This window comes from Dactylosporangium sucinum (assembly GCF_014647515.1).
Lineage (GTDB): Bacteria > Actinomycetota > Actinomycetes > Mycobacteriales > Micromonosporaceae > Dactylosporangium > Dactylosporangium sucinum.
Window position 1 is genome coordinate 18,331 of the sequence record NZ_BMPI01000052.1, and the last position, 57,671, is coordinate 76,001.

The following is a 57,671-nucleotide window of genomic DNA, read 5'->3' on the forward strand; positions in this document are numbered from 1 at the left end:
CCTGTGTGCCGGTGTACCGGGCCGGCGCCACGCCGTTGCAGTTGAGCTGCGCGTAGGAGGCGAGTGCGGCGTTGGTGTGCCCGGGCATGTCGATCTCGGGAATGATCGTGATGTAGCGCTCGGCCGCGTAGTTCACGATCGCGGTGTAGTCCGCCTGGGTGTAGTAGCCGCCCGGCCCGCCGCCGACCTGCGTGCCACCGCCGTACACCGCGAGGTTCGGCCAGGAATTGACGGCGATCCGCCAGCCCTGGTCGTCGGACAGGTGCAGGTGCAGCACGTTGATCTTGTACAGGGCGATCTGGTCGAGGTACCGCTGGACCTGGGCCACGGTGAAGAAGTGCCGCGCGACGTCGAGCATCGCGCCACGGTGCGCGAACCGCGGATAGTCGACGATCTGCCCACCCGGCACCGGCCAGGGTCCGGGCTGGAGCGTCGCCGCGTCGGCGGCCACCGGCAGCAGTTGCCGCAGCGTCTGCACGCCGTGGAACAGCCCGGCGGGCTGGCTCGCCCGCACGGTGATCGCGCTCGCGGTGACGTCGAGTTGGTAGCCTTCGGCGCCGACGCCCGGCGCCGCGCCGGTGAGCAGCAGCGCGATCCCGTCGGTCGGGTTGGCGACGGTGGTGACGACCGGCAGCGGCAGCCCGGTGGAGACACGCAGCCGGGCCGCGAGCTGGTTGGCGATGGCCGCCGCCGGTGCGGAACCGGGCGCGGCGTAGATGGTGGTGGACGCGGTGATGCTGTAGCTGACCCCGGGCGTGGCGGTAGCCGTGACCGGGACCGGGACGACCGAGCTGAACGCGACCGCGGTCGCGGCGGCGGCGGGAGCGGTGGTGGCGGACAGCAGGGCGGCGACAACGCCGAGGCCGGTGAGGGCCCCGCCGAGTCGTCGCGGCAGGGAGGGGGTGGCCATGACGGTCCTCTCGCAGAACGCACCAGCCTGCCGACGGGTTCGCACCCGCCATCAGGCATTTGCATTTGACGATCCCCAGTTCAGCCAGGATGGCATGGGCCCGAGCAAAAGGCAAGGAGCTTTACAAATGGCGGTCCGGGGTCATGCCCGCAGGCTCTTGACCCACCGGACGGCGCGGCGGAGGCGGGCGCGCGACCCCCTGGATCTCTCCAGCGCCGATGGACCGGCGTCCCCGCACACACTGGGGGATGCGCGGGGCGACGCCGGGGGCCGGCACGGCCGCTGGGCCCAGCAAGCCGGCCGTCACGACCCATATACTGAGCGTCGCCGACGCCCGCGGCGTTACACCCTCGCCGGCCACCACTCGGTCACCCGTCGCGGCGCGCTGACCGCCCCGCCGTCCCGCCTCCGCGGCGCGGCCACGCTGGTGGCGTCGCCCCGCCGCGATCGGCGCCCCGGTGCTGGTGACGGCAAGATCAGGCCGAGCATGACAGCCTCCCCATGATCGATGGAGAGTTCTGGTCGCCATGACAGCCAGAAGTTGCCATCGATCATGGAATCGGCCGGCGGCGACGCGCCGCGATCCGACCGGCGCTGACGGAGGGGGCCCTGCTCAGACCGTGATCACCGTCTTGCCGGGCAACGTGCCGGCGTCGCTGCGAGCGTGGACCTCCGGCAGTTCCGCGAGCGGTACCCGGTCCGCCACGTGGAGGTGGAGCTTGCCCGCGTTGACCCGATCCACCAGGCCGGCGAGCTGGCCCGCGTCCGCGCGGACGTACATGTTGCTCGCCCGCACCCCGCGCGCCTCGTCGGCCACCGGTGAGGCGGTGGTGCTGATCAGCACGCCGCCGTCGGTGACCAGCGCGGTCAGGGCCGGCATGGCCTCCGGCGGCACCGGGGCGAAGTTCAGCACGACGTCGAACGGGCCGCTCGCCTCGTCGGCGGTCCGCCCGGCGACCGCGGCGCCGTAGCCCCGCACCCGGTCGGCGTTGCGCTCGCCCGCCGCGGCGACCACGGTGGCGCCGGCCTCGGCCGCCAGCTGCACCGCATAGCCGCCGACCGAGCCGCCCGCGCCCGTGACGAGCACGCGCTGGCCGGGCTTGACGCCGGCGTGCTCGTGCACCGCCTGCCAGGCCGTGAGGCCGGTGGCCGGCAGCGCCGCGGCGTCGGCGAGCGGCACCGCCGTGGGTGCGGCGGCGAGGGAGTCGGCCGGGGCCAGGACGTACTCGGCCGCGGCGCCCGGCTGCGTCATCGGCAGCAGCCCGACGACCCGGTCGCCGGCCTCGAACCCGGTGACGCCCTCGCCCAGCTCCGCCACGATGCCGGCGACGTCGATCCCCGGCGTGTACGGCAGGTCCACGGGGAACACCTGACGCAGGTACCCGGCGCGGATGGTCGCGTCGACCGGGTTGAACGACGTGCCGGCCACGCGCACGAGGACCTGCTCCGCGCCGGGGACGGGCCGCTCGACGTCGTCGAGCTGGAGCGTCTCGGCGTCGCCGTGCCGGTGGTACCGAATGGCTTTCATCGCGCTCTCCTTCGCTCCGAAGATGCTTCGAATTCGAAGCACGCGACGACTATAGCTTGCTTCGAATTCGAAGCAAGTAAACTTCGGGTGTGAGCCCCGAGACAGCGCCGCTGGATGCCGAGCAGCTGGCCGCGTACTTCGCGCTGATGGAGGTCAGCACCCTGCTCCAGCACGCCGTCGACGAGCACCTGCGCGCGGACGGCGACCTGAGCAACGTCCAGTTCCAGATCCTCATGCGCCTGAGCGGCGCCCCCGAGGGCCGGCTACGGATGACCGACCTGGCCGACGGCGTCGTGTACAGCCGCAGCGGCCTCACCTACCAGGCCGGCCTGCTGGAGCAGCGCGGCCTGATCACCCGCTCCCCGGCCCCGGACGACGAGCGCAGCGTGATCGTGGCCGTCACCGGCGCGGGCCGCGACCTCATCGCCCGGGTCCTCCCCGGCCACATCCGGGTCGTCCGCCGGCTGCTGTTCGACTCGCTCCAGGCCACGGACGTCGAGGTCCTCGGCGCCGTGCTGGGCCGCGTCCGCGACCACATGCGCGCCGCCCCGCCCCGCTCCGCGAGGCCCCGCACCCGCCGCGCCAAGCCCTGAGGACAGCCCGGCATCCGGATGCGCGGCGGACCGCACCGCACCGGCCGACTGGCCGAAAAGGCGCTGGAGGTGCGAGCCCGTCCCGTGGTTGCATGATCCTCATGGTGTCTGCCGACCGCCTGCTCGCCTTCGCAGCCATGTCGTTCCTGCTGATCCTGATACCTGGACCCAGCGTGCTGTTCGTGATCGGACGGGCGCTGGCGCACGGGCGCCGCGCCGCGCTGACCACGGTGGTGGGGAACACGCTCGGCGCATGCATGCTCGTGGCGGCCGTGGCCCTGGGGATCGGGTCCGTCGTGGAGCGCTCGGTCGTCGTCTTCACGGCACTCAAGTTGGCGGGAGCCGCCTACCTGGTGTACCTCGGCGTCAAGGCGTGGCGGGAGCGTGACGCGATGCATGCCTCCTTCGCCGACGCCGAGCCGGCGCACAGTGGCCTGCGCACCTTCTGGGAGGGGTTCACGGTCGGTGTATCGAACCCGAAGACCATCGTGTTCTTCGCGGCCGTGCTTCCGCAGTTCGTCGACCGCGCTCAGGGGCATGTCGCGGTGCAGCTGCTGGTGCTCGGCCTGATCTTCAACGCCATCGCCGTCGTCTCCGACAGCGTGTGGGGGCTGGTCGCGGCCACCGCACGGGACTGGTTCGCCAGCTCACCGCGACGGCTTTCCCTGGTCGGCGGGGTCGGTGGGCTCACCCTGATCGGGCTCGGCGTCACTGTGGCCGTCACCGGACGCAAGGACTGAACCCGCCCAGCCGCGCAGGCGCTGCCCCTGACGGGGACAGCGCCTGGTCGAGCACCTCGGAGCCGGTCAGGCGCCGGCCGGCTCGGCGGAGTGCTTCGGGCGGAGCAGCCAGGCGGCGGTGCCGTACATCGCCAGGCCCAGGGCGATGAACGCGGCCGCGACCGGGTAGCGCAGGCCGGCCGGCACATACGTCGCGAGGAACCAGGAGTGGCGCAGCATGCCGTTGCTCACGAACACCGCGGCGACGACGCCCTGCGGGATCAGCGGGATCGCGCCGAAGCTGCAGCACCAGATCACGAGCTGCCGCTTCGGGCGGCTCAGCTCGGCGAGCCGGGCGCTCACCGCCGGCTGGCCCGACCGGCTCTCCGGCTTGCGGCCGGTGCGCATGGTGTCGAGCAGCTCCGGGCCGTGCGAGCGCAGCCGCCGGTCGGCGAGCCGACCGAATCCCCAGTAGTAGAGCGCACCGCTCACCACGCCGACGAGGACGCCGGGCCAGCCGAGCCAGAGCACCGCCAGCACCGCCGGAGCCCCGGCAGCGACGACCAGCGCGAGCATCAGGTAGGCGAGGCCGGTGAGGCCGCCGTCGTCCTCGCTGGTGCGCAGCGGGTTGCCGGCCCGGCGGTGCGGGTCGGTGCCGGGCACCAGTGCGGTCACCGAGATGAGCGGCACCAGGCCGGCCGCGCCGCCCAGCACCGCCGGGAGCAGCGCGAGGACCAGCGGCCAGGGACCGCCCGCGATCGCGGTGAGCCCGACGGTCAGCACGACCGCGATCGGGCCCTGCGTCGAGAGCCAGGCCAGCTGCCGGCCGCGGACGTCGGTCGCCCCCGGCGTCATCAGCGTCAGCCAGAGCGCGGTGCCGTCGATGCCGTAGAGGTTGGCGGCCATGGCGGCGGCCATCGCGACGAAGATCGGCCCCGCGTACGGCAGCATCCCGTCCCAGCCGATAAGCAGCGGGCTGGCCGCGAAGCAGACGCCGTAGGCCAGCGCGAACGCGAGCTGGTGGTTGCGCACCAGGTCGCGGGCCCAGGTGCGCAGCTCCTTGGCGACGACGGCGCCCTCGGCCGTGCCGGCCGTGATCGGCCGGCGGCCGCGGCCCGACACCCGGGTGCTGCCGGCCCGCCGGCTGAGCAGCGCCGCCCACGCGCCGAGCAGCGCCAGCACCAGCGCCACGAGCGCGCCCAGGGCCCACCACCGGCCGCGGACGGCGAGCAGGCCCCAGCCCGACGGGAGATACCACACCGCGTCGGGCGTGCCGGTCGTGCCGAACACCGCCATGAACACCCAGATCTGCCCGAGCGCGGCGAGGATCGCGCCGTTGACCAGCCCGGAGCCGATGGCGCCGAGCCGCGAGCGCAGCGTGAGGCCGACGAGCGCCACCGACACCTTGGACAGCAGCACGAACACGGCCAGCTGCAGGGCCATCGCCGGCAGGGCGACCAGGGCGTTGACGACGCCGATCCGCGCACCGGCGACGAGCAGCCCGAGCGAGGCGACCAGGCTGACGAACGGCGCGACGCCCACGAACGCGCCGGCCAGCAGGCCGACCGCGAGGCGCCGGGCGGGCAGTCCGAGCATCCCGAAATACTCCGGGCGAAGCGTCTCGTCGCCGCCGCCCATGAACACCGGCCCGAGCATCCAGCCAAGCAGCCAGACCGCGTAGCCGGCGGCGAGCAGCTCGGGGCTCGCGAAGGCCAGGTAGACCGTGCCGGCCGCGAGCAGGAGCCCCAGCACCGCCCCGGTGCCGGCCGCCTGCCCCCGCTGCCCCCGGTAGGCGTGCCGCAGGACGGCGATCTTCATCTGCGCCATGGTCAACGCGACAGCCACGACAGCTCCTTGACTCCGGTCCGCTCGCCGCCGACGAGCCCGACGAACGTGTCTTCGAGGGATTGCGCGCCGCGCACGTCGTCCAGCGGCCCGGCCGCGACGACCCGCCCGGCGTCGACCACGGCGACGTGGTCGCAGAGCTGCTCGACGAGCGCCATCACGTGGCTGGACAGCACGATCGAGCCGCCGCCGGCGACGAACCCGCGCAGGATGGTCTTGATGGTGGCGGCCGAGACCGGGTCGACGGCCTCGAACGGCTCGTCGAGCACCAGCAGCCGCGGCGCATGCAGCAGTGCGGTGGCGAGCCCGATCTTCTTCCGCATGCCGGTCGAGTATTCGATGATGAGCGTCCGCTCGGCGGTGTCGAGCTCCAGCACGTCGAGCAACTCGTCCGCGCGCCGGGCGACGACGTCCTTCGGCAGCCCGCGCAGCAGGCCGAGGTAGGTGAGCGCCTCGCGCCCGGTCAGCCGCTCCGGCATGGCCAGCCCGTCGGGCAGCACGCCGACGAGGGCCTTGGCCTGCGTGGGCGCCGCCCAGACGTCGGCGCCGAAGATCCGCGCGCCGCCCCCGTCGGGCCGGAGCAGGCCGACGGCCATCGACAGGGTGGTGGTCTTGCCGGCCCCGTTCTGCCCGACCAGGCCGAAGAAGGAGCCGGGCGGGACGTCGAGGTCGACGGCGTCGACGGCGACCTTGTCGCCGAATCGCTTGGTGAGCGCCCGGATCTCCAGCGCTGGTGTCTGCTGTGGCATGCCTTCGAAGGTATGGATTCCCGCCCGCCGACACAGTAGAGGTGGGTACCGACTTCGGGGTGGAGAAAACTACACCCCACCCGATCGATGTCCGTACATCGGCGATGGACGCTCTCCGCGGCGGTATTCGTGCCAATCGTGTTATCGCTAACATGTGCCATTAACAACGCGTTATGGCGATCTCGTGTGACCGCTAGCATCGATTCCGATCAGTTCACCGCACCGCCAACCGGAGGACTCGATGGGAATGAGAAGACGGGCCGCGACACTGGCCGCCGCGGCCACGCTCGTCGCCGGCATCGCGATCGCGCCGACGACGGCCCAGGCCGCGACGTCGCAGCCGTGCGACATCTACGCCGCGGGCGGGACGCCGTGCGTCGCCGCGCACAGCACGACCCGGGCGCTCTACGGCACGTACAACGGAGCGCTGTACCAGGTGCGCCGCGCCTCGGACAACACCACGCGCGACATCGGCCTGCTCAGCGCCGGCGGCTACGTGGACGCGGCCGCGCAGGACTCGTTCTGCAGCGGTACCTCATGCGTCATCACGATCATCTATGACCAGTCCGGCCGGAACAACCGGCTCACCCAGGCGCCGCCCGGCGGGTTCAACGGGCCGGCGGCGGGCGGATACGACAACCTCGCCAACGCGACCGCGGCACCGATCACGGTCGGCGGCCACAAGGCCTACGGCGTCTTCGTCGCGCCCGGCACCGGCTACCGCAACAACAACACGAACGGCGTCGCGACCGGCGACCAGCCCGAGGGCATGTACGCCATCTTCGACGGCACCCATTACAACGCCGGTTGCTGCTTCGACTACGGCAACGCCGAGCGCAACAGCCGCGACAACGGCAACGGGACGATGGAGGCCATCTACTTCGGCAACATCAAGGCGTGGGGATACGGCACGGGCAACGGCCCGTGGGTCATGGCCGACCTCGAGAACGGCCTGTTCTCGGGCGTGAATCCCGGCTACAACGCCAATGACCCGACGGTCAACCACCGGTTCCTGACCGCCATCGTGAAGGGCGAGCCGAACCACTGGTCGATCCGCGCCGGCAACGCGCAGTCGGGCGGCCTTTCCACGTACTACAACGGCGCCCGCCCGAACGCCGCCGGCTACAACCCGATGAAGAAGGAAGGCGCCATCATCCTCGGCATCGGCGGCGACAACAGCAACAGTTCGGCCGGCACCTTCTACGAGGGCGTGATGACGTCCGGCTATCCGTCGGACGCCACCGAGAACTCGGTGCAGGCCAACATCACGGCGGCCGGATACGCGCCCGGGTCGAGCAGCAACGGCCTGCTGACCCCGGGGACGAACATCTCGCTGCGCGCCACGACGGCGTGCTGCACCACGCGGTACATCACCCATTCCGGCGCCACCGTGAGCACCGCCGTCGTCACCTCGTCCAGCTCCTCGACGGACAAGTCCAACGCGTCGTGGACGGTCCGCGCGGGCCTGGCCGACAGCGCCTGCGTCTCGTTCGAGTCCCGCAACACCGCGGGCAGTTTCCTGCGGCACCAGAATTACCAGTTGTACCTCCACGCGAACGACAACAGCGCCCTGTTCAAGTCGGACGCGACCTTCTGCCCGCAGTCCGGCATGAACGGCCAGGGCAACTCCTTCGCGTCCCAGAACTTCTCGACGCGCTACATCCGCCACTACAACAACAACGTGTACATCGCCAGCAACGGCGGATCGAACGCCTTCGACGCCACTTCGCTGTGGGCGGACGACGTGAGCTGGGTCGTGACGGGCGCCTGGACCCCGTAGCCGCGCCGCCGGCCCGCTCCGTGATCGAGGGAAGGACCTGGTTGCCCGAGCAGCCGGGTCCTTCCCTCGATCATGGAGAAGCGCCGATGCCCGGACGCCGCTCGACAATGCAACAGAACGGCCGGCTCGCGGCGTGGTCCCAGGTGGGAAGGAGGCGGCGTGATCAGCTTCGACGACTACGTGCGCCTGCGCGGCGAACGGCTCGTGCGACTGGCCCGGGTGCTGGTGCGCGACCGGTACCTTGCCGAGGACCTCGTTCAGGAGGTCCTCGGCAAGGCGTACGCGCGCTGGGACCGCATCTCGCGCGTGGACGACCTGGACATGTACCTGCGCCGCATGCTGGTCAACGGGCACATCTCCTGGCGCCGCAAGCGCTCCTCGTCGGAGGTCGCCACCGACATCCCGACCTTCTACCCCGACCGCAGCGACGGGGCGGACATCGGCACCGAGACCGCCGAGCGCGACGCGGCCTGGCGGCTGATCGCCGACCTTCCGCCGAAGCAGCGGGCCACCCTCGTGCTGCGGTACTACGAGGACCTCGACGACGCGACCATCGCCGGCATCCTGCGGTGCTCTCCGGTGACCGTCCGCACGCAGGCCATGCGGGCCCTGGCCACGCTCCGCGCGCGGCTCGGCGCCACGCCGGCCCTGAACAGGAAGGGGGACACGCTGCGATGAACGACATCGATCCGATCTTCGTGTCCGCGCTCCGGGAGCGGGCCGAGGGTGCCGTCCACGTCGAGCAACTGCTCGCCGCCTCCCGCCGCCGCGGGGTGCGCCGGGTGCGCACGCGCCGGGCCCTCCTCACCGCCGGCGCCGCCACCGCCGTGCTGGCCGTCGCGCTGACCGCCACGCTGGTCCCGCGGCCGCACACGAGCCCGCCGCCGAGCACGACCACGTCGTCGGCCCAGCCGCCGTCCCCCAGCCCCAGCGCCAGCGCCCCGCCGCTGCACCGCCCGGCGGTGAACACGAGCCTGGCGCCGCTCAAGGGCGCCGGCAAGCTCGGCGAGGGCCTGCAGATCCACCTCGACACGGTGGACCCGGCGGCGACCCAGCTGTTCTGGACGTCGAGCGAGGAACTGGAGGCCATGCAGGTCTTCCGCGGTGGCGAGTCGTCGGCCGCGCCGTACAACGCCTACCAGGTGGAGATCCGCCGCGGCGACGCCGGCTTCCACGACAGCGTGCCGGACAACGCGAAGACCGAAGACCTCACGGTCGACGGTCGACCGGCGACGCTTGATTACACCCAGAACATGGCGAGGCTGCGCTGGATTCTGTACGCGTCCACGGACGCGCAGGTGCGCATCCAGTTCCGCGACGCACCCGTCACCGTCGAGACCGTCCGCGCGTCGGTCCTCGAGGTTGCCTCCTGGCTCCGCATCGACCACGTCCTGACCTGCGCGGTGCCGTTCCGCCTCACCTGGGCGCCGCAGGGGGCCCGCACCGACGGCTGCGGCACGTCGACCGGCACCGGCCCGCTGCCGGACTCCGCCGAGCAGACGGCATGGATCGCGCTCCCGGTCGGCGACTCGATCGGGATCACGGCCTTCCCGCGCGGCGCCACCAATGCGGTCGAGCCGAACGCGACGTACGCCGGCCACCCGATCGAGAAGGGCCCGGACGTCTGGAAGATCGAGATCGCCGGCCGCACCTACGGCCTGCTACCAGCCACGTCCAGACTGACCGACGAGCAGCTGTCGCGCATCCTCACCAGCATCGAACCCGCCGGCCCCACCATCGACCCCCTGGCCCGCTGACCGCTGCGTCAGGGGTCGCGGCGGGCGAGGTCGACGCGGATCCGGCCGCCGGTGCAGTCCGCCACGACGGCGGCGAAGGTCGACCACTCGGGGCGGCTGAGGTGGTTCGCGTCGGCCACGTACCGGCGCGGGCCGTCGTCCACCAGCGCGAACAGCGACACGACTGGGTCGAGGCCCTGCGTGTCGAAGAGCAGTTCGCGCACGTGGGCCCACTCGACGGCGAGGTGCTCGGTCCAGCCGTCGGCGGGCCGCACCGACCGCCGATGGGCGACGAGCCGCTCGCGGTCGACGGTGAGCCGCACGTGCCGGGTCGTGATCACGCGGGGCCCGGCCGGCCGCGCTTCGGACGCGCGGAACGTCGAGCGCTCCTCCGGGGAGGTCCGCTGCCGCGGCACTTCGGCGCCCGTCGATGACGGCCGAGCCGGCACCATCAACGCGAGATCGACCAACGTATGCACCAGCCGTAGCACCTCGCGCGGCTCGATCACCCGCCCCGGCTCGCCCGCGTACACCAACTCCCCGTCGTCGACCTGAAACCCCCGCAGCCCGGCCGCCGCGGCGGCAGCCAGCACGGCCGGCGTCAGATACCGCGAAGCCAGATCGCCGTCGGCACTCACCACCCGCAGCCCGCCGCCCGGAGCACCACCCACCGGCTCCCACGGCCGCACCTCGTCGAGCACGATCGGCGTCCCCACCGGCCCGGCCACCGCCCGCGGCACCGGCGGAGCCGCGTTCAACGCGACCCGCACCACGGTCCGCCGCGTCTGCAGGTGCCGCCTCGGCGAGAAGCCCCTCGATGCCATGACATCGAGCACCACGAACGCCCGCCCGCGCCACTCCCCCGTCACGACACCGTCCGTCGTCAGCGTGACGATCCCCTTGTACCGCCGGCTCCAGCCTCGAACCGACTCGCCCGACCCACCGCGGTACCGCCACCCATTGGCGCGGGCGAGTGTCTTGCGGGTCTCGACCGTCCCGCCCGCCGCCCGCGACCGCGGCAGGGCGGCGTGCGACGCCCACGAGCCCACGAACACGGCGACGGCGATCCCGGCCGCGAACAGCAGCCAGCCGACGACCGGCGTGGTGAGCTGCCCGGCACGGATCGCGACAATCGTCAATCCCAGGAACACATGGATGCCGGTGCAGTCCTGCATCGGCCGCCCCGCGGTCGTGTGCGAGTCGTGCCACGTGCGCCCGTGCGGCGTGGGCCTGCTGTTGACGGCCCGCCCGACGAGGTACTGCAGCAACGCACCGACGACGGCCCACCCGATCCCGGCCCACAGGATGGTGTCACCGGGCAGCCGCAGCGCGTCGACGATCACCCCGCCGATCGCGATCGACGCGACCGCGATCACGTACGTGAGCCAGCCCCACCCCGCGAAGACAATCATCGACGTCAGCGTACGCGCCGGGGGCCGCTGACACGCACCGTCAAGCCGACCGCCGCCACCTCCTCGGCGCCCCGCACCCGGGCTCGGCCGCAGATCAGCGCTCGCCGGCGCGGAGGACCTCGCTCATCCGCTGGCGGCGGCGCAGCGCCGACTCGACCGGTACCACCACCGCGAGCGCCACCGGCAGCGCCGCCGCCACCGCGGCCAGCGACCACCACGGCAGGACCAGCGCCGGCGCCGTGTCCTGCGCGGTGAGCAGCCGGAGGTCGAGCGGGCCGGCCACCAGCCAGGCCAGCAGGGCACCGAGCAGCGGCCCGCCCACGGCCGCCAGCAGCACCGGCGGCAACAGCTCGCCCACCGCCACCCAGCGGGCGTCGCGCGGGCGCAGGCCGAGCGTGCGCAGGCGGGTCAGCGTCTGCCAGCGGTCCGGGGCGCCGGCCGCCGCACCCAGGGCCAGCGCCAGCAGGGCGAGGAGCAGGAGGACCACCGCGGCGGTCCAGGACAGGCGGAGCAGGCCGGCGGTCAGCGGCGCGGACCGGCGCTCACGCAGGACGTCCTCGCGCAGGACCAGGTCCGCGCCGTCCGGAGGCGCCACGCGGGAGGTCAGCCAGACCGTGTTCGGGATGGTCGGCAGGCCGGCGGCGGCCAGCGCGGCGGTGTCCACGATGACGACGTCGGTGGAGGCGTCGCCGACCGGTGGCGCCGCGCCGACCGCGACCAGCTCGACGGCCGGGGTGTCGTCGGTGGCGGGCAGCTGGAGGTGCATGCCCGGGCGCAGGGAGCCGCGGACAAGCGCCGGCACGGGCGACCCGGGGGACTTCAGCTGCGACAGGGCCGCGGCGTCCGGGAGCGGGGTCGTGGCGAGCAACCGCTGGTACGCGACCGCGTCCACGACCACCAGCCGGACGTCCACCGCGGTCGCGTCGGCCGTGAGGCGGACCTGGGAGATCTGCGCGTACACACCGGGGAGGCCCGGCGGCGGCTCCGCGGTCAGGTCGAGGCGGGCGTCGGCACCGACCGTGCGCCAAGCGCCGTCGGAGAGGCCCTGTGCGGCGGTGGCCGCGACTGTGAGCGCGAACGCCGCCAGCGTCGCGGCCGTCACCAGCGCCAGGGTCGGCAGCGCGCGCGTGGCGGTCTCGGCCGCGCGGGCGGCGCCGAACACGGCGAGCGGGCGGCGGGAGCGCAGGGCCCGGCGCAGCGCCAGGCCGGTGCCGGCGGGCAGGACCCGCAGGAGGATCAGCGCGCCCGCGAACGCGCCCAGGGCCGAACCGCCGCTCGGCAGGCCGTCCGTGGTCAGCCCGCGCTGACGGAGGGCGACGAGCGCGGCGACCGCGCCCAGGACCGCCGCGCCCTCCAGGGCGAAGCGCCGCAGCGCGGCCGTGCGGCTGGCCCAGCGGCGGGCGCTGCGGTTGGCGGGGACGCGCCGGTCGTTGGTGGCGCGGGCCGCCGCGAGCGTGCCGAGCAACGGCGCCGCGAGGGCCGCCGTCAGCACCACCGGGAGCGCCCACAGGAGCCCCGCGCCGCCGGTCAGCAGCAGCGCGACGACCAGGCCCACCGCGCCAGCGAGCGCGGCCAGCGCGACGGACTCGAGCAGCAGCTCCAGGAACAGCGTCGGCAGGGAGGCGCCGCGCAGGCGGGCGGCGGTCAGCGCCGGCACCCGGCGGCGCACCAGGAGGTCGGCCGCGAGCAGCAGGGACAGTGCCGTCGCCGCGAGCACCGCCGTCAGGAGCACCGACGCCTGCGCGGACGCGGCGTTGACCCGCTGCTCGGCGTCGCGGAGGACCCCGTCCAGGTGCGACTCCCACCGCAGCGAGTCGTCGAAGACGCCCGAGGAGCTCGACGTGGCCTTCAGCGCGACGATCGCCTCGGCCACCGCGCCGGTCTGTCCCCAGGTGAGCGCGGACGGACGCGGGGCGAACTCGACGGCCCGCACCAGCTTGTCCTGGTCGAAGGCGAGGCGGGCGTCCGGCAGGGAGTCGCGGGACAGCAGGCCGGCGAACCGGGTGGTGCCGATGCCGTCCGCGCCGGCCACCGGGCCCAGCAGCGCCGGGACGAGCCGCCAGGCCGGGTCGGCCGGGTCGACCGGCCGGTAGATGCCGCTGACCCGGACGTCCTTGACGGTCTTCTGCTCGTCCTTGAGCTGGATGCGGTCGCCGGGGCGCAGGCCGAGCGCGGCGGCGTCCGGCTCGGACAGCCCGACCTGGACGGTCCACGGCGGCGCACTGTACGGCACCTCGTAGTTGTCGTCGACGGTTCCCGCCGGTGGTGCACCGGCGATCCAGGTGACGTCGGGTCCGTCGTCCGCGGCGAGATAGGTGAGCTGGAACTTCCGCAGCACGCTGCCGTCGGTCACGTTGAGGACCGGGCTGGTGACGACCGCGATCGGCGGCTGGAGGATCGAACGCAGCTCGGGCCCGAGCTGGGATGCGGCCCGGGTGCGCAGGTCGTCGACGTCGTCGGCGAGCCTCGGCATGCGCACCCGTCCGCGGGTCGGGCCGTCGTCACGTTCCCAGAGGGCGTGGACGGTGAGGCCGGCTCCGGCGGTGGCAACCGCGTCGCGGACGGCGTCGTCGGCGGTGTCGCGCAGCAGCGGCGGCACGGCCCCCGCCAGCAGCGTGATGGCGGCAACGACCGCGGCGACGAGGAGCAGCGGCCCCGCGTCGGCCCGCGCCCGCCCCCGAATGCTCGGCCAGTGCAGCGCGCTCATGACGCCACCCGCAGGTGTGCCGCGTCCGCGCGCCGGACCTGGACGCTCACCACCACGGCCACCGCGAGCGCCGCGAAGACCAGCAGCGCAGCCAGGAGAACGCCCTCAGCCGCCCACGGCCATTCCGGTCGCGCGCCCGGAGTGGGCGCGGCGCCCGTGTCGGAGCGCACGAGCAGCGGCGCGACGATCCGGGTCGCCAGCGCACCGACGGCGGCTCCGGCCGCGAGCAGCGGCAGCAGTACACCGGCATGCTGACCCAGCAGCACCGCCCGGATCTGCCGGCGGGACATGCCCAGGCCCCGCAGCCGGGCCAACTCCAGCGCGCGGATCTGCAGGTCGCAGGTCACGTGCAGGACCACGCCGGCGAGCAGGAGCAGCGCGGCGGCCGGCACGAGCAGGCGCAGCGCCGCCGGCAGCCCGGCCCGCAGCGGCCCCTGGGTGAGCCGGGCCGTCTCGCCGTCGCGGGTGGTGACGGTGCCGAGGCGCAGCGCCGCGAGCCGGTCGGCGGCGCCGGGCGCCGGGCCGCCGACCCACCAGGCGTCGACCGGAAACGCCAGGTCACCGGCGACGGCCAGGGCGCGGGACAGCCGGTCGAGGTCGGCCAGGACGGCGGCGGCGCCGGGCGCGGAGGGCACGGCCGGGACGATGTCCGCGACGGTGATCGCGACCGGCGTGGTGCCGATGGTGATGCTGAGCTTGTCCCCCACGTGCGCGCCGATCTCGTCGGCGAACCGCGCGGAGACGGCGACCGGCACCGGACCCGGCTCCTCGAACGCGGTCGCGACCAGCGTCCGCGCGGCGTCCGGCGGCCCGCCGAACCGCACCGACGCGCTCATCGTGAGCTCGGCGGCGGTGACGCTGACGGTCTGCCCGCTGATCTGCGTGGGCACCGGCGGCGCGGACGTGATCGTCCACTGCCGGCCACCGGCGCTCCCGTCGGACGGCAGCCGCAGCGAGACCGTGATCTTGCTGAGCCCGTCATCGAAGTAGTCGAACGTCGGAGCATCGACCTTCAACGACACCGCCACGAGCTTGAGCCCGCCACACGACGGCAGCTCATGCGGGCGGCCATCGAGCGGGATCGGCGTCCCCACGCATGGCGCACGCAGACCGGTGTCGTCTTCTACCAGCAGCCGCGGCGTCACGACGAGCGGCCTGTCACCGGTGGCGGTCCCGGTGATCGAGCGCGGCACGCCGACCCCGTTGACCGCGGCGGACGGGGCCAGGGTCGCCCCGACGTCCGCCCAGGTCCGGGACCCGTCCAGCCGCCCGCGCAGCAGCGCGTCGGCCCGCCGGGTGTCGACGGCGACCAGTCGCGGCGGATCCCCGCCGCTGCCGAGCCACTGCCCGACGGCGATACCGCGATCGACGGCCGGGCTCACCGTCCCGCCCGTGGCCTCGCTGACCGCGGCACCCTGACCGACGCCCGGCGGCGTGCTGAGCGTGAGCGCCAGGTCGGTGCCGACGCTCAGGTCGGCCTGGTCGTGTTGCGAGCGCTGCCAGGTGGCGTCGAAGGCGATCCCGAACGTGCCCGCGGCACAGGCCAGCCCGACGAGCAGCCCGGCCGCGACCGCCTGCGGCCGGCGGGCCGCCTCGGTCGCCGCGAGCGGCAGCACCAGCCCCCGGGCCCGGCTCGCCAGCCGATCGGCCCCGCGCAACGCCGGCACCACGACCCGCAGCGCGAGTGCGGCGCCCGCCGCGAGCAGCAGCGCCGGAGCGAGCACGCGGACGACGTCGGCGCGGGCGCTGGAGCCGGTCGGCTGCGCATACAGCTGCCACCACCCGACGGCCGCGAACGCCACCAGCACGAGATCGGCCCCGGACCGGACGAACAGCTGCGCCCTGGGCGCGCGCCGCACGATGAGGACGACGGCCAGCGAGACCGCACCGCCGAGCACCGCGACGAGCTGGACGAGCGTGACGGTCGGGCCGGCGGCGAGCCCGGCACCGTCCAGCGGCGGCAGCCGGGTCAGCCCGGCGTGCAGCGCCGAGGACGCGGGCACCGCCAGCGCCGCGGCCAGCAGCGCCAGCGCACCGGCCTCGACGGCCGCCAGGGCCGCGAACTGCCCCGGGCTGATGCCGAGCGCCGACAGCAGCGCGGTCTCGCCCTCGCGGACGCCCGCGGTGAGCCGGCCGGCGAGCGCGAGGGCGGTGGCGGTCAGCACGGCGCCGAGCAGGGCGACGGCGAGCACGACGGCGGTGGTGACCCGCTGCTGCTCGTCGGCCGCGGACAGGGTCACCGGCAGGTCCGAGGCGACCCGGCTGATCCGCACCCGGTCGCCGAGCGTGCCGGTGAGGCGGCGGTCGGCGCCGCGCACGGTCGCGTTGACGGTGTCGAGGTCGCGCCGGTTGGGGTGGGACAGGTCGGGGTGGGCGGTGATCTCCAGGCGGTCGAGGGTGGCGCCGCTGTCGAGCAGGTCGGGCAGGGTGACGATGAACGGCCCGTAGGCGTTGACCGGCTGGCTGTAGTTCCCGTCGAGGAAGCCGAGCGCGGAGCCGGCACCGGCGAGCGGGTCGCGGTCCCATCCGGCGCCGGGCAGCGGCCGCACGATGCCGACGACGGTCAGCTCGATGTCCGCCGTCCTGGGCCGGGCGAGCTCGGTGCCCAGGCGGACCCGCGCGTCGACGCTCAACCCGAGCAGCTGAGCCGTGGATTCGAGCAGGACGGCGTCGCCCGCGGCGGCCGGCCAGCGCCCCGCGACCAGCTCGGCCTTGTCCTCCAGCGACGACATGCCGGAGAGATACGACTGCGCGGGCACCGTCGTGCCGGCCGGCCCGGGCAGCGCGCGCAGCACCGACGACGCGCGCGTCTGGGTCGTGGTGTCGAACGGCCGCAGCGCGCCGGTCACCACGGACTCGGTGTCGGCGGCGACCGACCGGGCGTCCTTGCCCGCGACCGTCACCGTATACGCCGTGACGTCGACCGCCTCGCTCGGCGCCCGCGCCGCGGCCACCTCGAGCGCCCGCTCCCCGGTGCGCGTGACGAGCAGCGCGCAGGTGCCCAGCAGCGTGGCACCGATCGCGACGACGCCGAGGAGCGCGACCAGCAGCGGCCACTGCGCGCGGGTGCGGCGCCTCAGCAGCCTCAGCATCAGTCCAGCTGCCCGTCGTGAATGTTAATCACGCGGTCGGCCAGGGCCATCATCACCGGGTCGTGCGTGGAGACGAGCGCGGTGACGCCCTCCGACTCGACGACACCGCGGATGAGCGCCATGACCGACAGCCCGGTCTCGGCGTCGAGCTGCCCGGTCGGCTCGTCGGCGATGAGCAGCCGGGGCGAGGCGGCGAGCGCCCGGGCGATCGCGACGCGCTGCTGCTGCCCGCCGGAGAGTTCGCCGGGCCGCTGCTTGGCGTGCCCGTCGAGCCCGACGAGCTGGAGCAGCAGGTCGACCCGCTGCTCGCGCTCCTTGGCCGGCATGCGGGCCAGCCGCAGCGGTGCGCCGACGTTCTCCGCGGCCGACAGCACGGGGATCAGGCCGAACGTCTGGAAGACGTATGACACCTTCTCCCGGCGCAGCCGCGACAGCCCGTCCTCGTCGAGCCCGGTGACCTCGGTGCCGTCGAGGTGCACGCTGCCCTCGTCGGGCCGGTCGAGCCCGCCGACGATGTTCAGCAGGGTTGTCTTCCCGGACCCGGACCGCCCGACGAGCGCGACCATCGTGCCGGCCGCGACGTCGAACGACACGCCCTTGAGCGCATGCACAGACCCAAAAGCCTTGCGCACGTTCCTTACCGTCAGCAGGCTCATGCGTCGGGCCGGATCGTCACGTGGTCGGGCTCCAGCGCGAGCCGGACCCGCCTGGTCAGGTTGAGCGCCTCGCGGAAGTCGCGCGGCACCTGGACCCGGCCGGCCCGGTCCATCACCGCGTATTCCTCGGCGATCACGTGCGTGTCGCCGTCCTCGTTGGTCGCCGTGCGGCGCAGCACCTCGCTCGACGTGCGCCCGTCGCGGATGGCGACGGTCCGCTCGACCTGCCCGCTGACCGCGGCGTCGTGCGTGACCACGACGACGGTCACGCCAAACTGCTGGTTCACGTCCCGCAGCGCCCCGAACACCTCGGCGGACGTCGCGGTGTCGAGCTCCCCGGTCGGCTCGTCGGCGAACAGCACCTTCGGCCGGTTGGCGAGCGCGACGGCGATGGCGACGCGCATCTGCTGCCCGCCGGAGAGCTGCCCCGGCTTGCGGTCCGCACAGTCCCCGACCCCGAGCGCGTCGAGCAGCTCACCGGGACGATCGCGCCGCAGTTTTGGCTTTGCTCCGGCCGCCGTCATCGGCAGGTCGACCATCTCGCGGGCCGTCAGGTAAGGCACCAGGTTGCTGGCGGTCTGCTGGCGGACGAACCCGACGGTGTGCCGCCGATAGTGGACCCGGTCCTTGCGGGACATGTCGAGCAGGTTCCAGGTGTCGACCCGGGCCCGCCCGGCGGTCGGCGCGTCGATCCCGGCCAGGATGGACAGCAGCGTCGACTTGCCCGACCCGGACGCGCCGACGACGGCGATCATCTCGCCGGCGTCGACGGTCAGGTCGAGCCCCTGCAGGGCCTGCACCTCAACGGATCCGGTCTGGTAGATGCGGACCAGGCTCTCGCAGACGATGAGCGCATCCCGGCCGAACTCGGGGGGCTTGGCGGCCGCCTCCGGCAACGTCAGCATCGGGCTCCTCCGTCCGCCGTTCCGCTGTGCCCCCGGACGATAGCCGATCAGGCGTACCACTCGGGGTCGCGACCGAGGTACCGCAGCAGTTCGTCGACCTCGTCGTCACTATCCGCACCCGACACGACCGCCGCGTACGCGCCCCACTGCCGCAGCGGCTCGACCAGCTCGCGGGCGACGACCAGCAGGTCCCGTGCCAGCTCCGGCGTGAGCGGCGACGGCTGCCCGGTCGCGACGGCGATGTCCCAGGCGTGCACGGCCGCGTCGAGGGCGCAGGCGCCCGCGCCGAGCCAGCCGGCCATGCGCCCCTGCGGCAGCGGCGTGGGCGCGTCGGTCGCGTCCTGCGGGATCGTGGCCCAGGCCGCCGCGGCGGCGCGCATGGCGCTCCCGGCGAAGTCGGCCGGGTCGGCGCCGTTCAGGTGCCCGTCCGGGGCGAACGGGTCGTACGCCGGCCAGCCGCTGCCGGTGATCGTCGCGGCGAAGCCGAGCTGGTCGCCGGCGGCGTGCTGCAGGACCTGCGTGACGTTCCACTGCGTGCAGGGCGTGGGCCGCTCCCAGCCGCCGTCGCGGACGCCGGCGACGACGGTCCGCAGCGCGCGGTGCGCCTCGTCGAGGATCGGCCAGGTGCTGGCCGGCTGCTCGTTCATGACTGCTCCCCCAAGTACTCGCTCGTCCCTTGCTCCTCCACTGTAACAGAACGGAACGTTCCATTCCAATAGTTAGGCCGGCTCGGACCGGATCATGCGGATCAGCGCCCGCATGCCCGTCAGGAGCTCCTGGTGGTCGCTGATCCCGTCGATCGTGGTCTCGATGCGGCGGGCGAGCTGCTCGTTGGCGCGGCGCTGCTCGCGCTGCCCGTCCTCCAGCCGGGCCGCGTGCTCCTGCACGTCGCCGAGCTCCTGCTTGAGCGCATCCACGGCGGTCGTCAGCTCGCGCACGGTCGCCTGCAGGGACACGACGTCGTCGCGCGGGTGGGTGCTCTCGCGGCGCAGCGAGGTGACCCGCTCGCGGAGGTGGCCGAAGTACGCCCCGGCCGGCCGCAGCGCGGTCGACAACAGGTAGAAGCCGGCGAGGTAGTACCCGACCAGCTCCCCCGACACGACGGCGAACAGCGCGGTGCCCGCGGCCGTGACCAGGTGCCCGCCGATCGCGAAGCGCAGCATCCAGCGAGCGATCCGCCCCGCCTCGACGTCCTGGGCGGCGGGCACCTCGATGCCACGCGCCCGCGAGATCGCGTTCTCGGCGATGATCCGGCGGGCATCGAAGTACAGGTTCCACGGCAGCGTGACGAGCACGACCATCCACATGAGCGCCGCGAGCGCCGCCCCGACCGACACGAGCGTCGACACCGAGACGCCCGCGAGCTTCCCGAGCCACGCCAAGAGCAGGGTGGCGGCGCCACCCAGCACGACAACTCCCCACCATCGAGCCATGCTGATTACTGTGCCGCCCGGCGCGCCGCGGGACATGCGCGCGCGTACTCACCCGCGATAGGTACCGCTACCTATTCCCGGCCCCGGTCGAGCAGCACCCGCCGACCGCACCGAAGTTCGCCGGAACATCCGAGGTCGTCCGGGAATCTCATCACTACGGTGGACGACACCCGGCGAAAGGGACGGTGTCATGGGTGACGCGACGGCGCTGGTGGTGGACTTCGGCACCTCGGCGTCCTCGGCGGCGCTGGTCGCCGGCGGGCAGGTGCGGCTGCTGAAGGAGCCGTCGAGCGGCCTCTACTCGTGGCCGTCGGCGGTGTCCCTGGAGGGCGACCGGCTGCTCGTGGGCACCGCCGCCGAGCGGCGCAAGCGAGCCGAGCCGGGCGCATACCGGGGCGAGTTCAAGCGCGATCTCGGCCAGGCCCTGCCGGTGCCGCTCGGCGAGCGGACGTACGCGCCGGAGGAGCTCGTCGCGGCGGTGCTCAACGTGTTCCGCGACCGCGCCGCCGAGCTGCACGGCGAGCCGGTGCACCGGTTGCTGCTCACCGTTCCGGCCTCCTACGGCGAGGGCGACCCGAGGCGGGCGCTCATGGTCGCCGCCGGCGAGGCGGCCGGGTTCCCGGAGGTCCAGCTGGTCGCCGAGCCGGTCGCGGCGGCGTTCGCCCCGGTCGCCGGCGCCGGTTTCGCCGCCGGCCAGGTCGTCCTGGTGTACGACTTCGGCGGTGGCACCTTCGACGCGGCGGTGGTCCGCTGCGGCGACGACGGCGTCCACGAGATCATCGGACACGCCGCCCTCGACGACTGCGGCGGCCGAGACATCGACGCGCTGCTGGCGAGCCACGTCCGCGCGTCCGGCGGCCCCGCGCTCGCGGAGACCCTGACGGCGGACGGCCTGGGCGGGCTGCGGATGCGGCTGCAGCTGGCCGACTTCGTCCGCGGCGTGAAGCACCAGCTCACCGACGCCCAGACGGTGGAGGACTTCGTCACGCCGCTCGCCCCGCCGTACCGCCTGGACCGCCCGCAGCTCGACACCCTCGTCGCGCCCCTGCTGGAGCGGACCGTGGACTGCTGCCGCGAGCTGCTGCGCGAGTGCCGCGTCGACCCGCGGGGCCTCACGGCGGTCCTGCTCGTCGGCGGTACCTCCCGGATGCCCGCGGTCCGCGAGGCGGTCGCCGAGGCGCTCCGCGTGCCGGCCCGCTGGGCGGAGGACCCGGAGCTCGCGGTCGTGCAGGGGGCGGCGGCGCTGGCCGGCCGAGCCGGCGCCCGCCGCCTCGCGCCGTCCCCGCCGGTGCCGGACCTGGTGCCGCTGCGGTGGGATCTGCCGGGAGAGATGGCCACGGTACTGCGGTGGCTGGCCGAGCCCGGCACCGAGTACGAGCCCGGCGCCGACCTGGCAGTGGTCCGCACCCGCGACGGCATGCTGTGGACGCTGACCGCCCCGGACGAGCCGGGCACCCTGGCCGCGATCCACGCCCCGGCCGGCACGAGCGCCGTCGCCGGCGACTGGCTGGCCACCGTGGCCCCGACCCGGGAGCCGGCACCGGTCGCACCGGACCTGCCCGAGTTGATCGAAGAGCCTCGACGGGCGCTGTCCATCGAGGTGCGGTTCGGCGACCACGCGGCCTTCAGCAGCGACGGACGGTGGTTCGCCGTCGAGGACGTCTATGACGGTTGCGTCTGGGACGCCACCTCCGGCACGCTGCGGACGCGGGTGAAACCCAAGGGCGGCATCGACGCCCTCGCGTTCAGCCCGGACGGCGAACGCCTCGTGACCGCCGGCAACGACGACGGCCGGATCATCATCTGGGAGCTCGCCGCCGGCGAGCGGCTCCTCCGGTTCGACACGGGCACCCGGGTGAAGGACCTCGCGCTGAGCCCCGACGGCCGGTGGATCGTGACGGCCTGCGACCCCGTCCACACCGGACTGTGGCCCAGCCCCGGGCCGGACCGCCACGGAAAGCTGACGATCTGGGACGCCGGCACCGGCGCCCGGCACCGCGACCTGCCGCTCGACGGCGTGGTCAAGTGCCTCGCGATCAGCCCCGACGGCACGAGGTTGGCGACCGGCGGCGACCGCTTCGGCACGCTCTGGGATCTGGACACCGGCAAGCGGCTGTTCGGGGTGCAGCACAAGAGTCAGCTCACCGCGGTCGCGTTCAGCAGCGACGGCACCCGGCTGGCGACGGCATCGTGGGACAGCACGGCGGCGCTGTGGGACACCGCGACCGGGCAGCGCCTGGTCCAGGTCCGCCACGGCAAGGGAGTCAGCTCGATGGCGCTGAGCCCCAGCGGCCGCTGGCTCGCGACGGCGAACGACAAACAGGTGCGGCTCTGGGATGCGCTGACGGGCGCGCTGCTGCGCACGATCGAGGCGGCGAACCCCAGGTCGATCGCGTTCCACCCCGACGGGCTCCGGCTGGCGATCGCCGGCAGCAAGACGCGGATCTGGCAGATCGCCTCAGAGCCCGGGGATCCTCCGGAGCACCCGGCCTAGCTTCGCGTAGTTGACCTTGATCCCCTCGTTGAGGTCGATGGCGATCCCCTCGGCGGCGCGCAGCTCGTTGGCGTACTCGACCTGATCGTGCAGGTGTCTGCGCACGCTGCCGGGGGTGCCGGAGTCGTAGCGGTGGGCGTGGACGAGGGCGTTGAAGGCGCTCTTCGGGCTGGAGAACATCCAGTAGATCGGCCGTTTCCTGTACCGCTGGACGTGGTCCTTGTAGAAGTCGGTGACGAAGTACCGCCGGATGTCCTTGCCGAGGCGGTGCTCGACGAAGCGCAGGTCCGTCTCGTCGTTGTGGAACGACAGCTGCAGGAACGCGCGGAACCGGTCGGCGAAGTCGGGCTCCGCGATGACGTCGACCGGCTCGAACCCCGGCAGCCGGAAGCGGCCGAACATGCAGCCCACCGCGAAGGAGACGAGGTCGCGGACCGCATCGTGCTTCGGCCGGGCATCGGTCGAGGACACGTCGACCTCGCCGGTCAGGCCCAGGCTCGCCGCGGCGATCTCGTTGATCTCCCGCTGGAGGCGGCCGATCTCGGCCCAGCGCCGGTCCACGTCCGCCTCCAGCCCGGCCACCGCCGCGGCCAGCGACCGCGCGTCGTAGCCGAGCAGCGGCGAGCCGGCGAAGTCCCGGCTGGTCTCGGCGGCGTCCCAGTCGGCCCTGTACAGCTCGACCGAGCCGCGCCCCAGCTCGGCCAGCCGCTGCTCGGCGCCGGCGGGCACCGACGGCAGGGCGAGGACGTCCACGACCTCGGTGTTGACCGTCGGGTTCAGGGCCTGCAGGAGGTACTCGTGGGCCGAGGAGTTGAGCAGCGCCAGGGTCGCGTGGAGCAGGTCCTCGTCGTCGGTGAACAGGGTCGGGGAGCCGGAGCTGTTGCGGGCGGTCGCCGGCTTCAGCCGGAACCCGGTGCCGCCGACCATCGACCAGGTGACGCCGGGGCGGCCCGCGTAGGCCGGGTTCGGCAGGCCGCCGTGCCGCGCGTAGTGGGCACGCGCCTCCGGCGACCAGTCGACGACCTGCGAGATGAGGCCGTAGAACTTCCGGGAGCCGCCGCCGTTGGAGTACGGTGCCCAGCGGTCCGAGTCCGGCGGGACCTCCCACGCGTAGCGCACGAACCGCTCATTGCCGTGCGTCTTGGTCCGGCCGCCCGAGCGGAACCGCTGGCCGATGCGCTCGCCGGCGAACACGTCGCGACGCCGCAGCCAGTAGGCGATCGGCGCCTGCGGGATGGTCCGCAGCGCACGCCCGGACACCTCGAACCGGCCTCCGCCGCCGCGGAAGGCGGCCGCCTTCGATGCCTCCGAGTTGCCCCCGACCAGCCGGACATAGACGCCTGCGCGCTCCTCGTCCGGCTGGTTCAGCACCACGAACGCCGTGGTGGACACGACCTCGCCGTCGATGGCGTCGAAGGCCCGCGCGCCGAGATGGGCCATGGTCACGATCCGGCACTCGTCGAGCAGGTGGGCCCGGAACGCCTTGTACGACGACAGGAACATCCAGCTCTGCATGGTGACGAGCGCCGCGTACCCGTTCTCGACGGCGAGTTCGAGCGCCCGCTCGATGAACGCGACGTCGAGCGTCGCCTTGGCGTTCGGATAGTGCTTCCGCAGCCAGGCGGTGAGGGTCGGCCCCATGCTGCTCGCGTACAGGTAGGGCGGGTTGGCGACGACGACGTGATACCGCCGGTCCAGGGATTCACGGCTCAGCGACCCGAAGGTGTCCGCGTCGAGGACCCGGATGTTGGCCTCGACGTCCTGCCGAGCCTTCATGCTCAGCGCGAACCCGGCGAGCTCGGCGGCCCGCGGATCGATCTCCACGCCGTGCAGGTTCTTCGCGAGCACCAGCCCCGGAATCGACGCCGGCTCGTATCCCTCTTCCTCGTAGATCGCGTGGAGCAGGTCGAAGGCGTAGGTGAGCATGTGCCCGGCCCCGCAGGCCGGGTCCAGGATTCGCAGCTCCTCGGGGCTGTCCAGCTTGACGAAGTCGGTCTCCGGTTGCACCGGGGGGATGTAGTACCGCATCCGCTCGGCGAGCCGGGAGTCCGGCCGATTCAGCAGCCAGAGCCGACCGAGCGAGTTCTCCACGAGGTACCGGACGATCCACTGTGGAGTGAACAGCTGGGTGGCCGCCGGGATCTCCGCCGCCCCGGCCTTGCGTCCCCGGCCGATCCCGGCGAAGACCTCGTCCTTGCGTTCGGCGCCGTAGAACTGGTGCAGCCATCCAACGACCTCGACGTCCCGGCACACCTCGGGCGTGAGCACCTGCTCGGCGTCTTCGACGACGGCCCACACGGCGGGCGTGCCGTCATCGATCGCGGCGCCGGTGAAGCCGTTGACCTCCATGAATCGCCGCGCGACGATCCGGCTGAACCAGCGGTACGCCTCCTGCTCGCCGAACTCCGCGGTGAGCCGCACGCGCGCCCTGTCCGCGAAGCCCCTCAGCTGGTTGATGCCCACCCGTTTCGTCCCCGCCGTCGCCGCGGCCGACCGGCCGACGCCCCCGCCGAGACGCGACGACCAGCGTAACGCCGCGGCGGCCCGTTGAGCGCCGCCCTGGTTGTTTCCGGGGCGGCGCTGCCGGGGTCAGAAGACCTTGCGGGCGGGGCCGAGGCGGAGGAACACCGTCTCGCCCGTGGCGTCCTGGACGCCGTCGTTGTCGGTGATGGCGTACACCTGGCCATCCCCGCCGATGGTGAGGCCCTCGAGCTTCTCCTGGGTCCAGCCGTTGTCCGCGCGCAGGGCCGGGAGGACGTCGATGGCCAGGTGCTTCTTCAGCACGGGGAGGGTGCCGGCCGCCGGGTCCTTCGACGGTACCGTCACCGTGTACACGCGCTTGATCTTCGCGTTGGGGCCGTTGAGCTTGTCGCGCTCGATCACCGCGAGGGTGTTGGCGTCGACGGCAACGATCTCGGACAGGCCGATCCAGTCGCCCGGCGTGGTCGTGGACTCCAGCTGGTAGCCGAACCAGGTCCAGGCCTTGGTCGCCACGTCGTAGCGGCCGATGCGGACGATGCCCTTCGGGTCGGTGCTGAGCTCGCGCTGCAGCGCCACCCACACGTGCTCGCCGTTGCGGTCGTTGGTGGCGGACACGCCCTCGATGCCCTGCTTGGCGAGGCCGGCGCTGATCTCGGCCGGCAGGTTCACCGTCTCGACCGTGCGCCCTGAGGCGTCGAGGCGCACCAGCTTGTTGCCGGCGCCGGTGACGCCCTCGACGCCGAGCCAGAAGCCGCCCTGCGGGCGGGCGGAGATGCCCTCGGCGTCGTAGCCGACCGGGGCGCCGGCCGCGTCCGTCACCGTCAGCTCGGCGGTGATCTCGACCGGGGCCTTGCCGGCGTCGAGCGTGAGGATGCGGGTGGGCGTGTACGCCGCGTCGGTCACGGAGTACAGCTTCGACCGCTTGCCGGGCACCGCCGACAGCGCGCCGAGCGCGCCCCAGCCGATGCCGTTCGGGCTGATCACGCTCGGGAAGCCGGGCTTGTCCTTGCCCAGCTCGTAGAGGGTGACGCTGGAGCGGACGTTGACCGAGGCGTCGTCCTCCTCGCTGGAGATCGCGAGCAGGTCGCGGCCCGGGATGGGCAGCAGGCCCTCGGGCCCGTTCGTCGTCGGCAGGATCTGCTTGAACACCGGCTTCGCCGGGTTGCTCAGCTCGTACACGGCGACGAAGTTGCTGCGCTCCGAGCCGACGAAGGCGTACCGCGTGCCGTGGAAGGTGGCGATGGCGAGGCCCTCGGGCTCGGTACCCTTCTTGCCGGCGCGGTCCTCGTTGTGCAGGCCGTAGGTGACGGCGAGCTTCTCGAAGGAGTTGCCGGCGTCCCAGACGACCCGGCCGGTGTAGGTGTCGAACACCGTCCAGCCGCGCGTGCCGCCCTTCCAGTCGCCCTCGTTGGCGGTCGCGACGTACCGGTCGTCGACCCACGCGATGGAGTCGGGCTCCCGCGGCACATCGGTGATCTGCCCGGTGAGGTCGATCTTGCCGTCGTTCTTGGTGTCGATGCCCGTGACGGTGGCGGTACCGGCGCTGAACGCCTTCTCGATGCGCCCGGTGCGCAGGTCGATGACGACGATGCCGTTGTTCTCCTGCAGGGTCACGACGAGCTTGTCGCGATCATTGATGGCGACGTACTCCGGCTCCGGGTCCTCCGGCGCCGTGATGCCCTTGAGCTCGCTCGCGGGGAGCGCGACCTTGCGCACGGACCACTTGCCCGGGTTGTCCGACGGCATGTCGACGATCTGGACGAACCCGCCCGGCGCCTGCGGAAGGTCGCCGTCGTTGACGTCTTCGTCGCGCTCGTTCTCGATGGCGATGGCGGCGTACCGCTTGTCCTTGCCCTTGCTCAGCGCGACAGAGTCGGGCTGCCCGCCGAGGTCGAGCGTCCGCACGGACTTCCGGTCCTTGATGCGCACCACGTGCAGCACGCCGGACGGGTTGGTGAAGCTCTCGCTGGTGTCGACGACGACGAGCGCGTAGTCGCCGCGGACGGTGACGGAGGTAGGCTCGCCGTCGACGCCGAGCGTGCCGAGGCCCTTGGGCTTGCCCGCCTTGGAGATGTCGAGGAACCCGATACGCTTGGCGAGCGCGTCGGTGTAGATGAGCGTCCGGCCGTCGTCGGTGACGGCAGAGATCTCGGCCGCGGTGGCGGAGGCGGGGTCCTCGCCGGCGGGCCGGTTCTCGTAGACGGGGTAGGTGGCCTGCCGGTCCCAGTAGGTGGATCGCTGGCTGTGCGCGCCAGCGGCGCTGCCGGGAATGAGCCCGGCCGAGGTCATCGCCAGTGCCGTGAGCACGACGAGAAACTTACGATGGGACATGCGGAATGACGCTGTCACGCCGCAACGACGATATCCGGTCGCCCCGATGAACGTGGGGTAAGTCGATCATGAACCCGCCTGGCCCACCCACGTGACGCACGGGGTGGGCCAGCGCTGGCTTCGATCTGGCTACTTCCCGCCGCCAGCGCGGAATGCCACCCAGGCATCACTCATCCGGTCCGCCTGTCCGGCGGTGAACATGTTCATGCAGGAGTCCTGCGAGTAGTCCATGAAGTTGTGGATCGGGTCCAGCCCGGGAGCGGTGCACGTGTCCGCGCCGACCGGGCAGTTGAACTGCGGGATGGCCTCCCGCGGGGTGTCCTCGACGAAGTCGCCGGACGCGGCGCACCCGTGCGCGAAGGTGTGCTCGAGCATCAGCCAGTGCCCGACCTCGTGGGTCAGGGTGTCGCCCTCGGCGTACTTGCCGGCCGTCCCGCCGGGCATCGACTCGTCGAGCATGACCACGCCGTCGATGTAGTCGCGGCCGTTGTTGTAGCCCTTCGGGAAGTATGCCCAGCCGAGCAGCCCGCCGCCGATGTTGCCCGCGTACACGTTGAGGGTGCGGGCGTCGCCGGTGTACAGCGCCCGCTTCATGTCCCGCTCGTTCTTGCCCGGCACGACGGTGTACCAGTCGCTGTTCACCGTCCAGGTCGTGCTGGTGAGCGAGAACCGGAACGGCGTGTCGGACGCGTCCGGAGCCGTACGACCCGCGTACGAATCGTTGAGCACCGCGATCTGCGCCGCGATCAGCGTGTTCCACCGGTCCTTCTCGGCCGCGCTGAACGGGTGGTCGGAGATCATGTGAAAGACCGTGGGCACGGTGACGCTGCCGTTGGGCAGCCGCGGCGAATCCTTGATCACGCCGTAGGCGTTCGCTTCGTTCTTCGAGTACAGCTCCGGCTCCTGGGCGGTGGCGCCCTGCCTCATCCGCGCCGCGCTGGTCCCGCCGGCACCCGGGTCACACGCCGCGGCGCCGGCGGAGGCCTGCGCGGCACCCGCCGTGCCGGCCACGCTGGAGCCTCCACCCCCGGCCACGAAAGCCGCCACGGCAGCGGTCATGACCGCCATCCGTAGCGTTGATTTCTTGCGCATCGTTCACCTTCCACAGATCGATGTACCGGGGCGGGATCGACCATCGACTGGGGTGTCATGGATCACCGCCTTCCGGCATGAGAACACGCTGCAGTGGTGACGAGAAGGCTTGAGTGCGCCCGCCAGGGGTGGTTATAGGGTCAGCCGTCGACTGCCCGGGAGGGGTGTAACGCAGCGACCGACGTGGACGCTCCTTCTGATGGCAAATCATGTCCGAACAAGGTGGGAGTCTGTGGTAGTGAGGGGGCCGCGCAGCTCGTCTTCGCCCAGCATCAGCCGGTGGTGGACCCGAATGCGAGCGGTGGGCCGGGTGCGCGCGGTGGGCCGTCGCGACAACCCACCAGGGCGGCATCGGCGCCCCGCCGACGGGGTGAGCGGCATCATCGACCGCTTGACCGGCCGCTCCAGCCGCGGTGACGCCGGCCCCGGTCCCAGCTTCGGCGACGCGGCGGTCGACAGCGGCGAGATCGGGTCGGAGCAATCGACCGGGGTGCAGGCGAGCGGGCGACCGAAGCGGTGGCGCCGGCGCAACGTCATCATCGCCTCCACCGCCGCCGTGTTGATGCTGATGGGCATCGGACTGGTGGCCGGCACCTACTACTTCGACTCGGTCGACCTGCCGCCGGACCTCCAGATGTACGAGTCGACGACGATCTTCTACGCCGACCGCCAGACCCCGATGGCGAGGATCGGCGAGGAGAACCGGACCGTGGTCACCCTCGACAAGGTTCCCAAACACGTGCAGCAGGCGGTCGTGGCCACCGAGGACATGACCTTCTACACCAATGACGGCGTCGACTACACCAGCATCGCCCGTGCCGCGTGGAACAACTTCACCGGCGGTGAGCGGCAGGGCGCCTCGACGATCAGCCAGCAGTACGCCCGCAAACTTGCCGATCTCAAGGGCATCTCGTATGCGCGGAAGGTGCGCGAGGCGGTGATCGCGACCAAACTGAACGAGAAATACGACAAGGACAAGATCCTTGAGCTGTACCTGAACGCGGTCTATTTCGGCCGGCATGCATACGGTATCGAGGCGGCTGCGCAGGCGTACTTCGGCAAGCCGGTCAACAGCCTGACGGTCGCCGAGGGAATGGTGCTCGCCGGCCTGATCAAGGATCCGGAAGGCTCCGACCCGAAGAAGGGCAGCCCGTACGACCCGACGCGGAACCCCGACTCGGCCAAGGAGCGGTTCCACAACTACATCAAGCCCAACATGGTCCAACTCGGCTACCTGACCCAGCAGGCGGCCGACGAACTCAAGTACCCGGACAACGTGATCAAGGTCGACCCGGTGGTGGACTCTCGGCTGCGTGCCCAGTGGGGCCTGGACAAGCCCGAGGGGCTGATCGTCCACCACGTGATGGACGAGCTTTCCAAGATCAACGGGCCGGACGGGCGGCCCAGGTTCTCGACCGACGAGATCCGCAACGGTGGCCTGCAGATCTACACCACGGTGGCCAAGCCGATGCAGGACGCCGCGCTGAAGTACGCCAGCGGTGCCACGGCCGACTCACCGCTGTTCGGCCAGCCGCCGAATCTTCAGGGCGCGTTGGTGGCCGTCGAGCCGGGCACCGGCCGGGTCCGTGCCTACTACGGCGGATCGCAGGGCGATGGGAGCGACTACGCCGGCTGGTACGCCGACCCGGTGCTGTCGGACGGCAAGCCGGTCGAGTTCGGCGCGCACCCGCCCGCGTCCTCGTTCAAGGTCTACACGCTCGCCGCGGGACTCATCAACGGGTACTCCATCGATTCCCACTGGGACAGCACGAGCCCGAAGGACTTCCCGCGCAGCCACCGGATCACCGGCCAGAAGCCGGGCCCGGTGAAGAACAACGACGGCGGCTCGGCCGATTGCGAGACGTGGTGCACGCTGGTGGAGGCGACCGAGAAGTCGCTCAATACGCCGTACTTCGCGTTGGCGGAGGAGGTCGGCTGGCCCAAGGTGCTCGAGGTGGCCCGCGCGGCGGGGATTCGCTCCATGTGGCATCCGGAAAAGGGCCGGCTGGACCTGGCCACCAAGAACCCGTCGGAGTTCGGGTTCAGCACCGAACTCGGCATCGGGCAGTTCCCGGTGACCGTGCTCGACCACGCCAACGGCATGGCGACGTTCGCCGCTCGGGGCAAGGCGGCATCGGTCCACTTCGTGCAGGAGGTACACAAGAAGGGCCAACGCGTCTACGGGGAGACCATCAACCCCAAGCAGATCCCAGGGTTCACCGACGCGATGGCCGACAACGTCACGTACGCATTGAGCAAGGTCGCCGCGGCGACCGCCTCCGACATGAACGGCCGACCGGCGGCCGGCAAGACCGGCACCTGGCAGTTGCGTGACACCTCCGACAATGCGCACACCTGGATGGTCGGCTTCACACCACCCGGCCGGGACAAGACCAAGACACCCGGACTGGCCGCTGCCGTATGGATCGGCAACAAGAACGATGAACAGAAGCTGGTCAACAACAACGGCCAACGCCTCTTCGGCGCGACCATGGCGGCGCCGGTCTGGCGCAAGTTCATGAACGCGGCCCTGAACAAGACGGAAAAGGTCCAGCTGCCGTCCCAGCCGAGACCGGGCGGAGACCTCGAAGGCAACGGCATCCCGCCGGCGAGACCGGGCAAGGACCACGGCAAGGACGGCGATCAGGGCAACACCAAGCCGTGCAAGCGGCCCGGACCGCGCTGCCAGTCACCTGCGCCGGGCACCCGGTAACCACGGTGGGTGGCATTGCCGTGCGGGGTTATCGACGCAGCCGCAGCACGTTCATCTGGGTCAGTTGGGCGTCGGCGAAGGCGTCCACGAGCGGCAACTGGTAGGTGGCGACGGTCTGCATGCGAGCGCGGGGCAGATGCTCCCGGCCGGGGTCGCCGACAAGCACCTGGGCGCCGCGCGCCGCAACGCGTTCCAGGAAGGCCAGAACGCGCGGAGCCATGGTCCCGGTGTAGAAGATGTCACCAGCCAGGACCGTTTCGGCGTCACCGCCGTCCCCGTCGAGCAGGTCCGCGAGACATTCGGCGACGCGCACACCGTTGGCTTCCGCATTGAGGGTGATCGCGGCGACCGCGTACGGGTCCACGTCATTCGCGGTCACCGCGGCCGCGCCGGCCTTTCCTGCCGCGATGGCGATCAACCCCGAACCGGCGGCCAGATCCAGGACCCGCCGGCCGGCCACTGTCGCCGGATGGTCCAGGACATATCGGGCGATCGCCTTGCCTCCGGCCCACGCGGAGGACCAGAACGGAGGCGGTAGCTTCGCGCCGGCCCGCGCTTCCATCCTGGCCCACCACACGATGGCGTCCTCGGCCAGATACAGCTGGACTTCGGGCACAAGGGGCACCTCGACAAGGCGGAGCCGGTCCAGGCCGACGCCCGGCGTCGTCACCTCATGGCGTAGCTCGGCCAACGCCTGCCCGACCCGACTCATCATTGATCAAGCATGACGGATGAGCGGGCCGGATCCCGGTCATCTGCCCATTGTTGACCGGCCATGTCACCCGGTGGCCGCCCTCCGGGTTTCTGTCGTCGCCGATTGGGTACGCCCACCGGCACCAACGTTGGGTTCGGTGTTCAGGAGGAACGCGTGGCAAGCGGTACCGTGAAATGGTTCAACTCGGAAAAGGGCTTCGGCTTCATCGAGCAGGACAACGGAGGACCCGACGTCTTCGTGCACTACTCGGCCATCGCGAGCAGTGGCTACCGTGAGCTCAACGAGGGTCAGAAGGTCGAGTTCGACGTGACGCAGGGCCAGAAGGGCCCCCAAGCGGAGAACGTTCGAGCCGTTTGACCACTCGGCAAGCGCCAGGCAGCAGGCCGGAGGACACCAGGCGTTCGGCTGTCGTGACGTACCGTGACGTTCCCGCGAGTCGACTTGGGCGGTTGTGTCATCGTTGAGCACGATGGTAGGGCGTGTGTTGAACGGCCGGTACGAGCTGCGATCGGTCATCGGCCGGGGCGGCATGGCCGAGGTGTGGCTGGCCGTCGACGGGCGGCTGGGCCGACGCGTGGCCGTGAAGATGCTGCACGACGACGGCGGCGCCGATCCGTCACTGCCGGAACGGTTCGAACGCGAGGCGCACACCGCTGCGCAGCTGTCGCACCCGAGCATCGTGGCCGTGTACGACGTGGGGGTCGATGACCGTACGCCGTACCTCGTCATGGAACTGGTCGAGGGGCACAGCCTCGCCGACGAGCTGGCCGCGGGGCCGCTCGATCCGCGGCGTGCGGTGCGCATCGCCGAGCAGGTGTGTGACGCCCTCGCGGCCGCGCACGACGCCGGGGTCGTACACCGGGACGTGAAGCCGGCCAACATCCTCATCAACGGCGAGGGCCGGGTGAAGGTCTGCGACTTCGGCATCGCCCGCATCACCGATCGGGCGCAGACCGCGCTGACCGCCCCCGCCACCGTCATCGGCACCAGCTCGTACATGGCGCCGGAACAGGTCCGCGGCGAGCCCGTCGACGCCCGGACCGACCTGTACGCGCTGGGCTGCGTGCTGTACGCGATGCTCACCGGCCGCCCGCCGTTCACCGCCGACTCGCCGGTGCAGGTCGCCTGGCAGCAGGTCCACCAGGCACCGGTACCGGTGGCGGTCCGGCGGCCCGGCCTGCCGCCGCATCTCGGCGGGCTGGTCGGCGCGCTGCTGGCCAAGCGCGCGGCGGACCGGCCGGCGAGCGCGGTGCAGGTCCGCGCGGCTCTGGCCGGCGGGGCCGCGGCTGTGTCCGCACACCCCGCCGGAACGGCCGCATTCCCGCGTGGTGTCGGACCGGCCACGCTCGGGGGCAAGGCGCCGATCCGCGGCCGCGCCGCGGTGCGGCCGGCAACGCGGGTCCTGCCCGTGCCCGGCGAGCCGCCCGCGCCGGCCGCCCGGCGACGGGGCCGCTCGGCCGGGATCGCGTTGGCGGCGCTCGGCACGACCGCCGTCGCCGTCGTGTTTGCGCTCGGGGCCCTCCCGGGCCGGTCCGACCACCCAGCCGCGGCGCCCACCCCCTCGGACACCACCCGGTCCCTGCCGTCCGAGGACATCGCGAGCGCGGCACCGAGCGACACACCGACCGACCCGGCGAGCCCGGCGCCGACCGAGGTGCCGAGCGAGCCGACGAGCGAGCCGACAAGCGACCCGACGAGCGACCCGGCGATCGACCCGACCGAGGCGGCACTGGCCGCGGCTCGCGCCGCCGTGCAGGAGCAGGCCGGGGCCGGCAGCCTGGGCAACGGTGCCGCGCGCGAGCTGAACCGCCGGCTCGACGACATCGCCCGCGACCTCGATCGCGGCGACGACGCCGGCGCCGCATCCGGACTGGCGAGCCTGCTCGACCGGCTCGACCAGCTGTACCAGGACGGCACACTCACCGGCACCGGGTACATGGCGGTGCTCACCCAGGTCGACAAGCTCGGGCAGAGCCTGCCGACCCCGGCGGCCACAGCGGGCGGGACTGACCCGACTCCCCAGACATGAGGCGTACGGCGGGCCGCCGGGCGGCGGGCCCGGCGGCCCTGTCGATGAGGGCTCAGCCTCGCCGATAGCGGCCGGTCAGGCGGCCCGAGGCCAACACCTTCCCCGCCGTCGCCCGACGCAGGTCGGCAGCGGATGCTCCCTCGGCAAGGCCGAGCGGTTCGGACAGGGCCAGCACCTCGAAGACGTACCGATGTGACCGGCCACGGGGCGGGCTCGGCCCCCCGTACGCCCGCCTGCCGAAGTCGTTCCTGCCCTGCACGGCGCCCGTCGGCGCCTCACCTTCACCCAGGCCCGACAGGTCAGGTTCGATACCCCACATGACCCAGTGCGTGAAGGTGCCGGTGGGGGCGTCGGGGTCCTCGACGAGCACGGCCAGCTCAGCGGTCTGCTCGGGCAGTCCGGTGAAGTTGAGCGGCGGTGACACGTCGATGCCGTCGCACGTGAAGCGCCGGGGAATCTCGTCGCCCTCGTTGACACCGGGCTGGACACAGCAATCGTCACCAGTGCCTCCGGTTACTCGGATCGAGCCCTCCCGGGCGGGTTCATGGGGGGTCAGGGCGTCGCGTAGACCTTTCCCACGAACTCGGCGAGCCGGTGATCATCGAGGTTGCGGGCCAGGTCAGACTCGCTGATCATGCCGACCAGGCGGTGGTTCTCGATGACCGGTAGCCGCTTGACCTGGTGATCCTCCATCTGATGCAGCACCTCGTTGACGCCGGCGTCGGCGTCGACCCAGACCAGCTCACCCAGGCTCAGGTCCCGCACCTTGACCTGGCCGGGCTCCTGGCCCTCGGCGATGCACCGAACGACGATGTCGCGGTCGGTGATGATGCCGTGCAGCCGGTCGTCCACGCCGCAGATGGGCAGGGAACCGACGCCGAGATCGCGCATCTTCCGCGCGGCCGACGCGACGGTCTCGTCCTGGTCGACGCACTCGGCTCCCGGGTGCATGATGTCTCTCGCCTGCCACTCCTGCTTCTCGCGAAGCGACTGCTCAAAGTCGTCCACGGCGCGGAGCTTGCTGGAGACGGCCTCGGGTGTCGCGTGGCCGGCGTGTTCGGCGTAGCTGGTCCTGCCGAGTTCGTACAGCAGCTTTTCGCGCTGCCGCTGGGCTCGCGTCTCATCCATCCGCGCCCGGCCCGTCGCCAGGCCACGCTTGGCGGACTCCTTCATCCTCTCGAAGGCCATGGTGCCCTCCTCTCCGGCTGTACCTCAACGCGAGAGAGCTAACAACGGCGGTACCCAGTCGCAACGCTACGTCGCCGGGCGCGCGGCCGGACGATGCGCTCAGGGATGAGGAAATGGTGATTCCGCCCGACCGAGCCTTCGCGCCCCTCGGAAATTTGTGCGTGTGTGTTGGCAACCGGGCGGGCGGCGAATCGACGTGGCGCAGCGGGCATGTTGCCTTTGCGACCGTTAAGTGCCGGCTTGTCGGAGTTCTCGTCCTGATTCGGCGTCAATCTCATGCCGCGCACCGGGTCGGCGATGTACCCCATCCACTGTGGACACTAAGCTACGGCCGAGTTGGTCTTGACGAAGCCTGTCACCATGGGCCCAGCGAGTGGGGGGATGAAGCAGTCCGATGGGTGAATTTCTCAATGCGAACCTCGAATTCCCCACCGTCCTGTTCACGTTCCTGCTCGTCCTCGTCATCGCATACTGGCTGATCGTCCTGCTCGGCAGCGCCGACACCGAGGCGCTCGACGGTGGCGCGGCCGACGGCTTCGGTGGCTTCCTGGGCAGCGTCGGCCTGGGCGGCGTGCCGGCCACGGTAGGACTGTCGGTGCTCGTGCTGGTCGCCTGGTTCGTCAGCCTGGCCGGCGCGACCGTCACCGAGGGCGCGCTGCTGCGCGTGGCCGTGCTGGTGGTCGCGCTCGTCGTCGCGTGGCTGGTGACCCGGGTGCTCGTGGTACCGCTGCGGAGGCTCTTCCCGGCGACGAGCGGCGACTCCCGCACCGCGTTCGTGGGGCGCACCTGCGTGATCCGCACCGGCACCGTCACCGAGACGTTCGGCCAGGCCGAGGTCACCGCCGCCGACGGCTCCAGCGCGATCGTGCAGGTTCGCCAGACCGGCACCGACACCTTCACCGCGGGCAGCACGGCGGTGATCTACGAATACGACCAGCACGGCGAGTTCTTCTGGATCGTTCCCACCCCCGGACAGAGGGAGCTCTCATGACCGTCATCACCACCGGCTTCCTCGTTGTGCTCGGCGTGGCCGTGCTCATCGCGGTTGGTCTGCTGTTCGCCGTCAGCCGCCTGTTCCGCAAGATTGAACAGGGCAAGGCGCTGATCATCTCCAAGGTCCGCAAGGTCGACGTCACGTTCACCGGCGCCGTCGTCCTGCCGGTCCTGCACAAGGCCGAGGTCATGGACATCTCGGTGAAGACGATCGAGATCTCCCGGACCGGCCGGGAAGGGCTGATCTGCCGCGACAACATTCGCGCCGACATCCGGATCACGTTCTTCGTGCGGGTCAACAAGACCGTCGAGGACGTCATCAAGGTCGCCCAGGCGATCGGCACGGTCCGGGCCAGCGACCAGGAGACCCTGCAGGAGCTGTTCAACGCGAAGTTCTCCGAGGCGCTCAAGACCGTGGGCAAGCAGCTGGACTTCGTCGACCTGTACACCAAGCGCGACGAGTTCCGCGACCAGATCGTGCGGGTGATCGGCACCGATCTCAACGGGTACAGCCTGGAGGACGCCGCGATCGACTTCCTCGAGCAGACGCCGCTGAGCCACCTCGACAACGCCAACATCCTCGACGCGCAGGGCATCCGGAAGATCACCGAGCTGACCGCGATCGAGCATGTGCGGACCAACGAGTTCCGGCGCAACGAGGAGAAGGAGATCAAGCGCCAGGACGTCGACGCCCGCGAGGCGGTCCTGGAGCTGGAGCGCCGGCAGGCCGAGGCGGAGATCAAGCAGGAGCGGGAGGTCGCCACCCTGCGGGCGCGCGAGGACGCGGAGACCGCCCGGGTGCGCGCCGAGGAGCGGCTCAAGTCGCAGACCGCCGAGATCCGCACCGACGAGCAGCTCGGCGTCCAGCACGAGAACAAGCGGCGGGAGATCGCCGTCGCCGAGAAGAACCGCGAGCGGGTCATCGCGATCGAGTCGGAGCGCATCGAGAAGGACCGCATGCTGGAGGTCATCGCCCGCCAGCGGGAGACCGAGCTCACCACGATCGCCAAGGACAAGGAGGTCGAGGCGGAGAAGCGGGCCATCGCCGAGGTCGTCCGGGAGCGGATCGCGGTCGAGCGCACCGTCGCCGAGCAGGAGGAGCAGATCAAGCGGCTGCGCGTCGTCGAGGAGGCCGAGCGCACCCGCCAGGCCGTCGTCATTCAGGCGGAGGCGGAGGCGCAGGAGAACCTGGTCAAGGACATCAAGGCGGCCGAGGCCGCCGAGCAGGCCGCCAAGTTCAAGGCCCGCGAGGAGCTGGTGCTCGCCGAGGCCCGGCAGCAGACCGCCGAGCTTGAGGCCCGCGCCAAGATCCGCCTGGCCGAGGGTGTACAGGCCGAGGCGGCCGCGACCGGCCTCGCCGACGTGCAGGTCCGCGAGCGCAACGCCGAGGCGATCGAGAAGGTCGGCCGGGCCGAGGCGGCCGTCGAGCGGGAGAAGGCGATCGCGAAGGCCGAGACGATCGAGAAGGCGGGCCTCGCCGAGGCCGCGGTCGAGCGGGAGAAGGGCGCCTCCCTCGCCGACGCGCTGCGCGACAAGCTCAAGGGCGAGGCCGACGGCCTCACCGAGAAGGCCGCCGCGCTCGCCGCGATGGACCAGGCGACCCGCGAACACGAGGAGTTCCGCCTGCGCCTGGAGATGGAGAAGGAGATCCGCCTCGCCGGCATCGACGTGCACCGGCAGGTCGCCGAGCAGCAGGCGCACGTCCTGTCCGCCGGCCTGGCGAAGGCGAACATCGACATCGTCGGCGGCGACAGCGTCTTCTTCGACAAGCTGCTCGGCTCGATCAGCCTCGGCAAGAGCGTCGACGGCTTCGTCCAGCACTCCGACGTCGTGCAGAGCGTCGGCGCCTCCTACCTCAACGGCAACGGCGACCTGGCCGGCGACCTCGGGCGGCTGCTCGGCTCGATGAGCACCGCCGACGTCTCCAACCTGACGCTGTCGGCCTTCCTGGTCCAGCAGATCCAGCGTGGCGGCCCCGACCGGGACAAGATGCGTGAGCTGCTGGACGCCGCCCGCCGGCTCGGCATCGCCGACCGGCCCGTCGCGGCCCTGGCGGCGGCCGAGCAGTGACCGTCGAGAGGATGGCACCCGCCGCGGCGAGCCTGGACGCCGGCACCTACGAGGTGCTGCGCGATCGGCTCGCCGCGCAGGCGGCCGAGCTGACCGGCCGGGCCGAGGCCCTCAACACGCGGCGGACCGAGGTGTTCGGCGGCGCCGAGCTGCGGCTGCTCGGCACCGAGCGGATCCGCACGGAGCACAACTGCGTCCCGCGCGACATCGTGTCCGTCGGCGGGCTGATGCTGTTCGGCTACAACGTCTTCATCGGCCTCAAGCCGGAGACGACCGTCGACGACGTGTTCTCGCTGCACCGGTTCGGCCGCGACGGCGACGCGTTCCGGTTCGACGCGCCGTCGCCGGACGACCTGCCCGGCCTGCTGCGCGACCCGCAGTTGCTGCGCGACTTCGGCGAGGTGTACAAGTACTATCGCGACACCCGGCTGCTGCAGCTGCGGCGGCTCGACGGGAAGCTCCTCGCCGTCTTCCAGACCGGTCCCCGCACCGACGACATCAAGGTGCTGCGCTGGAGCGTCGGCGCCAGCGGCGATGTGTCCTATGTGGACAACCGCGGTGAACGCGACCACGTGTTCCCGCCGTCACACGACTTCGAGTGGATCCCCGTCGGCCGGGAGCACCACGTCCTCGGCCGGCACCCGCACATCTCCATCGAGGACGTGGTGTTCGTCGAGACCGTCGGCGGTGACCTCACCGTCAAGGTGGAGAACAACACCGAGACGGGCGAGGGTGTGTACCGCGAGCCGGTCGACGAGCCGCTGCAGAGCCTCGCCGACGCCGACGTCAGCTACGCCAGGATCGGTCCGCTCGTCCTGCTGCGCATCCGCCCGTACAAGGAAACCGTCTTCCGGTTCTTGGTTTTCAACACCCGCACCCGGGGGGTCGTCCGGCTCGACGGGATCGGCCAGGGCTGCCAGCGCCTGCCGGAGGACCAGGGCCTGATCTTCCCGGGCGGGTACTACCTGGCCACCGGCGTCGCGCGGACGTTCGACACCGACGTGGCCGACCTCGAGTACGAGCGCGTCATCCGGTCGACCAACGGCGAGGACGTGCTCTACGTCTTCCACGCCCGCGCCGACGGGCGATCGCTGCTGCTGCCCTACAACGTCATCCGCAAGGAGGTCGCGAACCCGCTCGTCTGCCACGGCTACTCCCTGTTCGACGACGGGACGCTGGTCGTCTTCCGGGCCATGTCCGAGGAGCCGACCCGGGTCCACACCATGCAGGTGTGGCAGACGCCGTACCTGTCGGACACGTACGCCGCGGCCCAGCCGGTCGGCACCGGGCCGCTGGACCGGGTCGGCAACGCCGATCTCGTCCGCGGCATCTCCGACTGCCTGTCGGTGGCCCGCATGGTCGCCGAGATGGGCCCGTCGGCGGCGGTCTTCGAGGCGATCATCGCCGCGTGCGTCCGTACGTTCGACCACTATCACTGGCTCGGCGAGCCGGAGCTCGGCGACCTGCGCAGCCCGCTCGCCGAGCTGCGCAACACCGCCGAGCAGGTGCTGGCCGAGTTCGAGCGGGTGCAGGCGCTCACCGAGCAGGCGGCCACCGCCCTCGGCGAGGCGGCCGAGCGGATCGAGTCGCTCATCCGCCGCTCCCAGGGCGAGGCGCCGGTGGACACCGACGCCTGGGTGCGCCGCCTGACCGACCTCCGCCACGCGCAGGGCTCCCTCGTGCCGCTGCGCGAGCTGCGCTACGCCGACACCGACCGGATCGACGCCCTGCAGACGCGGCTCGACGAGGAGCTCGTCGCGGCCGCCAAGCGGGCGGTGACGTTCCTGCAGCGCGACGACGCCTTCGCCGGCTACCACGCCGACGTGGAGCGCCTGGTCGCCGACGCCGAGGCGGTCCGCACCGTGGCCGAGGCCGCGCCGGTCGGCGAGCGGCTGACCGCCCAGGCCGAGGGGCTGCGGATCGTCACGGAGGTGGTCGGGTCGCTCGAGATCGCCGACGCCACCGTCCGGGTCGGCATCCTCGACCGGATCAGCGAGGTCCTCGGCGGCGTCAACCGCGCCCGGGCCGTCCTCGACGCCCGCCGCCGCGAGCTGCTCGCCGTCGAGGGCCGGGCCGAGTTCGCCGCCGAGTTCGCCCTGCTGGGCCAGGCGGTCGTCGGCGCGCTCGCGGTCGCCGACACGCCCGAGCGATGTGACGAGCAGCTGGGGCGACTGATGCTCCAGCTGGAGAACCTCGAGTCCCGCTTCGGCGAGTTCGACGACTTCCTCGCCCAGCTCGGCGACAAGCGCACCGACGTCTACGAGGCGTTCTCCTCGCGCAAGCAGGCGCTGCTCGACGAGCGCTCCCGCCGCGCCGATCGGCTGGTCGAGTCCGCGGCGCGGATCCTCGGCAGCATCGAGCGCCGGGTCGCGGCGATGACCGCACCCGACGACGTCAACACGTACTTCGCGGCCGACCCGATGGTCGCGAAGCTGCGGGGCGTCGCCGCCGAGCTGCGCGCGCTCGGCGACCAGGTCCGCGCCGACGAGCTGGAGGGCCGGGTCAAGACGGCCCGGCTCGAGGCCGGCCGGATGCTGCGCGACCGGCTCGACCTGTTCGGCGGCTCGGCCGACGTCATCCGCCTCGGCCGGCACCAGTTCGCCGTCAACACCCAGGCGATCGACCTCACGCTCGTCCCGCACGGCGACGAGCTCGCGTTCACCGTGACGGCCACCGACTACCGCGCGCCGGTCGACGACCCGGTGATCGCCGCCGCCCGCCCCTTCTGGGGACAGCTGCTCGTGTCCGAGGCGCCCGAGGTGTACCGCGCGGAGCACCTGGCCTGCGTGGTGCTCGACGCCGCGTCGACGGGAGCGTCCATCACGGACGAGCTCCACCAGGCCGCCCTCACTGATGGCGGCCTGCGCGACCTTGTGCGCCGCGTCGCCGAAAGCCGCTACGCCGAAGGGTACGAGCGGGGCGTCCACGACCACGACGCGGCGCTCATTCTCGACGCGCTGCTGCGGCTGCACGCCGGCGCCGGGCTCCTGCGCTACCCGGCGGCGGACCGGGCGGCGGCGCAACTGTTCTGGACGTTCGGCGCCGACGACGAGGCCAAGGCGGCCTGGACCCGGCGGGCACGGTCGCTAGCCCGGGCCCGGACCGCGTTCGGCCGCTCGGACGCGGTGGGGCAGCTGTGCGCCGAGCTGCAGGCGGCGGTGGCCGCGTTCCAGCCGGCGGCCGGGTCCGGGATCGCCGGGGAGTACCTGTTCGAGGAGCTGAGCGGCGCGCCGTTCGGGTTCGTCACCAGCGCCGGCGTGCGGACGTTCCTCGACCGGTTCTGGCGTACGAGTTCGACCCGCGAGCTCAACGAGGATCTGCGCGCCCTCGACGGTGATCTCGCCGCGCGCCGCCAGCTCGCCCTCGCGTGGCTCACCTCGTTCGCCGGTACCGTCGAGGGCATCGGTAACGGCGACCTGGATGAGGCGGCCGCGATCGTGCTCTGCGGGGCCGGCCTGCCGCGCCACGAGTCCTCCGCCGCCCTCACCGCGACCGTCGAGGGCCTGCTCGGCACCCATCCGCGGATCGCCGGCCGCCGGATGGAGCTGCGCCTCGACGAGGTGCTCGAGCGCACCCGCCGGTTCCGCCTCGAACGGGTCCCGGCCTTCCGCGCGTACCAGCGGCACCGCAACGAGCTGGCCGCCCGCGAACGGCAGCGGCTGCGGCTCGACGAGTACAAGCCGAAGGTGATGAGCGCGTTCGTGCGCAACCGGCTGCTCGACGAGGTGTACCTGCCGCTCATCGGCGACAACCTGGCCCGGCAGCTGGGCGCGGTGGGCGACGCGATGGGCTTGTTGCTGCTCATCTCGCCGCCGGGCTACGGCAAGACGACGCTGATGGAGTACGTCGCCAGCCGCCTGGGCCTGGTGTTTGTCAAGGTGAACGGACCGGCGCTCGGACACCTGGTGACGTCGGTCGACCCGGCGGAGGCACCGAACGCGACCGCCCGCCAGGAGGTCGAGAAAATCAACTTCGCGCTCGAGATGGGCAACAACGTCCTGCTGTACCTGGACGACATCCAGCACACCTCGCCGGAGCTGCTGCAGAAGTTCATCTCCCTGTGCGACGCTCAGCGCCGCATGGAGGGCGTCTGGAACGGCCGGACCCGCACCTACGACCTGCGCGGCAAGCGGTTCGCCGTATGCATGGCCGGCAACCCGTACACCGAGTCCGGCCAGCGCTTCCGAATCCCGGACATGCTGGCGAACCGCGCCGACGTGTGGAACCTCGGCGACGTCCTGACCGGCAAGGAGGAGCTGTTCGCGCTCAGCTACATCGAGAACGCGCTGACCTCCAACCCCGTCCTCGCCCCGCTGTCCACCCGCGACCGCGGCGACGTTGAGCTGCTGGTCCGCCTGGCCCGGGGCGACGACACCGTACGACCGGACCAGCTCGCCCATCCGTACTCCGCGGTCGAGGTCGACCAGATGCTGGCGGTGCTCCGCAAGCTCCTGCGGGTGCAGGAGGTGGTCCTGGCGAACAACCGCGCGTACATCGCGTCCGCGGCCCAGTCCGACGCCTCCCGCACCGAGCCGCCGTTCCTGCTGCAGGGCTCGTACCGCAACATGAACAAGCTCGCCGGCCGGGTCGTGCCGGTCATGAACGACGCCGAACTGGAGGCCGCGATCGACGACCACTACGTCGGCGAGGCGCAGACCCTCACCTCGGGCGCCGAGGCGAACCTGCTCAAGCTGGCCTCACTGCGCGGCCGGATGACGCCGTCACAGGAGGCGCGGTGGGCGGAGGTCAAGGCCGCATACCTGCGGGCGCGGGCGCTCGGCGGGGCCGAGGACGACCCGATGAGCCGGGCCGTCGGCGCGGTCGGGCTGCTCGCGGACCGGGTGGAGGCGGCCATCGACCGCGCGGCTCAGACGGCCCATTCAGGGTAGTCGGGATGGTCCGACCAGACTGACGCGTCATTGCGAAGCTCCCGGCACGGAGCGGGCTCGGCACAGGTCCGGCACCAGTTCGGCGGGCGCGGCTCGTCGTCCTGCACCAGCACCTCGATCGTCTTGCCGTCCTCGCGCCGGTACACCTCGTGGTGCTGGCCGTACTCGACCCGGCCGCTGGCATAGTCCGGCTTGTGCCGCTCGAGCCGCCGCCGCTTGGCCGCCACCTCCCGAACCACCCGCGCCGGATCATGCCGGGTGATGTGGACGTGCTGCTCGCGACTGCCCGGCACGACCGCGACCAACTCGCCCGCGTCGGCCGCCTGCGACGGGCCCACGAGGATTCCGCCGTCGAACGCTCGGATCTCCCGCCAGCCGCCGGGCTGGTCCGGTTTGACGCGCCACACCTGCGGCGCGTAGGCGCCGGCCGAGATGATGCTGGCGAGCGACTCGTCCTCGGCAAGCCGCGCCTCGATGAACTCCACCAGGTCGTTGGTCATGCCTTCGATTCTCCCCAGGCAGCACCGTCCGCGATGGTGGACCGAATTCGGTCTCACCCAATGCGCTCACCCAGGCGGCTTCCGCGTCGCGAGCCAGTCGAGACGCGACAGACGTCGCGGTGCCTGCGGAGGCCGCACCGACGAAAGGAGTAGGTGTTGAACGTGCGTCACGTGTCTGCAGCGCTGCTCGCCGTGGCTGCACTGATGGTGTCGGCGTCGGCGTGCGACAGTAAAGGCCCGGCCAGCCCGACTGCAGTATCCGGACCGGCCGAGTGCCCATCGACGTTTGCGTTCAACGAGTCGCCTGGCCTGTCCTCTACCAAGGGTGGTGAGCTGGTACCGGCTGGCGCCGAGACCGCGTTGCTATGCGTCTATCCATTCAACACCGGCGACAACGCCGGTGTGTTTCGCCTCGGACGGACCCTGCCAGCCACAGAGAGCCCGGACAGGGTGACGGGATACCTCAACGGGCTGGCCGAGTTCGATCCGCAAATCAAAGTCAGCTGCACGATGATGGGCACGGACCAGTACCAGATCGCCCTCGGTTACCCTGGTGGGACTCACATGATCGTCCGAGTCGATCGCAACTGCGGCAAGGTCTCCGCCAAGGGAGCGACACGCCGGCTTGAGCATGTCGATACGCTCCTGGCCCTATGGCCGCGGCCGGAGGCAACAGGCTGAATGCGCGATGCCCTGAGCCGAAAGGGCCGGACAGCGCTGCGGCAGAGTAGGAGCGCCTGCGCTCACGCGGTGGCTGACCGGGCGCCGCAACAGACCAAGTCCGGATTGAGCGCAGCGCACCAACGTCAACCAACTCGCCGTTGGCCAACGGATCCTGGCCTGCGCGGAGCGCAGTGTCGGGCCGGCACGATCATTCACTACGCCGGCAACCGCATCCGCGCGATCGGCACCGTCGCCGAGGTCGCATACGCCGCGCAGCGTCCCGCCGAATTCAGCACCGAGGCACTCACGGAACTTGCGGCTCGCCGCCATGTGGCCGGGCAACGAACGGGCCGTGGACCCCCTCGGTTCGGCCCCTCTGCCGGAGCGCCAGTACGGACTGCGATCGCCTCCTACCGTTCCATCAAGAAGGTTATTCTGCGATCGATGCACTCGCGGCCTTCCGATTACAAGGCGAGTTATGTCCGATTTTACGAGTATTGTCGGCGCAGGTTCATCCCGGGTTGTCTGTATTTTCGTCCCGTCCCGTCGGGTGCGTCCAGGACGGCGGGGCAGGGTCCAGGAACGGCGGAGCACGTGTGGAACGCACCGGAATCCACTATGGACACTGTCCACGCCGGCGCGCGGCGCGACCGAGACGTTGACCGGCCACCGCAACGCAGGCACGAATGCTGCTCTCCGGGCGCGTAGTCTCCGTTGGTGACCATGTCGGCCGACGAATACACAGCCTCGCTGCCGCGCAAACGTATGGGATCTGGAGTGCTGTTTCGCGACGTCGCGAGCCGGATTCTGCTGGTGGAGCCGGTATATAAGGACTACTGGGAGCTTCCTGGTGGTGCGGTAGACGATAACGAGTCACCGCACGACGCTGCCCGGCGCGAGGTCAACGAGGAACTCGGCCTGGCGGTGTTGCCTGGCCGGTTGCTGGTGGTCGATTGGGTGCCGCCACGACAGAGCCGCACGGAGGGCGTGATGTTCGTCTTCGACGGCGGCGTTCTCGGCGCAGAGGTCACCTCAGTCCTTCAGGTCCCGCAGAACGAGCTGCACAGTTGGGCGTGGTGCACGCTCGACGAGGCGCGACAGCGCTTGTCCCCATTGCTCGCTCGCCGGACGGCCGCCGCGTTGGCGGCGACGGCCGATACGGTCACGTACTACCTGGAAGACGGCGAGCGCATCTGTTGAGTCGGCTCGTCGTGTTTCGTCGAAGAGCGCTGACACATGAGGCTGCGTCCGCCGGAGCGGTACAGACTGTCGTGGATTCCGTCTGCGTACAACAGTCCGGTGAGGTCCGCTCTGACCTTGGCGATCATGCTGCTGCGTTGAAAACCGGCCGCACCCAGGAGCGGCGCGAGGTCCGTCACGGCACGGTATGCGGCGTCAACGCCGGCGGCCTTGCCGAGTCGAGCGGACAAGTCGGCTCCGGGATGTCCCATCGCCGCGAGCCGGCTGGTCGTGAGTGCCGACAGGAGCGCGGCGGTAATCTCCGCATATGTACGACCGAGGACGATGAGGGCGTTGTCGCGGATACGAGACAGCGCACCCTCGGTGAGCTTGGCTGCGAGAACGGTCGTCGTGAAGCTGTGGACGCCGGCGGCGGCGCCGAGTGCCGTGGCGGTGACCAGCGGACGGAACCGACTGAAGTGTCGCCGGAACACGCCAAGACCTTCGCCGACCGGGCCGACCAGATCTGCCGCCGGGTCGAACGAGACGCCGTGGAACTGGAGCAATCCCCACGACCAGCCGGCGAGCCCGAATGGATCGACCACCTCGCGGTGCAATCCGGGAGCAGCGGCGTCGACAAGTCCGGCCGTGATCCGGTTGTCCGGGTCGCGGAAGAAGACCACGAACGCGCTCGACTCATGCAGCCGAGATACCCACACCTTCTCTCCGCTGATGCGCCACCGGTCGCGTCCGGCCGGCCGCGCCCGCGTCGTGATCTCCTGAAGCCGTGAGCCGCCGCGCCACTCGGTGGCGGCTATGCCGACGAGGTCACCCCGATCGAGGCGGCACTGCCAGTGCTCGGCGATTGGCTGTGAAGCCTCAGCCAAGATCATCGCGCCGTGCCCAGGGCCTACCGCATCTCGCAAGTCGAGGTCGTGAAACCCGATGCAGAACTGCACCAGCGTTTGCCGTATCGCGCCTGCCACCGGGTCATTGAGTTCCTGGTCAGCGCAGCCGGCGAGCTGACGGCGGACAGCCAACAAAGAACGTGATCGTGTCGCCTGATCGGCGAACTGTGGCACGGTCGCCGCCAGCGTTCCCACTTGGTTGTACAGCCGTTCCAGGCGCTCCCAACCCGCCGAATCCAGCTCGGAAACGCTGGACCGCAACGGTTCGAGCCAGTCCATGGCGGTTGTCACGGCGACACCCACCCGTACCTGCGGGCGGGAACCCCGTAGACGATCGTGCCGGCAGGCACGTCGTGAGTAACAACAGAACCGGCCCCGACGAGCGCGCCTGCGCCAACTGTGATTCCGGCAAGCAGTACCGCTCCAGAGCCAACCCGGCAACCAGTCTCAAAGGTTGGTGGTTCCAGTGGCCGCTCGTGGACGGGATCGCGCCAAATGAGCTGCTTGTCGTTGATGGTGCGCACGCCGGCACCCAGGAACACGCGATCACCGACGAAGGTCTCGGCGGTCAGGTGCGACCCGGGAGAACACCGCACACCATCACCGATTCGGGTACCGCGTTCGACGGTGATATTGGCCGCGAGCTGGCTGCCAGAGCCGACCCGGACGCCGGTCCTCAGCAGGGCATTATGCCCGATCATGACGTTGTCACCGAGTTGTACGTCCGCGTAGATAACGGCACCTGCCCGCACGACTGAACCGGCGCCGATCGTGGTGGCAGCACCTTCACCACGGTAAAGGTTCCGCATCGCGTAGCCGTACTCCGGTTCACCGACAATCGCGTGATGACCGAGATGGACGTCCGGGCCAATACGAGTACCGCCGTGAACCACTACGAAGGCGCTGATGGTTACCCGAGCTCCCAGAATGATCGATCGCCGTGTGCCGAGCATGTCAGCGACCAGGAACACGGCAGTGGGATGGATATGACAGTCGGCGCTCACTTCCAGCAGGCCAACTCGGACCAGATCTTCAACGGTGCCGGTCGGCACCGTTGTCGCAGCTGAGTGCATCACCGCTCCCTTCATGTCGTCGGCCCGGACCTGGACCCTCGATGCGGTAGGGACTTGAGTTCAGTGGACCGGCAACGGGTGGCGATGCGGAGGCTGTGCTGTAGGGAATGCAACGAGGTTGCAGGAAGTGCAATTGATCAGTCACCATCGAAGTCACCCTTCGCGGTGAGGAGGCGGCCTTGACCACCGTCCCATCGACAGCATCTACCGTCGCAGGCGAGATTGGATCAGTCCTGCGGCGGGCAAGGACAGGCGCCGGCCTCACCCTCGAAGAGGCCGGGCAGCTCGTCGGATATTCGGCTGCGACAATGTCGCGATGGGAGAACGGCCGCCGCCGTGACTGGACTGTCAAGGAACTACTTCGGCTGGCCGAGGCATACGGCATCCCACCAGATCACCTCGGGTTGGCCGTGTCTACCTCCTCAACAAGGCAAGCAACCGCTAGGGTGAGCCCAGGAGCGGACCATAGTGGCGGCGGTGATTGGATGCGCAGACGTGACGTGCTTGCGGGCGCTCTTGGGCTGACCACCGCAGGAGCGTTGATCCCCTCCACCGAAGCTGCTGCGGAAGTCCCCGCCACCATCGACGACGTGGTCTTCGGCAAGATCACCGGCACACCGCTATCAGACCAGCAACTCGCGGCGCAGATCGCTGCGACCAGGGCGGACTTCCGCTCTTGTCGTTACAGTCAGGCTGCACGTCGCCTGCCACGGCTGTTGGCCCAGGCCGAAGCAAGCGCGCGGCACGTCGCCGCACCGCAGGCGGAGCGCGCATCGACACGTCTCGCACAGGCCTACTGCGTCACCACACAATTGCTGCTCAAACTGCACGACGACGGTATGGCCTACTCAACTGCCGACCGCGCCGTCCAGGCCGCTAGACTGGGCGGTGACCCGGTGGTTGCCGCCGAAGCCACACGACTCGCAGCAACAGTGCTCCGCCGTAACCAACACCGCGACGGCGCACAGCGACTCGTGCTCCAGGCCGCCGAGCGACTCGACAGCGAAACAGGCCTGGCGCAGCCTCGGGAGATCGCGAAGTACGGTGAGTTGCTCGCCGTCGCCGCCTACACCGCAGCGATGCGCGACGACCGAGACACTGCCTGGACGCTGCTCGGTGAGGCCGACGACGCCACCCGCCGGTCTGGAAGCGTCGACGACGGTCAGCTCACCCCGCTTGATCTGGCCGTCTACAAAATCAGCGTGGCCAGAGCCTTGGGGGACTTCGGCAGCGCGGTCGGCTACGCGCGACAGGTCGACCCGACCAGGATCACCGCACCCGAACGGCGAGCACGCTACTGGGAAGACACCGCGCTCGCCCTCCACGGCCGAGGCCGGCCGGAAGCCGCCTTCCAGGCGCTGCTGGCAGCCGAGCAAGATACGCCGCAAGAGGTCCGCTATCGCCCTTGGGCTCAGGATTTAACTCAGAACCTGCTAACGGCAGACACGCGCGGCGCTCTGGTCGGCGTTCGGGACCTCGCCCGGCGTATCGGCGTCACCTGAACCCGGGACTACATCGGGGACGTCCACTGTCCCTCCCCCGCTTCCTGACTTCGGCCCGATCCTCGATGACGAGGACGACTTCTCGCGCCTGCTCACATCGACCGTCGCAGCGCTCGCGCCGCAAGCTCGTGTACGGGGCGACAGCGCTCGGAGGCGCCTATCCGTTCGGTACGCCGAGTAGCGCTGCCATGTGGTTGATCTGGTCAATGTCGAACGGTGTCGTGCCTGCACCGTCCTCGGGATGCCAGTCCTCGACCTTTTTCACGGTGACCTCGACGCCGAGGACGGTGGTGGTGGACGGTACCGCCAGGTTGTCTTCGATCATGGTGTACAGGCCGGTGAGTTGTTCATCGTCGTTGTACGCGTCGACGGTGGCTTCTTCGATCATCGCTTCAAGCGCCGCGGTCCGCTTCGATGCCATCGGCAGATGGTGGCCACCCCCTCCGGGGTGTCCGGTGCCGGTCCACGAGGATGGTCGGTGTGGGTGCGGTGGACGAGTTCGCCGGTCTTCGCCGGGAGGTGGAACGGTTACGTGCGGAGAACGCCCGGCTGTCCCGACTGCTGGAACTGAGTGGTCGCGACACTGCTCCGGCGCCGGAGCAGTTGGCGGCGCCGGTCGCCGCGCCGGGTCTGGTCACGATGGCGTCATCGGTGCGGAACAAGCTGGCGCTGTTCGACGACCGGTTCCAGGCCCGCACCGACGTGTACGCGGTGCGGTGGGAGAACGCCCGGACCGGCGCGGCCGGGTGGATGCCCGCCGTCGCCGGCGGCTGGCGTAAGGGCATGGACCGGCGCGCAGCCGCCTACCTGCCCCGTACGGCGGAGGTCGTCGCCGCGCATCTCGTCGGTGACGTGTTCATGGGGCTGTACCCGCTGCTGCCCGGCAACACCTGCCACTTCGTGGTGGCCGACTTCGACGGCCCGACAGCGATGCTCGACGCCCTCGCCTACGTCAAGGCGGCACGGGCCAGCGCGGTGCCGGCCGGGCTGGAGATCTCCCAGTCGGGACGCGGAGCCCACGTGTGGATCTTCTTCACCGGCCCTGTCCAGGCAGCCGTCGCCAGGGCCGTCGGCACCGTCCTACTGCACGAGGCGATGGTGCTGCGCGGGTCGATGGACCTGCGCTCCTACGACCGGCTGTTCCCCAACCAGGACGTCCTGCCCGAGGGCGGCTTCGGCAACCTGATCGCCGCACCGTTGCAGGGCCGGCGCCGCAACGACCACGGCCTGACCACGTTCCTCGATCTCGCCACGCTGGAGCCGCACGAGGACCAGTGGGCGTTCCTGTCGACGCTGGACCGGCTCAGCCCCGGCGACGCCGAACGCCTCGCCCGGCAAGCGAAACGCGCCACCACCGGCACCGACGTCGCCGCGATGAGCCGGTCGACCGCGACCCGCGTCCATCCCGCCCTACCGGCGGTCGTTCATGCCGAGGCCGGCGCGGGGCTGACCCTCGACGCGGCACAGTTGACCCCGGCCGCCCTTGCCACGTTCAAGCACGCTGCCGCGATGGCGAACCCGAAGTTCTACGAGCTGCAGCGCCTGCGCAAGTCGACCTGGGACACTCCACGGTTTATCCGCGGCTACGACTTCACCCTCGACGACCGCCTCATCGTGCCGCGCGGCCTGCGCCACACGATCACCACGATCGTCGAACGGGCCGGCTCCCGTCTGGTCGTCACCGACGTCCGGAACCCTGGCCGGGAGATCGACGTCGCGTTCACCGCCGTCCTTACGACCAGACAGAGCGCCGCGGTTGGTGCAGTGCTGGCCCATGACGATGGGCTGCTCGTCGCACCGCCCGGATCCGGGAAGACGGTCATGGCCTGCGCCGTGATCGCCGAACGCGGCACCTCGACGCTGGTGCTCGTCGACCGCAAGGCTCTGGCCGACCAGTGGCGCGAGCGCATCGAACAGTTCCTCGGCATCCGGGCCGGCCAACTCGGCGGCGGCCGGCGCAAACTCACCGGCACGGTGGACATCGCGCTGCTGCCTTCCCTCGCGCGGCGCGACGACATCGCCGCCCTAACGGCCGGGTACGGGCACGTCATCGTCGACGAATGCCACCACCTCGGCGCCGCTGCCTACGAGCACTCCGTCAAGCGCATCGCGGCGCAGTTCTGGCTCGGCCTCACCGCCACACCCACCCGCCGGGACGGGCTCGGTCAACTCGTCAGCTGGCAACTCGGGCCTGTCCGGCACACCATGACCGAGGAGGAACAGGGCACCATCGTAGCCGCGCTGGAGTTGGATGCCGGTCCGCAACGGTTGTTGCGCGTCCACGAGACCAGGTTCAAGGTCGCCGACGTGGACCTGGACGCGCCGGGCGCGCTCGCCGAGGTACACCGGCTCCTCGCAGTCGACGAGCCGCGGAACACCCAGATCGTCGACGATGTCGTCACCGCCCTGGCTCGCGGGCGTAACTGTCTCGTCCTCACCCGCCGCGTCGCCCACGTCGAGGCCCTCACCGCGATGCTCGCCACGCGCGGCCATCAGGCGCTCGTCCTGCAAGGATCGATGAGCACCACCGACCGGCGGGCCGCCGTCGACCGGCTCGGCGACGCCAAGGCCGGTGACGGCCTGCTCGTCATCGGCACCACGCCGTTCATCGGCGAGGGCTTCGACGCCCCAGCGCTCGACACCCTGTTCCTCGCCGGCCCGATCTCCTACGACGGCCTGCTGATTCAGTGCGCCGGCCGTGTGATCCGCACAGCGCCCGGCAAGGACACCGCCGAGGTCCACGACTACCACGACCCGGCAACACCGATCCTCGCCGCCTCACTCCAACGCCGCATGCCTGGCTACCGCGCACTCGGCTTCATCAAGCACGCCAGCGGCGCGTCGGTCTGACCACCGCAGCGCACCCGCTCACGCGCCCGAGCATTTCTTGCACGAGGATCCGTCCTACGACCGGCGTTGGCAGCGCATCCACGAGCCCAACGTCCAGTTTGCCGACTATGGCGTCCTCGGCAACCTGGCGCCGTGTCAGCCCAGCTGCTTATGCTCCTCGGCGAGGCGGAAGGACTCGGTCATGAGTCCTCCCTTCGTTCGCCGGCCGCCCAGTACTGGTTCAGCCACGTGATGGCCTCGTCCTTCGTCATTCGCGCCACGTCCGGTTCGGTGAGGCCGACTCGGGTGATGAGCAGGTGCACCACCTCGGCAGGGATCGGTTCGGCCGTTGGCAGTTCAGGCCTGCCCCGAGCCGGTTTGACGCCGTCGCGCACACAGGTCCAGAAGACGTCCTCGGCGACGTCGAGCTGGTCGCGCAGGATGTGACTCCAAATGCCAGGACCGTAGGTGCTGCGGTCCGGTGGATGGGCGATCCGGGTTCGCGGAATCCGGCCGTCCGGCGACGCCAGCTCATACGTGAGATGGTGGGCGCCGGTTCGGCCACGCGCGGTCCGGACGGGCTCCCACCCTTCGATCTCGCAGAATTTCTGGTGATCTTGGCGGGTCGGCGTCGGCCAGCTCATCGAGTCGCGCCCACCAGCCACTCGCGCAGCTGCGCGTCATCGCTGAGCTCGACCACCTGGACCAGCGCCCAGTTGTTCCGATGGTTCGAGGCGTCCAGCAGCCGTTCCTGCCAGTCGTCGGCGTACTCCCGAAGTGCGAGGACCATCTCGTCGATCGCCTCGTCGAACGTCGAGGCGTCTGCGGCCACCGGCACCCCCGGAAGGAAGACGGACCATCCGCCGTCCTCAGCCACCACTTGTGGCGATGGCAGAACACCGACGAGGCTCACCCTCAGGCGGTCGGCGTCCACGACCGCCGCTCGGCCTGTCTCCCGTTGTACGGTCGCCACCCGGCCGCAGCGAGCAGCGTCGAGGTTCCTCCTCAACTTCGACCACGCGCTCCGCGGCGCCCTCGATCGACAGGAGCCGGGCTTCCCAATCCTTCAGGCTCATCGTCGCTCCCTCACCCTCGTCGCTGACGTCCGACCGCGGCGGTACAGCCTCTGCTTGCGTTGGGCGGCCAGCGCCCTGCGCATTGGCCGGCGGTCGCAACAGAGCACCCGGACAATCGAGACTCACTGTTGCCAAGCGACTACAGATAGTTCAATATTGATTGCAGTAAGTGCTTACTGCCGGACGCCGGGAGTGAGTCGGTTGGTTATGTACATGCCGGTCCTCAAGGGCCGTGAGGGCGAGTTTACGGCGATCAGCAATCTCACGGACGATCTGATCCCTCACCTGTTGCCGATTCTGGAGGTCCAGCCGACAGACAAAGGGCCCGCGAAAGACACGTGGGACTTCACCGTCAAAGTCCGAGAACGCCTGCCCAGCAACCTCCTGATTGCCGTTGACGTTCGCTACCTCGCAGATCCACCCTCCAACGTCCGCCGTCCGTTGCAGAGCATCGCAGCCGATCTGGACGCGCTGAAGGTCCCGATGCTTCCGGTCGTCCACCTCCAGGACAGCCGCGAACGGATGACAGACGTCGGAGACGCCGCGGAACTACACTGCGGCCGCGCGGTTCTCCGGCTCGGTAGCGAAGTGGCCGATCCCGACGACGAGGACGCCGAGCGGATGCTCAACAAGATCCGCAAAGATGCGGGCCTTACACCGGAACAGTGCGATCTCGTGATCGACATGTTCGAGGTGCGGTCCGAACGAGATCTCACGCGCGCCGAGCCTATCGCCCGAAAGTGCCTGGCCTGGGCTCGAAGAAGGCCTTGGCGGTCGATCGCGGTCGCGGCGGGCGCAATGCCGGACAGCGTGTCACACCTGCCCCCACGGACCGCTAGCCCCATCCGGCGATGGGACATAGCGCTCTGGCAACGCGTACAAGAGGAAGCTATCCACTACGGCGACTACGCTATTGCTCATCCGAGGATGACCGGCAAGGGCTGGAGACCCGGACCAAACCTCCGCTACACCACCGACGATTCGTGGTGGATCTATCGCTGGCCCGACAGGGACGCCAACGCCGCCATGCACGAACTGTGCGATGCCCTGATCTCGTCTGATCATTGGCCATCCAACGGTGCCACCTTTTCGTGGGGCGACGAAGAGATCGCACGACGCGCACGTGACGGAGGTAGACCAGGAAACCCGACAAATTGGCGAGCTTGGGGCACATCACATCATCTGGCGCAGGTAATAGATCAGCTGAACCGACTCGAGACATAACCCGACGCGTCAGCTGTAGCACCAGGCGAACTCCTCGTCACCGCACGGTTGGACGGCGACCGGTAGGAGCGTCGTCGATGCCAGCGGAGCCGGCAGACGATCTCGCCGACCGCACTCGCACCGGCCGGCGGGCGCAAACATTCACGTTGGCTTGCTCGTCCCTGATGATTCCTCCGGCGGCGAAATGGTGGTCACCATGACGCGGTTGAGAATCCATCGCGTTCGTACCCCCGGGATCAGGCGATCTGACGGAGGCCGTTGCCGTAGTCGAAGATGATCCGCAGCCGCGCACCGAGCGCCTGTGCGTATCGGCTCAAGTTGGCAACCTCATTGACGTCTAGGTCACCGTTCTCGATCTGACTCACCTGCCCGGCGTCACACCATGAGGTCGGCAACTTGGCGCTGGGTCAGCCCCAGCCGCTTACGCTCCTCGGCGAGGTGGAAGGCACGGACCCACGCTTCAGCACGCGCACGTTCCTCAGCAAGCGCGTCGGTGTCGCCGTCGTCCAACTCGGCGCGAATGTCTTGCCAGTCGTGGAACTCGGTCATGAGTCCTCCCTCCGCTTCCGCCCGAATGCCAACCAGGCTTCGTACGCGACCTCCGCCCGCCGGAATCGCGGTCTTGTACCACCCCGACCAATCCCGTTCCCGGTGCGTTCGGGCTGATGGTCTGGCCGCTGATCGCGCGAGCGGAGTTCGTCAGCGTGTCAACCGAGAGTGGCCTCGACGGTGACGGCGGACGTAGGTGAAGCCTTCCGGCAGTTCCCGGTCGACGACCTCAAATGCGCGGACGGCGTCTCGATGCCGGTCGAGTTGTTCCACAGACGCTTGCGCGCCCGGTGGAAGGCGCCGGATGAACCCGGCGACCACGTGGTCCCGTCGCGGTCCGCCGCCGAAGCTGGTCGCGTCCCGTGCCGGGGATACGTCGGGGGTGTAGTGCGACGGCATGTACATCAGCAGCTCGGTGCACACATGACCGGGCCGGGCCGGATGCCATGGACGTCCGTCGGCGTCGACGCTGCCTACGACCCGGTGGACGCGCCCTGTACGGACGAGGTCCGCGACTGCGCTCGATGTCTGGTCAACGAACCGGTTCGGCATGCCGAGCTCGACGCAGTCGCGTACGAGCGCGGCCTCGGCGAGGGTGGCGCTGCCATCGACCGCCAGGTGTCCGAGCCGGCGTAGGGTTCTCAACACCCAACTGTGCACCGACAGCTCGGGGACCTCCCGGTCCTGGTCCGCGCCCGGCGCGTGCTCGCGGGTTACGACCCGCACGTCGTAGCGGTGCCGGAACTCGACCTCGTCGACGCGCTCCGGCCGGTCGAGCGGGAACGTCCGTCCGGTGACGACGAAGCCGTCAATTTGCCAGCCGAACGCAACCAGCGTGCCGGGATGGACGTCGGACGGCCAGGTGATGTCGGCGAGCTCCCACTCGCCGCCGCGACGCCGGAGTGTGACGTTCTGAGCTGGGCGCGCCATGGGATCGTCCGGTGTGTGGTGATCCAGTCGGAGCTGCAATCGTCGCCCGTCGTGGAGCCCAACCGGTGGCGGCTCCGGCAGGGGGCACCAGCCACCGGCGAGATGCAGCCGACGGACGGTGATTCGCCACGCGAGCCGACGCGTTTCCGGATCCGCGTCCTCGTCCCACCACGCGTGATCGTCGGCGTCGTCGGGTCCGAGGCGGGGTGACCCGACGGCGGCGGTGAGCATCTCAGCGTACCGGTCCGCTTCGGTGCGCAGCTCTTCGAGCGATTCCCGCCACTGCGCGGCGTCGAGGGCGAGTGCGGCCAGCCGGCCGACGACCGTGGTGCCGAGGTGCGGGTCAGGGCAGCGGTCAACGGACACCGAAACGTGCTGACGCACTGTGGTGAGCGCGGCGAGCAGCGATCTCGTGCGGGCGGTGAAGGCGACGTCGTCAGGGTCCGGTCGGCGCCGCGACCGAATGACCTGTTGCACCAGGCCGGCCGCTCCTGGATCACGGCACACGACATGGACCGGTGCCCGGTCTTCCTGGTCGAGCACAGCTTGGCAAATCGCGTGTACCTGCGCGTCGAGGGTGCTAACCGCGTCCTCGACGCCGGTGCGCATCTCACCGTCCTCGGTCACCCACGCGTACCCGAAGGCGCCGGTGTCGGATCGCCGTCGAGCACCGGTCACGACCACGACGTGCGCCTGGTCGTTGTCGATGCTGTCGATGCCGTCGAGCGCGGCGGTGCAGAGGAACGAGTCCGGCGTCGCGTGGTCCACCGGCGCCGAGACTGGGACGCTGCTTGGTGATATGTCGTCGACCGGCTGGCGCGTGGTGTCCTCGACGGCATCGCGGAGCCGTGCCACACGTGCAGCCAGCGGTCCGACGCAATCTCGGCACGGATTGGCGGCGCTGGCGTGGACACAGGTGGTCTCGTGGTCCGCGACGACTGTCGCGACGAGTCGACAGAGCGCCGGCTCCGCCTCGGAGACTCGTGCTGCGGCCGCCGCCAGACAGGAAGCACGGAACTGCTGGTATGCCGCCTGCCGGACGAAGAGTGCGAGTCGCACCTCGAATGCACCGACGTCGATTCTAGCGGCCAGCCGTCTCGCCTCCGCGTAGGCGCGGTCGACACCCGCACGCAGCAGTTCCTGGCGGATGGCGGCATTGCGAGCGGTCGGCGGCAGACTCGACGCCCCACCGATGAGCCGGTCGAACCGGTTCCGCAAGCCGGCGACGAGCGACCCGATCTGCTCCTCCCAGCGCTCGACGACGGCGGGGTGCGACAGTGGCGGCGCCTGCCGAAGTTTCTTCGCGTCGGTTGAGACGACCTCGGCGAATGCCGCTGGATCGAGTTCGACCAGACGATGTACTTCGTTAGGCAACGACACGGCCTCGAACACGGACGTCAAGCCAGTGCTCGACAACCATGCCCAGCGTGACCGCGACGGCAGATCCAACGAACCGCCGTGGACCTCACGCTCGTTCAAGACTGCCGCCAATGCCTGCCCGAACACGGTGCCGGCACAGCGGCGCAATACCCGTACTTCGAGAGAGTCGGGCACGTCGGGTTTTGCCGTCGCCGCCGCCATTCGCTGGCGATGCTCGCGCTCCCATCCCTCGACCGCCGTGGTGGCCCGCCTCTCCAGCGAGTAGTCCGCTCGACGACGACTCTGAGGCTTCCTCGACGTACCGAAGAGCCGCGCCACCGAGGCCTCTGACTCGGCTATCGCGACCGCGAGCCGCAACGCGACCACCATGACCACGTCGCCGTCCAAAGCACGAAGTGCTCCACGGACGCGCTGATTTATCTCGGCGCCTTCGGCTTCGGCGCGCAGCAGCTCAGCCAGCTTGGGAAGGTCGGCGCGGAGGGACCCGACGGTCCTCGACGCTTCGGCCTGGGACTGTCGCTTTCGGCGAGCGCCGACAGGCGCGGCAGCCGCGCTCCGGACGCCCCGCCCCGACGTCGGTGTACTCGTCACCACTGCCCTCTTCATTGCGCCGTCCGTGCCGGGGGCTGCTCATCGACCTAAGGAGGCCGCCGGTCAGCAACCCTACGACGACGCTCCGTACTGGCGGAACGGTCGAACGGCCGGAATGGTTGTCGTTCGTCGTGTCGGTCACGAGCCGTCCGGTGACGATGCGGTCGGCCTCGGTTCTCGAGATCAACGCCATAGGTGTTGGTGGCA

Annotated in this window: 43 protein-coding genes; 17 read left to right on the plus strand and 26 right to left on the minus strand. The window is 70.8% G+C overall.

Translation table 11 applies throughout. From position 1 onward, the window contains the following. Nucleotides 1-910: family 20 glycosylhydrolase (locus IEZ31_RS57185; RefSeq protein WP_229836316.1), on the minus strand; the 910-nt coding region annotated here is incomplete at its 3' end. A gap of 613 nt (nt 911-1,523) precedes the next feature. Beyond that, nucleotides 1,524-2,438 (minus strand): NADP-dependent oxidoreductase, encoded by a 915-nt coding sequence (locus IEZ31_RS39210; RefSeq protein WP_190255174.1) that lies wholly within the window; start codon nt 2,436-2,438, stop codon nt 1,524-1,526. 89 nt (nt 2,439-2,527) lie between these two features. Here IEZ31_RS39210 and IEZ31_RS39215 point away from each other — a divergent pair, with 89 nt between their 5' ends. Then, the gene (locus IEZ31_RS39215; protein ID WP_229836318.1) at nt 2,528-3,031 is read left to right on the plus strand and encodes a MarR family winged helix-turn-helix transcriptional regulator; all 504 of its coding nucleotides are present in this window, start codon (nt 2,528-2,530) and stop codon (nt 3,029-3,031) included. 92 nt (nt 3,032-3,123) lie between these two features. Further along, a complete protein-coding gene (locus tag IEZ31_RS39220; protein ID WP_229836320.1) occupies nt 3,124-3,771 on the plus strand; it encodes a LysE family translocator in 648 nt (215 codons plus the stop codon). A 66-nt stretch (nt 3,772-3,837) separates the two neighbouring features. On the opposite strand, the gene IEZ31_RS39225 is transcribed toward IEZ31_RS39220, so the two are convergent. Together IEZ31_RS39225 and IEZ31_RS39230 are read right to left on the minus strand one after the other, a co-directional pair. Next, on the minus strand, nt 3,838-5,595 hold the full coding sequence (locus IEZ31_RS39225) for a hypothetical protein (protein WP_190255175.1): 1,758 nt from the start codon (nt 5,593-5,595) through the stop codon (nt 3,838-3,840). Then, nucleotides 5,580-6,344, minus strand: a complete 765-nt coding sequence (locus tag IEZ31_RS39230; protein WP_190255176.1) for an ABC transporter ATP-binding protein — start codon at nt 6,342-6,344, stop codon at nt 5,580-5,582. Before IEZ31_RS39230 ends, IEZ31_RS39225 begins: the two co-directional genes overlap by 16 nt. Before the next feature lie 241 nt (nt 6,345-6,585). Here IEZ31_RS39230 and IEZ31_RS39235 point away from each other — a divergent pair, with 241 nt between their 5' ends. The 3 genes from IEZ31_RS39235 to IEZ31_RS39245 all read left to right on the plus strand — a co-directional run bounded on the left by IEZ31_RS39235 (nt 6,586) and on the right by IEZ31_RS39245 (nt 9,881). Next, a complete protein-coding gene (locus tag IEZ31_RS39235) occupies nt 6,586-8,124 on the plus strand; it encodes an alpha-L-arabinofuranosidase B (protein ID WP_190255177.1) in 1,539 nt (512 codons plus the stop codon). A 162-nt stretch (nt 8,125-8,286) separates the two neighbouring features. Beyond that, nucleotides 8,287-8,802 carry a SigE family RNA polymerase sigma factor gene (locus tag IEZ31_RS39240; RefSeq protein WP_190255207.1) on the plus strand — a complete coding sequence of 172 codons (516 nt, stop codon included), beginning with the start codon at nt 8,287-8,289 and terminating at the stop codon, nt 8,800-8,802. Further along, nucleotides 8,799-9,881: a hypothetical protein gene (locus IEZ31_RS39245; RefSeq protein ID WP_190255178.1), complete on the plus strand. Its 1,083-nt coding sequence runs from the start codon at nt 8,799-8,801 to the stop codon at nt 9,879-9,881. Before IEZ31_RS39240 ends, IEZ31_RS39245 begins: the two co-directional genes overlap by 4 nt. A gap of 8 nt (nt 9,882-9,889) precedes the next feature. On the opposite strand, the gene IEZ31_RS39250 is transcribed toward IEZ31_RS39245, so the two are convergent. The 7 genes from IEZ31_RS39250 to IEZ31_RS39280 all read right to left on the minus strand — a co-directional run bounded on the left by IEZ31_RS39250 (nt 9,890) and on the right by IEZ31_RS39280 (nt 20,065). After that, the gene (locus tag IEZ31_RS39250; RefSeq protein ID WP_190255179.1) at nt 9,890-11,272 is read right to left on the minus strand and encodes a hypothetical protein; all 1,383 of its coding nucleotides are present in this window, start codon (nt 11,270-11,272) and stop codon (nt 9,890-9,892) included. Between the two features lie 94 nt (nt 11,273-11,366). Next, nucleotides 11,367-13,979 carry an FtsX-like permease family protein gene (locus IEZ31_RS39255; protein ID WP_190255180.1) on the minus strand — a complete coding sequence of 871 codons (2,613 nt, stop codon included), beginning with the start codon at nt 13,977-13,979 and terminating at the stop codon, nt 11,367-11,369. Then, entirely contained in the window at nt 13,976-17,071 is a 3,096-nt protein-coding gene (locus IEZ31_RS39260) for an FtsX-like permease family protein (RefSeq protein ID WP_190255181.1), read from the minus strand. Before IEZ31_RS39260 ends, IEZ31_RS39255 begins: the two co-directional genes overlap by 4 nt. After that, the gene (locus tag IEZ31_RS39265) at nt 17,071-17,727 is read right to left on the minus strand and encodes an ABC transporter ATP-binding protein (RefSeq protein ID WP_190255182.1); all 657 of its coding nucleotides are present in this window, start codon (nt 17,725-17,727) and stop codon (nt 17,071-17,073) included. Before IEZ31_RS39265 ends, IEZ31_RS39260 begins: the two co-directional genes overlap by 1 nt. Next, nucleotides 17,724-18,632: an ABC transporter ATP-binding protein gene (locus tag IEZ31_RS39270; protein ID WP_190255183.1), complete on the minus strand. Its 909-nt coding sequence runs from the start codon at nt 18,630-18,632 to the stop codon at nt 17,724-17,726. The genes IEZ31_RS39265 and IEZ31_RS39270 overlap by 4 nt, the downstream gene beginning before the upstream one ends. A gap of 47 nt (nt 18,633-18,679) precedes the next feature. Beyond that, nucleotides 18,680-19,279, minus strand: coding sequence for a TIGR03086 family metal-binding protein (locus tag IEZ31_RS39275; RefSeq protein ID WP_190255184.1), 600 nt, complete (start codon nt 19,277-19,279; stop codon nt 18,680-18,682). 72 nt (nt 19,280-19,351) lie between these two features. Next, nucleotides 19,352-20,065 (minus strand): hypothetical protein, encoded by a 714-nt coding sequence (locus IEZ31_RS39280; protein WP_190255185.1) that lies wholly within the window; start codon nt 20,063-20,065, stop codon nt 19,352-19,354. A 190-nt stretch (nt 20,066-20,255) separates the two neighbouring features. On the opposite strand from IEZ31_RS39280, the gene IEZ31_RS39285 reads away from it, so the two are divergent. Next, nucleotides 20,256-22,559, plus strand: a complete 2,304-nt coding sequence (locus IEZ31_RS39285; protein ID WP_190255186.1) for an Hsp70 family protein — start codon at nt 20,256-20,258, stop codon at nt 22,557-22,559. On the opposite strand, the gene IEZ31_RS39290 is transcribed toward IEZ31_RS39285, so the two are convergent. The 3 genes from IEZ31_RS39290 to IEZ31_RS39300 form a co-directional block, all read right to left on the minus strand. Beyond that, nucleotides 22,524-24,980: an Eco57I restriction-modification methylase domain-containing protein gene (locus IEZ31_RS39290; protein ID WP_190255187.1), complete on the minus strand. Its 2,457-nt coding sequence runs from the start codon at nt 24,978-24,980 to the stop codon at nt 22,524-22,526. The genes IEZ31_RS39285 and IEZ31_RS39290 overlap by 36 nt on opposite strands. Before the next feature lie 168 nt (nt 24,981-25,148). Beyond that, a complete protein-coding gene (locus IEZ31_RS39295) occupies nt 25,149-27,371 on the minus strand; it encodes an esterase-like activity of phytase family protein (protein ID WP_190255188.1) in 2,223 nt (740 codons plus the stop codon). A 129-nt stretch (nt 27,372-27,500) separates the two neighbouring features. Next, on the minus strand, nt 27,501-28,430 hold the full coding sequence (locus IEZ31_RS39300) for a zinc metalloprotease (RefSeq protein WP_229836321.1): 930 nt from the start codon (nt 28,428-28,430) through the stop codon (nt 27,501-27,503). 142 nt (nt 28,431-28,572) lie between these two features. Here IEZ31_RS39300 and IEZ31_RS39305 point away from each other — a divergent pair, with 142 nt between their 5' ends. Beyond that, nucleotides 28,573-31,176, plus strand: coding sequence for a transglycosylase domain-containing protein (locus tag IEZ31_RS39305; protein ID WP_190255190.1), 2,604 nt, complete (start codon nt 28,573-28,575; stop codon nt 31,174-31,176). A gap of 28 nt (nt 31,177-31,204) precedes the next feature. Here the strand turns inward: IEZ31_RS39305 and IEZ31_RS39310 are convergent, their stop codons facing one another. Beyond that, the gene (locus IEZ31_RS39310) at nt 31,205-31,888 is read right to left on the minus strand and encodes a class I SAM-dependent methyltransferase (RefSeq protein ID WP_190255208.1); all 684 of its coding nucleotides are present in this window, start codon (nt 31,886-31,888) and stop codon (nt 31,205-31,207) included. Between the two features lie 156 nt (nt 31,889-32,044). Between IEZ31_RS39310 and IEZ31_RS39315 the strand changes: the two genes are divergently transcribed. Continuing rightward, nucleotides 32,045-32,248 (plus strand): cold-shock protein, encoded by a 204-nt coding sequence (locus IEZ31_RS39315; RefSeq protein ID WP_190255209.1) that lies wholly within the window; start codon nt 32,045-32,047, stop codon nt 32,246-32,248. 124 nt (nt 32,249-32,372) lie between these two features. Then, nucleotides 32,373-33,920, plus strand: coding sequence for a protein kinase domain-containing protein (locus tag IEZ31_RS39320; protein WP_190255191.1), 1,548 nt, complete (start codon nt 32,373-32,375; stop codon nt 33,918-33,920). A 52-nt stretch (nt 33,921-33,972) separates the two neighbouring features. Here the strand turns inward: IEZ31_RS39320 and IEZ31_RS39325 are convergent, their stop codons facing one another. Continuing rightward, a complete protein-coding gene (locus IEZ31_RS39325; protein WP_308429472.1) occupies nt 33,973-34,476 on the minus strand; it encodes a YbhB/YbcL family Raf kinase inhibitor-like protein in 504 nt (167 codons plus the stop codon). Then, on the minus strand, nt 34,473-35,108 hold the full coding sequence (locus IEZ31_RS57190) for a CBS domain-containing protein (RefSeq protein ID WP_229836323.1): 636 nt from the start codon (nt 35,106-35,108) through the stop codon (nt 34,473-34,475). The genes IEZ31_RS39325 and IEZ31_RS57190 overlap by 4 nt, the downstream gene beginning before the upstream one ends. 394 nt (nt 35,109-35,502) lie before the next feature. On the opposite strand from IEZ31_RS57190, the gene IEZ31_RS39335 reads away from it, so the two are divergent. Genes IEZ31_RS39335 through IEZ31_RS39345 form a run of 3 tightly spaced genes read left to right on the plus strand, consistent with a single transcriptional unit; the run spans nt 35,503 to nt 43,060 of the window. Further along, nucleotides 35,503-36,099, plus strand: a complete 597-nt coding sequence (locus IEZ31_RS39335; protein ID WP_190255192.1) for a hypothetical protein — start codon at nt 35,503-35,505, stop codon at nt 36,097-36,099. Further along, nucleotides 36,096-38,171, plus strand: coding sequence for a flotillin family protein (locus IEZ31_RS39340; RefSeq protein ID WP_190255193.1), 2,076 nt, complete (start codon nt 36,096-36,098; stop codon nt 38,169-38,171). The genes IEZ31_RS39335 and IEZ31_RS39340 overlap by 4 nt, the downstream gene beginning before the upstream one ends. Before the next feature lie 11 nt (nt 38,172-38,182). Then, a complete protein-coding gene (locus tag IEZ31_RS39345; protein WP_190255194.1) occupies nt 38,183-43,060 on the plus strand; it encodes a DNA repair ATPase in 4,878 nt (1,625 codons plus the stop codon). On the opposite strand, the gene IEZ31_RS39350 is transcribed toward IEZ31_RS39345, so the two are convergent. After that, nucleotides 43,039-43,560, minus strand: coding sequence for a DUF6221 family protein (locus IEZ31_RS39350; RefSeq protein ID WP_190255195.1), 522 nt, complete (start codon nt 43,558-43,560; stop codon nt 43,039-43,041). The two genes, IEZ31_RS39345 and IEZ31_RS39350, sit on opposite strands and share 22 nt — an antisense overlap. A 156-nt stretch (nt 43,561-43,716) precedes the next feature. Here IEZ31_RS39350 and IEZ31_RS39355 point away from each other — a divergent pair, with 156 nt between their 5' ends. Together IEZ31_RS39355 and IEZ31_RS39360 are read left to right on the plus strand one after the other, a co-directional pair. After that, nucleotides 43,717-44,241, plus strand: coding sequence for a hypothetical protein (locus tag IEZ31_RS39355; RefSeq protein ID WP_190255196.1), 525 nt, complete (start codon nt 43,717-43,719; stop codon nt 44,239-44,241). A 705-nt stretch (nt 44,242-44,946) separates the two neighbouring features. Continuing rightward, nucleotides 44,947-45,423: an NUDIX domain-containing protein gene (locus tag IEZ31_RS39360; RefSeq protein ID WP_308429473.1), complete on the plus strand. Its 477-nt coding sequence runs from the start codon at nt 44,947-44,949 to the stop codon at nt 45,421-45,423. Here IEZ31_RS39360 and IEZ31_RS39365 read toward each other — a convergent pair. Both IEZ31_RS39365 and IEZ31_RS39370 read right to left on the minus strand, forming a co-directional pair. Further along, on the minus strand, nt 45,393-46,601 hold the full coding sequence (locus IEZ31_RS39365; protein ID WP_229836324.1) for an acyl-CoA dehydrogenase family protein: 1,209 nt from the start codon (nt 46,599-46,601) through the stop codon (nt 45,393-45,395). The genes IEZ31_RS39360 and IEZ31_RS39365 overlap by 31 nt on opposite strands. Then, nucleotides 46,598-47,383, minus strand: coding sequence for a DapH/DapD/GlmU-related protein (locus tag IEZ31_RS39370; protein WP_229836325.1), 786 nt, complete (start codon nt 47,381-47,383; stop codon nt 46,598-46,600). Before IEZ31_RS39370 ends, IEZ31_RS39365 begins: the two co-directional genes overlap by 4 nt. Before the next feature lie 179 nt (nt 47,384-47,562). Here IEZ31_RS39370 and IEZ31_RS39375 point away from each other — a divergent pair, with 179 nt between their 5' ends. Further along, nucleotides 47,563-48,885 carry a helix-turn-helix domain-containing protein gene (locus tag IEZ31_RS39375; protein ID WP_229836327.1) on the plus strand — a complete coding sequence of 441 codons (1,323 nt, stop codon included), beginning with the start codon at nt 47,563-47,565 and terminating at the stop codon, nt 48,883-48,885. Nucleotides 48,886-49,042: 157 nt separating this feature from the next. Here the strand turns inward: IEZ31_RS39375 and IEZ31_RS39380 are convergent, their stop codons facing one another. Next, a complete protein-coding gene (locus IEZ31_RS39380) occupies nt 49,043-49,306 on the minus strand; it encodes a hypothetical protein (protein ID WP_190255218.1) in 264 nt (87 codons plus the stop codon). A gap of 59 nt (nt 49,307-49,365) precedes the next feature. Here IEZ31_RS39380 and IEZ31_RS39385 point away from each other — a divergent pair, with 59 nt between their 5' ends. Then, nucleotides 49,366-51,735 carry a DEAD/DEAH box helicase gene (locus tag IEZ31_RS39385; RefSeq protein ID WP_190255197.1) on the plus strand — a complete coding sequence of 790 codons (2,370 nt, stop codon included), beginning with the start codon at nt 49,366-49,368 and terminating at the stop codon, nt 51,733-51,735. A gap of 179 nt (nt 51,736-51,914) precedes the next feature. On the opposite strand, the gene IEZ31_RS39390 is transcribed toward IEZ31_RS39385, so the two are convergent. Both IEZ31_RS39390 and IEZ31_RS57195 read right to left on the minus strand, forming a co-directional pair. Beyond that, a complete protein-coding gene (locus IEZ31_RS39390) occupies nt 51,915-52,358 on the minus strand; it encodes a cytotoxic translational repressor of toxin-antitoxin stability system (protein WP_190255198.1) in 444 nt (147 codons plus the stop codon). Further along, nucleotides 52,355-52,594: a hypothetical protein gene (locus tag IEZ31_RS57195; RefSeq protein WP_229836329.1), complete on the minus strand. Its 240-nt coding sequence runs from the start codon at nt 52,592-52,594 to the stop codon at nt 52,355-52,357. Before IEZ31_RS57195 ends, IEZ31_RS39390 begins: the two co-directional genes overlap by 4 nt. Nucleotides 52,595-53,003: 409 nt before the next feature. On the opposite strand from IEZ31_RS57195, the gene IEZ31_RS39400 reads away from it, so the two are divergent. Then, nucleotides 53,004-54,014, plus strand: coding sequence for a beta family protein (locus IEZ31_RS39400; RefSeq protein WP_190255199.1), 1,011 nt, complete (start codon nt 53,004-53,006; stop codon nt 54,012-54,014). 236 nt (nt 54,015-54,250) lie between these two features. Here the strand turns inward: IEZ31_RS39400 and IEZ31_RS58350 are convergent, their stop codons facing one another. From IEZ31_RS58350 to IEZ31_RS39410, 3 genes are all read right to left on the minus strand, one after another. After that, the gene (locus IEZ31_RS58350) at nt 54,251-54,379 is read right to left on the minus strand and encodes a hypothetical protein (RefSeq protein WP_268241730.1); all 129 of its coding nucleotides are present in this window, start codon (nt 54,377-54,379) and stop codon (nt 54,251-54,253) included. Between the two features lie 10 nt (nt 54,380-54,389). Next, nucleotides 54,390-54,563, minus strand: coding sequence for a hypothetical protein (locus tag IEZ31_RS57200; protein ID WP_229836331.1), 174 nt, complete (start codon nt 54,561-54,563; stop codon nt 54,390-54,392). Nucleotides 54,564-54,713: 150 nt separating this feature from the next. After that, a complete protein-coding gene (locus IEZ31_RS39410; protein WP_190255200.1) occupies nt 54,714-57,260 on the minus strand; it encodes a hypothetical protein in 2,547 nt (848 codons plus the stop codon). Between the last annotated feature and the right edge of the window lie 411 nt (nt 57,261-57,671).

Coding starts and splice junctions, on each gene's coding strand:
- IEZ31_RS39255 (WP_190255180.1), bottom strand. CDS start 13,979: ATGAGCGCGCTGCACTGGCCGAGCATTCGGGGGCGGGCGCGGGCCGAC.
- IEZ31_RS39300 (WP_229836321.1), bottom strand. CDS start 28,430: ATGACCGCTGCCGTGGCGGCTTTCGTGGCCGGGGGTGGAGGCTCCAGC.
- IEZ31_RS39270 (WP_190255183.1), bottom strand. CDS start 18,632: ATGCTGACGTTGCCGGAGGCGGCCGCCAAGCCCCCCGAGTTCGGCCGG.
- IEZ31_RS39340 (WP_190255193.1), top strand. CDS start 36,096: ATGACCGTCATCACCACCGGCTTCCTCGTTGTGCTCGGCGTGGCCGTG.
- IEZ31_RS39310 (WP_190255208.1), bottom strand. CDS start 31,888: ATGAGTCGGGTCGGGCAGGCGTTGGCCGAGCTACGCCATGAGGTGACG.
- IEZ31_RS39390 (WP_190255198.1), bottom strand. CDS start 52,358: ATGAGCTGGCCGACGCCGACCCGCCAAGATCACCAGAAATTCTGCGAG.
- IEZ31_RS39230 (WP_190255176.1), bottom strand. CDS start 6,344: ATGCCACAGCAGACACCAGCGCTGGAGATCCGGGCGCTCACCAAGCGA.
- IEZ31_RS39335 (WP_190255192.1), top strand. CDS start 35,503: ATGGGTGAATTTCTCAATGCGAACCTCGAATTCCCCACCGTCCTGTTC.
- IEZ31_RS39280 (WP_190255185.1), bottom strand. CDS start 20,065: ATGGCTCGATGGTGGGGAGTTGTCGTGCTGGGTGGCGCCGCCACCCTG.
- IEZ31_RS39360 (WP_308429473.1), top strand. CDS start 44,947: ATGTCGGCCGACGAATACACAGCCTCGCTGCCGCGCAAACGTATGGGA.
- IEZ31_RS39400 (WP_190255199.1), top strand. CDS start 53,004: ATGCCGGTCCTCAAGGGCCGTGAGGGCGAGTTTACGGCGATCAGCAAT.
- IEZ31_RS57200 (WP_229836331.1), bottom strand. CDS start 54,563: ATGACCGAGTTCCACGACTGGCAAGACATTCGCGCCGAGTTGGACGAC.
- IEZ31_RS39265 (WP_190255182.1), bottom strand. CDS start 17,727: ATGAGCCTGCTGACGGTAAGGAACGTGCGCAAGGCTTTTGGGTCTGTG.
- IEZ31_RS39220 (WP_229836320.1), top strand. CDS start 3,124: ATGATCCTCATGGTGTCTGCCGACCGCCTGCTCGCCTTCGCAGCCATG.
- IEZ31_RS57190 (WP_229836323.1), bottom strand. CDS start 35,108: ATGGCCTTCGAGAGGATGAAGGAGTCCGCCAAGCGTGGCCTGGCGACG.
- IEZ31_RS39285 (WP_190255186.1), top strand. CDS start 20,256: ATGGGTGACGCGACGGCGCTGGTGGTGGACTTCGGCACCTCGGCGTCC.
- IEZ31_RS39245 (WP_190255178.1), top strand. CDS start 8,799: ATGAACGACATCGATCCGATCTTCGTGTCCGCGCTCCGGGAGCGGGCC.
- IEZ31_RS39345 (WP_190255194.1), top strand. CDS start 38,183: ATGGCACCCGCCGCGGCGAGCCTGGACGCCGGCACCTACGAGGTGCTG.
- IEZ31_RS39295 (WP_190255188.1), bottom strand. CDS start 27,371: ATGTCCCATCGTAAGTTTCTCGTCGTGCTCACGGCACTGGCGATGACC.
- IEZ31_RS39235 (WP_190255177.1), top strand. CDS start 6,586: ATGGGAATGAGAAGACGGGCCGCGACACTGGCCGCCGCGGCCACGCTC.
- IEZ31_RS39210 (WP_190255174.1), bottom strand. CDS start 2,438: ATGAAAGCCATTCGGTACCACCGGCACGGCGACGCCGAGACGCTCCAG.
- IEZ31_RS39350 (WP_190255195.1), bottom strand. CDS start 43,560: ATGACCAACGACCTGGTGGAGTTCATCGAGGCGCGGCTTGCCGAGGAC.
- IEZ31_RS39250 (WP_190255179.1), bottom strand. CDS start 11,272: ATGATTGTCTTCGCGGGGTGGGGCTGGCTCACGTACGTGATCGCGGTC.
- IEZ31_RS39370 (WP_229836325.1), bottom strand. CDS start 47,383: ATGCACTCAGCTGCGACAACGGTGCCGACCGGCACCGTTGAAGATCTG.
- IEZ31_RS39380 (WP_190255218.1), bottom strand. CDS start 49,306: ATGGCATCGAAGCGGACCGCGGCGCTTGAAGCGATGATCGAAGAAGCC.
- IEZ31_RS39260 (WP_190255181.1), bottom strand. CDS start 17,071: ATGCTGAGGCTGCTGAGGCGCCGCACCCGCGCGCAGTGGCCGCTGCTG.
- IEZ31_RS39275 (WP_190255184.1), bottom strand. CDS start 19,279: ATGAACGAGCAGCCGGCCAGCACCTGGCCGATCCTCGACGAGGCGCAC.